This is a genomic window from Acaryochloris marina MBIC11017 (genome assembly GCF_000018105.1).
GTDB lineage: Bacteria > Cyanobacteriota > Cyanobacteriia > Thermosynechococcales > Thermosynechococcaceae > Acaryochloris > Acaryochloris marina.
In genome coordinates this window covers 288357-344856 of the sequence record NC_009926.1, presented here as the reverse complement: position 1 = coordinate 344856, position 56500 = coordinate 288357, and the positions used below count along the sequence as shown (strand labels likewise).

The following is a 56500-nucleotide window of genomic DNA, read 5'->3' as shown; positions in this document are numbered from 1 at the left end:
TAGTGCGCTGAATATGAGAGTGTCGAAGAAGTTGCAAGAGTGACCTTCTCACTGGATCTGATTGTCTCAATAATGGTTTCTGTAATTGCTGAGAGGATGGTATCGGTCTGCTTCTTGGTGACTCCAATATTCCCAGCGATGACATCGACTCATTCGCCTTTGTTCATATAAATGGCCTGAATCGTTGCAGATATTACAGTTCAGGGTTTCTTTAAGGATTGTAATTGAGCTAGAAATACACAGCGGGTACGGGCACTCTAACAGCAACAACGAACTTCTCTGAGCGTTACTTGAGAACCTCCTCACTTGAACAGCTCCCCAGAATGACTATTTTGAGGAGCTGTTATTTTCATCACTAAGACATCACCATAAAACTGAAGGTCCAGGATTCGCAAGCTTCACGGCGGGTGCTTTCCAGATCAATTGAAATCGCTCCAATCCTTTTTGGCTGACATCGATTTCACCATCCATCAGTATCAGTTCACCATTCGCAAAGGTTGAACCAGCCGCACTGAGGATACCAATGAAATCATCGCGATCTGCAATAACAGGGACATATCGCTTCAAGCTACCGTAAGAATATATCTGCGCAATTTGTTCTATGGTGCGAGGATAGTGATCACATAACACTCGAATGTAGAGAGAGAGCAGAGGCATCGGATCATCGATGCCAAACACGGCATTGCAGATACAAGCAGATGTGGTCAACATCCAGGTGGCAATCTTTTGGGGATCGGCTGTCCGTTCTCGTGCCATCTCTAAAAGGAGAGCCATCATATTATTCCTAAAGGGAACATCCAGACGAGTCTCTAAGTTTTTCCAGGCGATTAAAGTATTCGGATCCATTTGAGCTTAAGGCTTTCACTTGCTTTATCCTTGGATACCCAAATTAGCCGAATAGTTTTCTTAAACCATCACTCAATATGGCAGTCTAGACAGCAGATCCTCCATCGCTCCCTGCCATTCCTCCAAGCCACCTGAGTTCTCCCAAAGCCCCTTGAGTTCTGACTCAGCCAGAATTACCTCAATTGCCTGTCGAGCCTGGGCAACCCTCGTTGCTGAGGGGGCTGGATGACCTTCCACCCATACCTCAATTTCTTCTGGGCAGTCTTCATGAGGATGACCTAACTGTGCAGCAACCACCTCTGCCGCTGCAATGGCGATGGAGCAATCCAGTGTTCCTGGAGAGTCGTCAGCTTGATCGATGACGGTATTCAGTGCATCAACAATCGGACTATCATCAGCGTAGCCTTCTAGCTCTGCCACCCAGTCCATTGCATTATCGTTATCGAAACTGCCAACTCCTGATGCGCCCATTGTCATACCCCCCTGTTTGAGTCCAGGGATAATTTACCTTGAGGATAGAGGATAAGCCAAGGGGTGCCGTCTTGGATACAGTGAGAGTAGGTCAAGAAGTTCTCTCGGCAAGGGTCAGTGATGTCATCAGCAATCTTGATGAAGCTGAATGGGTTGATGTTCAGAAACTAAGAGAGACTCAAAATCAAGCTATGTCAAGCATCAGGTTGCCGATATCCAGTAATTGAGGAGGCATGAATATGAAGAAACTCAGCGATTATGCAATTGGGGCTTTCTTGATTGTTATTGCTCCGCTTGTAATAGTGATTGCAGGATTTCTTTACATCGATGTTGTGCATGTTAGATTGCCCACGGTCGAACAGTTGCTGGTTAAATATCCTACGTGTGAACAGCGAGGAGAATTTGTAGCAACACACATCAAAGAAAGTCAGACAACACCAACGGTATTGATCGATAGACCAGCCAGAGACCTGGATGGTTTGTGGCAACGATATCGAGCTAAGGTCGAGAACATTCTTGAGGAACGAGATGAACGTATATTTGCCCATACTCTTTACAAGCTAGGTAGCGGCTGTTGGCATGATTGAACTTCGCGTTTAGTTGAGACTGGGTAGGGTTGAATCTAGAAAGGATACATCCCCGCTGCTTGCAGCGAATTACTTGGCTTACAGTCCAAATCGACGGTTTGGAAGTGAAAGATCTTCGATACCTCTTCCGCTTGCGGAGAGGTGGTTAATTTGATCTTAGAGGTCTATGCTGTTCGCCTCTAGTCACCGCCCTTACTATTGGCTTGGATACTCAGCGTTGCCTGAAGGGTTATTGAACTTTCTAGTGGGTGCTTGCCAAATCGATCTCAATCGCTGTAAACCTTTTGGGTTGATATGAATCTCGTCATCTATCAGTTTCAATTCGCCGTTGGCAAAGGTTGAACCAGCAGCCCAGAGGATACTCGTGAAGTCGCCACGCTTAAGAGATGAGGGAGCATATTTCACTAGACCTTCATCGGAAAATATTTCATAAATCTCCTGCATGGTGTCTGGGTATTGGATATCTAGTGCCCGGACGTATAGAAAGAGCAAAGGCATGGGATCGTTAGTCCCGAAAATAGCAGAGCAGATATAGGTAGAGGTCGTCACCATCCAAGTCGCTATCTTATGTGGATCGGTGGTGCGATCTCGGGCCATTTCCAACACAAGATCCACCATATTTTTTCTGAAAGGAGTCCCCAGACGAGTCTCCAAGTTTTTCCAGACGGCTAGGTTATTTGGATCCATGTATGGTTAATCTTGTCGATTAATATTTCCAAGCCTCAATCTTGTTGTAAATCTTTCAGTAGATCATCAAGGTCTACATCATCTAGCTCGTCAATTTCCGGCAAGATATCAGTTTCATTTATAGGAAGATTGTCTGTCTCTAACTGTGACATAGTTATTAATTACCATATATATTTATCTATTTATTTCCCCATAGTAAATAAGCTCTTATGTTTTCTGTATCCGAAAGTTTACGGAAATCCAGTGATACAAGATGAATTAGCCATTTCTGGTGCCGCAATAGATTTGGCCTTGCGTTATCCAGATCCCTCACAAGGTCGGATCCACATCATTCTTTGGCAACACGGCTTGCTCGACCTTGATGAGTTAGGTCAAACCTTCGAGTGGCGGACGAGTAAAAAGCTGATATGGCTACCAGTAAGAGAAAATAGAAAAAACTGGCAGCATATAGTAAATGTCTGCCAGTTGAGATGTAGCAATAGCGCAAAAATTGTCTTTATATCTACTTTGATGTCTGAAATTAGACTTTGGGGCAACCTGAGAGTAGTAGATCATCAAGGCGAGTTCATTTACAGTCAGTTCAGATGAACTCAAGACCTAGCTTTCCGTAGAGAGATACAAATGATTTAGGGAAAACGTGGCGTCCATTTTTATATCAGAAGAATTAGAAGCACAAGGATGCTTGCATGATCGGTCGTCTTCCCTGGAGATCCAGGGGGAAAGTTTTGTGCCTGGTCCTTCTTTTCATAAATCGTGGCGTCAAACAGCCATAGAGTTTTGTGAAGATGCTTGTTCTAAGGGAGTGAAGTATATATTAGTTGAGTTCCCTTCTTACTTGATGACTTGGCGATGTAATCAGACTGCAGCATCAGTTCGGGCTCAATCTTTACATTCTTCGCAACCAGAAGAAATATCATCAACTTCGCTTGGGCCTCTTAAGGTGGCTTCTGCTACTCAAAAGTCATCTCAGAAGAATGTGCAGACTCCACCACCTGAAATAGCCACTCAACAAGCGTTGGGAATCGATAATGATGATGATGAGTTTATCAGTCAGTGCAAAAAAGAACTGGCTATTCATATTGGTCCAATGGCTGATCTTATGACTAAGCAGACATTGAATCAATCACCTGAAATGAGTCATCAAGAACTGATTGAGGCTCTAGCTGCTCACATTGCTGACCCCAATGCAGCTCTCTCATTTCGGAAAGCATGTTATTCCATTAACGGAATACATTTGCTTTGATCAACATCAAAAAACTGAGACCCTAAGCAGACTGAGCATATCTTTCCAGCTTCTGCATGATTTTCTTGAGAATCAGTCGAATCCCTTCATGGCTTAAACCAATCTGTTGGCCGATTTCTTTCATCGACTTGGGATGATCATCCTCAAGCCCATACCTCTGACTAAGGACAAACCGCTCTCGTTCATCCAAAGATGCCATTACCTGAGAAAGCTCATCATCAAGTTGGAGCGATTCTAAATAATGAGTGGGTTGGTCCTCTCCAGCTAGCATATCGAGGAGAGTATCTTTTTGCTGAGGGCCGACGAGTTGATCAAGGGATGATATCTGTTGGAATAATTGCAGAGTACGGCTAATGGTTTTCGGTTTAATATTGGTGGCTTCTGATAACTCAGACAGTGATGGTTCTCTACCGAGTTGTTGAGTGAGCACTCGAAAATGTTTTTTGATCTTGCCGACGGTATCCCAATGATAATGGGGGAGATAGATAGGACGGGACTTTGCTCTCACCGCCGCCGTAATCCCTTGTCGAATCCACCAATAGGCATAGGTGCTGAAGCGACACCCTTGAGCGAGGTCAAATTTGTCTACAGCGGTACTCAATCCAATGCTGCCTTCTTGGATTAGGTCTAGCAAGGGTAATCCACGATTTTGATACTTTTTAGCAATTGAGACGACGAAGCGCAGGTTACACTCAATCATTCGTTGTTTAGCTCGAAGGCTTCCCGCTTGTGCTTGTCGTGCTAGTTGAATTTCTTCTTCATGGGACAGCAGGGGATATCGAGCGATTTCTTTGAAGAAAAAATGAAGACTGTCATAGCTTGTAGCCATCACTTAACCTTGCAAACATTACTGGTAGAGAATTACCCTGAATTGCCTGGCATGGGAAGGATAATTGATGTTTCTTAAGGTAAAGATGTGCATAAAGAAGCTGGCAGAATCACCAGAGCATCCGCCAGCTAGGTCGTTGGAATGAGGTTAAATCTTTAGCGATATTCTTAGTCTATCAGTCTTTCACCTGCTCCTTGAAAGTCTTGCCTGCACTGAATATGGGTGATTTAGTTGCCGGGATTGTGAGCTTTTTCCCTGTCCTAGGATTGCGCCCGTCTCTGGCTTTACGGTCCCTAGCTTCAAAGCTACCAAAGCCGACCAAAATGACCTTCTCGCCAGAGCTAACGGTCTCCATGATGGTTTCTGTTAGTGCTGTGAGGATAGTGTCGGCCTGCTTCTTCGTGGCTCCAGTATTCTCAGCGATGACATCGACTAATTCACCTTTGTTCATCGTCTTCCCCTCAATGTGCTTGTGGGCATTGTATAGCAAGAATTGCTGTTGGGTTTATTGGGGGAACCTGGGCAATATCAATGGGTCTGAATATCACAGGTTGGAAATAACCCCCTCTGTTTTTGCCGTGTAGTGAGCTTACAAAAACTTTTACGACTCCCTTGTACAAGACAATACAGGGGAGTCTTTTGTATCAACGATTAATCCTCTTCAGCCATGAGTTTTAAATGAATATGCTTACGGCCCAACGCGATTTCAAACTCATCTCCCGGTTGTAGTTCCATTTTCTTGGTGTAGGCACTCCCGACCAATAGATTGCCATTGGATTGTACGCTGGTTCGAAAGGTGAGTTTGCGGCCTCCTAGTTTTCCGTTACTTTTACCTTTAGCACCAAGATCCATCCCTTCAGCGTCCAAGACTGCATTGAGGAAGGCCATTACATTGATGCGTTCAGTGCTATCTTTAGCGAATGTGAAGTAGCCACACGCTTTGGCTTTTTCTTCCCGAGTCAAATCACTTAGGGTACTCACTTTGGCTAATAGAGCTTGACCTGTTAAAGGCTTATTTTTTTTAGTTCTCTTCGGCATCATTAAACCTCAATGTCTTTTATTCCCTTAGTTTGATAAGCAAAATCACTGCTTTTGAGTGTAGGACGAAATCTATTGGTGAGTCATTGTTTAGATCGTTTGTCCATACTTGGATTGGGGCGTTGTGAAAGCGGGGAGCGAAATGGAGAAACCAACAAATTTAAGTGATACGGGTGAGCTAGATGAGATATATCGCCGAAGAAAGCAACTTGCGATCAGCCTAAAATTTCACCATTATCAAGATCTTCAAAAGCTTCCTCAAGAAGTTGCAGTTAGAGCTATGGCTGAGGCTTGGGGTGCTTGCCATCCAGAGGGTTTCCCCAAGTATTGCCCTGGCACGTCAACGGCCATCATCCCGCAGGAGCAAATTTCAAAGTCCATCAGAGAAAGCAAATACTTCTCGGGTTAGAAATGAGTTACAAAATCCTTGAGAGTTCTTTGGTCATGGTTGTAGACCTTGTATTTGGTCTGTGAAGAGCGTCCTGCTTGTAGAAATTTAGATCAAGGGCTGACCCAATGATCTGCCCCTGTTCTGAAAGCTCATACCACTGGCTAGTAAAACAGTGTTGGGCAAACGTTGCCTTGGACATCCCACACCGGGATATTCCCGCTGGCTTATCCTTCAGGGGGATTGCTTTGATCAGTTTCCGAGTGCTAGTCATCTTGGATATCCCCCAGTTCGCTCGTCCAAATTTAAGCTAGAAATTGCTTTGAGTGGTTCATTTCGGGTGTGTTGCTTCACCTTGATAAGCAGAGGTATTCAGATGGTATTAAACCCTAGTGCCCCAACCAATTGATCAACCACAAAACCCCTTGGAGGAGCATTCGTCTCAAGGGGTAGTAGATGTGGTGTGTTTTACCAGAGTTACTTTCCCCCAGAAGATGTAACTCTATATAAAACTACCAGTCAAATTTGAGGATATGTTGAAGACATCTGAAGGCTTCACTCAGTAGGCAACCGAGACTGTCATAAAGTAATTTAGCGCCGATAGGTCACGGGAAACTATTATGTCGTCTCATCAGATGCCTGTCCTTCGTATTACAAAACGTGAGGAACTTGAATGTATCTGTGAACTGGAGCAAGGTGAAATGCGGATGTTTGTCATACCGTACTCTCTGCAAAAGCATCAGGTAGAATTTGCGAAACCAGATGTCATCTACAAGTCAATTTGGTGGAATGAAGAGCTGATCGGCTTTTTTATCTTGGTTTTGGATCCAGACGGCCAGAGCGTTGAATTTCGCAGAATTATAGTCTCCAAGCCTGAGCAGGGCCTCGGGACTATAGTCGTCAGAAGCGTAGATAACATCTGTAGCAGTGAACTTGGGAGGAGTCGGGTGTGGTTAGACGTCTTCGAGTCAAATGAGCGAGCCAGACATGTTTACGAAAAGTGTGGCTATCAACTGTTTGGAGAAACCCAACATGAGGGACGAAATTTGTTTTTGTATGAAAAAACTGTTCAGCAATCGTAAGCCTTTAGTTGTCGATGCCAGCATTTATGAATTCGTAAAGATGATATCTTCCCCCGAACCTCCACCGGAAGATCTGCGGCACTGCTGAAGCGTCGGAGGCGGACCCCAGAGTTTTCTAGGACAAGTCCGAGGGGTGGGGTGGGTGTGGCTATTGTTTGGGGCGTGGTTGAAGCGAAATATGATTATTTCTCAGGCGTCATGAGCTACCAGAGCCTTTTTTACCTTTAGCAGCTTGTTTTTGCTCAAATAAAATTTTGGATTGAGCAGCAGCATTAGCAAGTTCTTCAGGAGAGCAATTTAATAATTTGAGCAGATGGGGATACTCCAAGGCAGAGAGAGTTGGAATACTCCTTCCTTGGTCCCAATTCCTGACTGTAGATTCGGCAATATCGAGAGCACGGGCCAGCTCACTCTGACTTAATCCAGCGTCTTGACGAAGAGTCTTCATGGTTTTCATAAAGCCAAGTTTACACTGCCAGGATAGCACTAATTAAATAGCGGTAATTGCTTGACATACTAATAATTTAGCGCTAATATATTAGTATAAGTGAACGGAAAGGAAAGCGCCCAATGAAAGGCTTCCACCTCAACCAAATAAGTGAGTTCTACGAAGTGCTAGGTCACCCTGCTGAATACCGCAGACACGAAACCGGGGTAACGCTGGATTACGGTCTGATGCCCTCGGTGGATGAATTAAAAGTTCAAAAACAATTACAAGTCAAAGCGGAAGAGAAACGGGTTGCAATCGACTCTCTTCCGCTGGCTTAAGACAAACCAAGGAGATTCTAACAATGAAACAAGGACTTACGCTCGTTGAAATGGCCCAAGCTGTCCAAGATCAGGCTGAGGCCAAGCGCGATTTTGTTGCTGACACACGCACCCTTGAAATGAACCCTGATGGCTCGATCACAGTCGAATCTGAAGCAGTTGAAGAAACATTCACAACTACTGAACATACCCACGGCCAGATTTCCCAACGCCTCAGCATTCCCCTGAAATACTATCGACGGATGCAATCGTCAGCCCCCCAACTTCTGGCAGAAAACGTCAACCACTGGTTCAATACCAATCCAGAGCGGCGCATGATTCGCACTCTTGACGGCTCAGCTCGTGCCTTTTTGTCCGACCGCTATCGCAGAGTGGACAACTTTGAGATTGCTGAAACGGTATTACCCGTCTTGGCTGAATTTGGTCAAGGCTTAAAAATCATGAGTGTGGGCCTGACTGATTCACGACTGTACATCAAGGCAGTAAATGAGCGAGTTCAGCTCGATGTGAGGAAAGGGGATGCTGTCCAAGCTGGGGTGGTCATCTCCAACTCTGAGATTGGGCTTGGCTCCATTCGAATTGAGCCGCTGGTATACAGGCTCGTGTGTCTCAACGGTCTTATTTCTCAAGACCACAGTTTCAAGAAATATCATGTGGGTCGTCAAGTCGGTGAAAGTGATGCAGCCGTAGAATTGTTCAGCGACGAAACCCGTGAAGCTGATGATAGAGCGCTTTTGCTCAAAGTTCGAGACATGGTGTGTGGTGCTGCTGATATCGCCAAGTTCACCCAGATTGTAGAGCAGATGCGCGATGCCACCGAACGCAAGATTGAGGGCAATCCGGTCACGGCTGTAGAGGTGTTGGGTGATAAGCTCAACGTCAATCAGGAAGAACGCTCTGGAATTCTCACCCATCTGATCCAGGGTGGCGACCTGACCGCATACGGCATGATGAATGCGGTCACCCGGACTTCCCAAGATGTCGAGAGCTATGACCGAGCTACGGAGCTAGAAGCAATGGGGTCTCAAGTGTTGAGCCTGCCCCAATCCACTTGGAGAGAGATTGCGATCGCTCGGTAGTTCTGTCCTTCAGCCCTTGCCTGTCGGCTTGGGCTGGGGCTGTCTAAGGTGAGAAAGGATTGAAGTGATGTCCGAAGTGTGATGACCTTTGGTCGGTCTTTGACCATCTCAAGCCAAAGTATGCTTCTACCCCAAGTTAGAGAATGCCGCAAGGTTAGTTGTCTTTATCAGCAATCCTAGAAATAGCTTCCGCAATTTGGGACAGTGATTCATTGATCGAGGCTTGAGCTTCGCTATTTTGTGAGATGAGTTCATACATCGTTGCCCGATCATTCATTAAATTTGAGACAACATCAGAGGTCTCTCTAACAAAAGTACTGACAGTTCTTGTTAATTCAGCGATTTGTCGATCAGTATGGCGTTGCCGTTCTGTTTGCTGAGTGGCAAGTGCCTCAATTGCTTTGGCGTTAGATTCGATGAGTTGCTGAAGCTCTTCAGAGGTCATGATTTAATCTCAAAAGAATAATAAGGATTACAAAGAATAGAGGGATTTTGGTTACGTTTCAGGGTCATCTTTACTTACCTCTTCATATCCAAACAGATCATTGGGTGTGCAGTTAAGAATTTCACAAAGCCGTGCAACCCGTTCAAACCATTCCACGCCAGTACGACCGTGTTCCCAATTTCGGATAGTGGTTTCCGTCATTTGCATTTTTCTTGCGAGTTGAGATTGGGAGAGGCCCCGATCTTCACGTAACGCTTTGATGTTGGACACAAGAAATTTTCCCATAAAGGATTTATACCAACATTATATCTATAAATATCTTTATGTAAAATTCTTGACACCGTAAAGATCTTTACGGTAATATATAGACATACCAAAGGAAAGGAAAGCGCCCCGAAAGGCTTCCACCGAAATAGTCCAGAGACATGATCTTCTAGGCAGAGCACAAGGTCTTCCAGACTGGGTAAAGAAGCTAGAAGAAGCAATCAAAGGATAGAGACAAAACTTTCATTAAAAGAGCCGCTGCTTTTCCTGGCAGAACTCCAGCGGCTCTCCATGCAAACCCTCTACGAGGTTCACGACATGACTGTAGCACTTCTGACTCCAGAGCAACGATATGCTGCTCTCTATCCCAAGACTCGGAAGTTCGATATCACCATTGATTTCTACCCTGGCGTGAGAGGCGGCGGCGAAGAAATCGACCTAACCATCGAGCTTCCCAGTCAGGCCCATGTGACCAGTCGCCAACAATGCGAACGGTGGGTAGTAGAAAACTATCCTTCAGGTCGCCTGATTTTTGTCCAGCCTATATTCACGACTCAGCAGTTACTGGCTGAGGATGAATTCTAGTCCATCCACTACAGGGGCACCTGTTGCCCCTGCCCCGTCTCAGGTAAGTTCAGAGGACACAATCTTATGACCACTACAGAAGCAACCCAAGCCCCCACTATTGCCCAACTCAATGATCGCTTTCGCCAAGGTGACCACACCCTAGGCCAGGTCTTCACCACTCAGCTTGTTCAAGGTCTTTCGTCACAGGAACAACAGGAACTCTTTCGACTGGTCCGCACGTTCGATGACTTCAATGAAGATAATGACCCGTGGAAAGAGCATGATTACGGGCGAATTGAGTTTCAGGATGAGCAGTATCTCTGGAAGATAGACTATTACGACAAAAACTTGAAATATGGCTCGGAAGACTCAAGTGATCCAAAGGTCACTACTAGGGTTTTGACCATCATGCATTCCAGTGAGTACTAATCATGGATAGCTTGATGGACAGAGCGTTACAGATGCTCAACGGCATGATTGACGAGGGTTGGGAATATCCTGAAGCTGAGTTCAGAGTGCTTTCGAGGCTAGACCTGAGTCCTTCCCAGGTCGATCAACTGCAACAGCTATACGACGAGCAATAGGCTCACATTCCCCTACATCCTGGCTTCCGGGCTGGGGTGCTTTTCTTCTCCGATTGATACAATGACAGTAACCAAGGAGCTTGCAATGACAGCATCTGAACCTGATCGCCTTGACCGCATTGAAAATTTACTGACTGGCTTTGGTGAGGATTTGAGTACAGTCAAAAACGACCTGAATTCTCTCAAAGAGCAGACTATCAAAACCAATGAGCAGGTCAAGAAATGGGATGGTCGGCTCTGGGGTTTGACCTTAGCCCTGATCAGCACAGCTTGGGCTGGCATCATTGGCGCAACTGCTGTGGTGATTACCCGTTCCTTGACTGGCAGCTAATTCTTCCTAGAAGCTCCCAACTCTACAAAATTTTTCCCAGACAGCATTCTGGCTCCCCCCTGCCAGGATGCTTTTCTGAGGGTGCCCAAAATTATCTGCAATTAATCAATGAATTGAAAGAATTTTTCTCTTGCTCCAAGCCTTGCAACCCAATTAACAGCACCCCCTCCCCTCCCCTCCCAAAACCTTTCTCTTTCTTCTCTTCTCTTTTCTGCTTCTCCCCACACCAATCAGCCCCTGGTTCACCACTGGGGGGCTTCCTTCTGAATCACTGGAGGTAATCCCATGAAAATCCACATCGCTAAAGTCGAAGTCTGGAATGGCCGCTCCTTCCAGTTGATTGATTTCCAGCAAGCTCAGACCCAGGAAAGCCTTGGGGCAGTCATCAGGGAGTATGCTGCTGCGATAGGGGTGCGGCTGGTCTATTGGAGCAAAGTATAGCAATCTTGGTCTTAGCGGATGCGATCACCTGCTGCTTCGTGAGTACGATCGCATCCACAATACAAGCTACCTCAAACTCTCCCCCTCGTATTACACCTATTAATCTATTTCACACCTATAAATTCCCCTGGCCGATTCGCTGGGGGTTCCACATATCTAGAGAAAATCCTATGACCGTTTCAATCCCACCCCTCACCCTAAAAGTGAGTGCCCCACAGACCAACGTCACCAGCTACAGCACTAACCCCGAAGATTTACCCATTCTTGAGCAGATCTCAAGTCTCCTCCCAAATCTATCCCAGGCTGGTAAAGTTGCCCTGATTCGGGGTGTATCTGAGTTGCTGGCGGTGTCTATGAGCCTGCCAACCCAGCCTAAAGAAATTACCTTGTCCCTTCACCACGAGGCCACCTATGATAAAAACTCAAGATAGATCCCAAGCCCCACTCCAACAGCAAGCCCATGTCCGACCCCTCGGATTTGGTGAAAGTCCCAGTGGCTTAGCGATATTCTGTAATCGGGCCAATACCAATACTTGGTATACCCTTAATCAGGATTCCCAACCCGTAGAACTCCCCTATCCAGCGCTTACGGGCTATCTCCAAAGCATCGAGTTCATCAAAGGTGAATACAAAGGGAAACCCAAGAGCAAGCTCAGATTCAAGATGATGGCTCATCGTCCCTGTACCCTGGAGGCGGGTTCAGAGTCCACGTTCACGAAAGGATTCCTGAGTGCGATCGCAAGTCTAACACCAGACCATCTCCATTATCCCATCACCATTGAGGCGATTCCCGCTGATGAGGAGAAAGTGCTGTTCTGCTCCGTGTGGCTGATGGGCCAGAAGGTTTTCCAGGCATGGGACGAGCAGACCAACTGGCGAGAGGTCGCCAGAAAAGCGATGACCAATGTGGCTCAACTGCAGAGTGGCTGATGAATCCGACCATCGACTGGTAAGCACTGAAGAACCTGACGGAATATTGCCGGGAGGATATCAAGGGCTTCTGTGAGGATGAGGGTTTTCCGGTTTACCCCGGTCGCCTTCATCCCTACCAAGCTCTATTCCTCCGCAATTTGCTGTTGTGCAACTGGTCGGTGCGCGAGGGGTATTTGCTTATTACTGGCAGGCTCAGCAAGCGTTCGAGTTGTTCTGGGCAGAGCTACCGGATGATGTCAGTGATTGCCAGTTGACGAAATCCTGGATGGCCTGGTTTGAGGGGAGTTTGAGACAAAAAAAGACAGCTTCTCGTTACCGAAGCTGTCGAGGTCTATTTACGTGGTGGAGTTGGAGAAGCTCTCTGTTCTCATGACTCCATTAGTGAGGATGCCCCAATCGAGATAAGTGATGACAACAATCTGAAAAAACTCATCACGTCTTGCTGGAGTTGGAAATTTGAACTTATCCAGCGTTCTGCTTTGAAAGAAAAAGTGTGATGTGAGAGGGCATTAAACTCAGTCCCTAATTGGCACACAGCACTTAAAAATATTGAAAAATTAGGAGTCTATATATGAATACCGTAAATCTTATTGGAAGACTCACTGCAGATCCACAGATGCGCTATTTCGAGTTTGGCAAAGTCATTGCCAAATTCCACCTTGCCATCAACCGCACCAAAGACGAGACTGACTTTTTCGAGATAGAGGCTTGGGAAAAGACCGCTGAGGTGATTGGGCAGTACTGCCAGAAAGGGTCGCAAATTGGGGTCAGTGGTTCCCTGTTGCAAGAGCGCTAGGTTGACAGGAACTCAGGCGGCAATCGCTCAAAGGTGGTGGTTCGCTGCCAACGGGTTGAACTGCTGGGTTCCAAGCAAGGGGAGCAGGCATCGAGCAACACTGTTGCACCAGCCCCGACCCATACCCCGCCTCAGCCCCAGAGACAGGTGAAGCCACCAGTAGCGTCAAAAGCTGGTGGTGGTTCATTTGTTGATGACAATATTCCTTTCTAGGGGTGATGAGAAAGAACCCCCAAAAGTGACTCTTCTGAACAATTTTGCTGACGAGAAAGGGCGGCCTGGAGTTGACTAGGGTCGCCCTAAAACAGAATCTTCATGAAATCTAGCACAGTCTTAAAATTTGCGTTTGAAGCCGTGCTAGATCGACCTAATTGAATTAGTAAAGGGCAGTTCTCGTGTTCAAAAACGCCCTGCCTAAAGCCGTAAAGCTTATCTCGTTCAATGGCAAATATATCATGAACATCACCGTCGTTAATCTTCGCCATAATCGCAATGTTGAGGGCTACCGTTGCGACCGTGCCAGCGTCCTTGGCAATCCCTTTCACATGTTCCAAGAATCCGAGCGCATGGCAGTCATCGCTGCATTCCGTGAATACCTCCATGAAGTTGCCAACCTGGGGGCCAATCCCATTGATGTGGTCCCAGATCTGGCTGACAAGTACAACGTCCAGGTCTCAGGTATGTGGAAGCGTCCCAGTCGTCCTCAAGTGATGGTAGAGCTAGCCAAACTAGAGGCCATGCTAGAAGTGAAGTTGCTCTGTTGGTGCGCTCCCCTGGCCTGCCACGGCGATGTTATTAAGTCCTACCTTGTATGGAAACACCCGGAACCCCAGCAGTTGGAGCTATCCTGAGCCAATCAAAACAGATTTTGGTATGAGAAAGGGCGACTAGGAGTTGGTGTGGTGTCGCCCTTAAGAGTGATTTGTATTCACAGTCGCCTCAGAATTTACCACGACCACAAAATAATTTGACTGGTGTTTATAAATCTTGTGTTTCCAAGCAATTAGACGAATAAAGAGGCGATTCTTTCTGAGCATGAACCGCCTCAGCTAATAACCAATAAACATCCTAGGAGCAACGTACCATGTTTACTCGTAACGTGCGGCGGCTCTATCAGCCGTCCGTTAAACAATGCTGCGATTGTCACGAGTATAAAGTGGCAATTGCCTACCAAATCATTCCTCTGCATCGTACTGGTGGAAGCCATACTTGGTGGATTTGCCGGGACTGTGGGCAATCACGAGGAATATACCCCACACCAGAGTTGAGCAGAAGGTTGCGGCGACTGGAAGGAAAGGAACGCTTCGAGCAACGAGTAAAAGTTGTAACTCTTACTCCTCGCACTGCCGCTCTCTCATCAAGGGCGTAAGACGTGGTTGTCTAGGCCGATGTCAGCCCAAGACTCACTTTGGAACAACTATCGAAGCTCTCAAAAAATCGCATCACTCAAACAGGAGATAAATCATGCCATGCCTTGAACCATTGGCACTTTAGATCCAGTTTCGTTTGCTCAGGCCGTCAATCCAGACTGTCCCGCTGAATCGCATCAGGTTCGCCATGAGTACTGGATGGAATATTTTCTAGAACCAGACGGTGATTGCATCTGCTTTAGAAAATGCACTGCAGATATTGAGGGTTCGCTTGCCGTTACCTATCTCGAAATTGAAGGGTAGCCACACCCCAAATTAATTAATTGAATATTGGAGGAAAATTCCATGAGCAAGTTAGTGTACTCGCCTCAGCATCATCTGGTGTACTTCCTCGGAACGCTCAGGAGACAAAACGGCACCCGTCTCAAGGTGTTCTCCACAGTCTCCAGACAGCACGTTCTGATGATTGCCAAGGACAAATCCGGGAAGTGGAGCAAGAACTTCACCACGGTCAAAATCACGGATTTGCGCCCTGCTGTCCGTCTCAAGTTGTGTTGTTAGGAGGTTGACGGACATGAACGATTTGTTTGTCCAAAGCGGGGATGGCCTCTACCTCCCTCAGCAATCCACCTATCATCAACGACAGTCTGGGCTATTGCTCCCCAAACGAGAGTATGACGTTCCAATCGCCATTGACCTGTTTTGTGGCTGTGGCGGTTTCAGTCTGGGGATGATCGAGGGTGGGTTTCAGGTCGTAGCCGCCGTTGAAAAGGATGCCAATGCAGCACTAACCTATCTCGCTAATCTGGGAGCTTATCCCCTGGATATGAATTTTGTCGTAGATGAGGATGAGGCCAGGTTTACGAAACTGCTAGAGAAAATCATGCAGATGGATAAGGACGGTGGCATTGCTCAATGCTTCCTGTCGGGCCAGCATCGCCCCCCAGAGCGTCCCGGTGTGGAGCATTTCTGGCTGGGGGATGTTCGTCAGCTCACGGGCCAGCAGATCCTAGATTCCATCGGCGTGGGAGTTGGTGAAGTCGATTGTGTCTTTGGTGGCCCACCTTGCCAAGGCTTTTCAATCGCAGGTAAGCGACAAGTTCTTGATCCGCGAAATAGTCTGATCTTTGAATTCGCCCGCATGATTTTGGAGATCCGACCCAAAACTTTTGTTATGGAGAACGTACCAGGAATTGTCAGTATGGTGACCCCTGAAAGTGTCCCCGTGATCGATGCCTTTTGCCGGGTAATCGCAGATGGGGGCTTTTCCACGTATGATGCACTTCGCAAAACCTTGCATCAGCAAGCAGAGGCATTTGGGGGCATTCATCAAACGAGTCCAGCGAAAAAGCCCAAAAGGAAAAGTAAGGATTCAGATCCTCAGCCGCAATTGTCATTATTTGAATGAGGTTGATCATGATTGCTGTCCAAACGGCTCTCCCTCTCCAGCTCCCTAAATCTGGTCCAGTCAAGACCACTAAACAACGCCAAGCCTTTGAACGGATGTTAGCGCAGCTCCGCAAGGAAGCAGCGGAGATACTGGCAATCGCCAACCAGATGTTCCAGCAAACCTGGCAGCGTTTACAGGAAGTGCCCACCCCACAAATGGGAGCTGCGGTGAAGGCGTACCACAAGGCAAACGGTATTGTAATTCCCCAAGCCATTCGCTCTGGCCCGATCTCCAGCAAGCCCAGTCGCCCCTATCGACCTTGGCCGATGGCGCGGAAGTATCGAGAACGCATTCGACGGATGCAGGTACGGGCACAGAAAAAGTACTCCATCTTCAGTTTGCAGTTTGATTTCATCCAGTCAGAGCTGGTGCGGTTGCCTCACTATTTCGGTGTTTGTCCGCTGCCGAGTGAGGAAGGTTGTACCTTAAATCTCCAAGATTTACTGCTGAATCCTGCAATCGAACGGGAAAAGCAACTTCGAGCGCAAGAAGGGTAAACCAGTTCTGGTTAGCCCTGAGCCAAGACTATACAGTGCCCATCCTCGTTAACCCGATTGCCTGGACTCTGCCTGCCGGGGAATTTGGGGAGAATGCAGGCCCGACATAAGACTTTTTGAAAATTCATATTTGGAGGTGAAGCAATGAAAAAGCAGGTGTGGAATCTTTTGCAGCAAGGTCGAGGCATCATGCAACTGCAACCCTTGGGATGCCTGAGTAGTCGCAGTAAGTCTCTTTGCCTGGGCTGCGAAGCGGGCCAATATTACGAATGTCAGTCCTGCGGCTATCTTCAACCGTATTGCAAGGGTGCTGATGACGATTACTTTGAAATTTGCGATGACTGCTGGGGGATTGCAGAAAAAATGCATGAAGCTATAGGAATGCCAATGGAGGCGGAACGATGAAAATCATCACCCTCTGGCAACCTTGGGCGACCTTCATTGCCCTGAACTTCAAGGAATTTGAGACTCGATCATGGGGCACTCGCTACCGGGGTAAGTTGGCGATTCATGCAGCCAAGCGACCTATCAATTTAGACGGGCAAGCGATAGTGGGCCAGGTCAATAATCTGACGGATGGCAAGGTGCCTCGCAACCCATGTGATTACCCGCTCGGTTGCATCGTGGCTATTTCGGATCTGGTGGATTGTCCCCGGATGGATTCAAGTCTGATCAGCAGACAGACTGAGCTGGAGTTGGCCGTGGGTTGCTGGCAACTGGGGCGCTTTGCTTGGCAGTTAGGAAGCATCGTTCCACTGCCTGAGCCGATTCCCTATCGCGGGTCTCAGGGACTCCGAGATGTCCGACCTGAAACATTGAAAATTTTGATGGAGTTAACCAATGGAGAATAGCAAAATTGAGTGGACCCACCACACATTCAATTCCTGGATCGGCTGCGCACACAACAGTCCTGGCTGTTTGAATTGCTACGCTGAGGCGATGATGGACAAACGATATCATCGCGTGAAGTGGGGCAAAGATGGAACCAGATCTCGCACATCAGAATCCTACTGGAAGCAACCTCATAAATGGAACCGCAAAGCTGCAGAGCGAGGAGTCACTGAAACGGTCTTCTGTGCGTCCTTGGCCGATGTGTTTGAGGACCGGGATGACCTGATTAATTGGCGGTTAGATCTGTTTGATGAGGTCATCGAGAAAACCCCAAACCTGATCTGGTTGCTACTGACCAAGCGGGTGGATGTCGCGGCTAAGTTTCTCCAGTTCAGACAAGTTCCTTCTCAAGTCTGGCTGGGCCAAAGCATCTGCACCCAGCGAGAAAGCGATGTCGTCATTCCCAAACTGGCAAAGCTACAGAAGAAAGTCGGCGGCATTTTCCTAAGTTGTGAACCCTTGCTCGAACCCTTGGATCTAAGCGCCCTTCCCGCGAATTGGTGTATCACCGGGGGTGAGTCTGGCCCAAGCGCTCGGCCTTGTGATGTTACTTGGATTCGCTCCATTCGAGACCAATGCAAATCAGCAGAAATCCCCGTGTTTATCAAGCAGCTTGGCAGCAAGCCCGTGGGGGTTCCCAAGCTCCGTTCTGCGAAGGGTGGGGATGCCGAGGAATGGCCGCAGGATCTTCGAGTGCGGGAGTTTCCAGTGTTTGGATGATGGAGGTAACAGTGGATGAAGAGCGAAGAAATTGAGGAGTGGCGAGTAGATCTGAAGCCTGAGACTCAAGTCGGCATGGAATCTCTGGGCCGGGTAATCTGAAGATTGAAATCCAGTGCTTCGTTCTATCAGAGGTCACCATTGAAGGGTTTGTGAATTTAGAAGTGGAGCCACCAGACTATTACAAATTGGGTTGCTCTTATTATGAAGTGGCGAACAAGTGCAATGTTTACATCGACTATTATTTCACTAGCGAACCAGAGGCTTATCTGATCGTAGGCTGTGCTTATTGGGTGATACCACGACAATTTGCAGAGCAGTTCATCCATGTTTTCTTGCTAGGAGATGCCAGTCGTAGTGTGTAGCAAGGTTAGTTCATTAGCCCTATCAGAGTCCCTGGTGTGGTTTGTGGCTTTCTACAATAATCATCCTGATTCTGCTGCTTGGCCCCATCAACAAAATCTAGAAATTCGTTCACAATAGAAATATACGCCTTAATTCAGGCTAGCGCATCCCCTCTAGTCGCTGAGGAGATAGCAATGAATGAACGCAATGGCTATGCAAAACTGATTCCCACTCCCCAACTTGATCCCCTGCTTATGGGCGAAGTCATGGGCTCTGATGCTTTTATAGAGGGAGATTGGGTATTGCTGCGCTATTGGGATAATAGACCCACTAAAGTCACGCGAGTGCAACAAAACTTTTTGTATGTGGGCTTAGAGGTGGGAGAGACTTTTGAAGATGCCTTAGTTCACTTTTACCCCGAAGAATTAGGGTATCCCCTTGACCATCGCTTTTGGAGTCAGCGTCAGAAGCAATGCTATCTACGGTGCCATCTGGACCCCGCCTTGCTCCGACGATGGGATAGGAATTCTCACGTCTTTGTAGGAAAAGACACAGATCTGAATGTGTTCTTACTGTGTGCATTGGCGAGTGTGATTATACTGGCCGTATCAGGGTTTTGGTTGCACTATCAGGTCTTTTGGGGTCTCAGTGATGTTGGGGGCAATGCTTTAAATCCATGAATGAATTTCAGCTCAGATTTCTAACTCCCTATCCAGGGCATTTCTGGTATCTCTACTCAGCTAACTAACCATAATCCAGGTCATCGTTCACAATGGGAATATAGACCTGATGCCAGGTCAGCGCATCCTTCCACACCGCTGAGGGGGCACCCCATGCCAGCCTATGATTTTGAGCAGCAGTTTGTGATCGGGACACATCATGAACAGACCCTCGATGCGTATTTTCAGCAGTACTTCTGGATTGAACCTGCCTCTCGTCAAGAGCAGCGACAGGGGATAGACCGCTGGTTTCAAGCACCAGACGGGTCATGGATGTCGGTCGAGTATAAAGCAGATATGACAGCGGGTAGGACGGGCAATGCATTCATCGAAACGATCAGCGTAGATGTCAGAGCGGTTCAAGGCTGGGCCTATGCATCTGAGGCCGATGTGTTGGCCTATTATGTCCCCCCTCGCAACTCCGTTTGGTTGATTTGCTTTATGGAATTTAGGCAATATCTAGCGGAGTGGCATCAGCGTTACCCTCTTCGTCAAATTCCCAATCAGGGCTATTGTACTGAGGGCCTTTTAGTACCCCTAGTCTTGTTTGGAAATATCGCGTTTGAAGTTTGTCGTATTGGGGAATGGTCTCATTGACTTCGGTAACCCTAGAAGCTTTGAATGCTGGTTACTAGATAGATTTTGGTGAGCGTATTTAGAGGCCGAATATTGAGCAGAAAAGGAAAAGTTTGCGTCAAACTCCTTATTCGACCTGATAGCTAAGTATTCGGGGTTATGCATAGATGTTTAAGACACAGGAACTACCAGCATCCTCAAACCAAAACTGGCGTCAAATGCTTGAGGACGAATATCAAGGTCGCCAAACCTATGCCTTCAGTAAAGGGTTCAACGTGCCGCTGCATATCCATGATATTTGGATTGTCTGTCGAGGCGTTGTTCAAATCTGCACTTTAGACTCGGAGGGACAGGAGTCGATCCTGGGACTGGCCTGTCCAGATATGCCCTTTGGACCTCCATTGACCCAAATCAAAGCGTATGAGGCTATCGCACTAACTGATGTCGTGTTGATGCGTATCGAACAATCTGAGCTTGAGCGTTCACCATTGTTGGCTCAGAGAATATTGATACAACTGAATCGGCGTTTTCAGCAGACTGAAGCGTTATTATCCATTGTTCACCACCGACTCATAAGAAAGCGTATAGAGCAATTGTTGTTGCTTTTAGCGAGAGAAGTAGGAGAAATGACTCCCGAAGGGGTAAGGATATGTGTTCGATTTACCCATCAGCAAATCGCCAATCTAACGGGCACTAGTCGTGTGACGGCATCTCGTATTCTAAGCAGTTTACGGAAAGAAGGATGGATGTCTGTTGATCAGACAAGCCATTTTGTCATCCACGATTCTGCTGTCAGTGAATCTTAATTATCGACCACTTCATTTCTTAGCACCTGCACACTAATCATTAGCTTTGCCTAGTCTCCCTCCCTCCACCGATCAGAAACGCTAATCCCCAAATCCTTGTATCCTCAAGGCTTTCACGCTATCTTGATACATAGGCAGTGGGACTCCCCCACCCAAAGTATTTTCTCCAAATCCACCTCACCACAGCTCCCCATCGAGCCTGATTTTTACTGAGGGTATATTCTCACGCGAGGGTCAAGACACCCCCTTGCATTTTCTCAATATCCACATGGCCGACTCAGTTGCACATGCCAGTCGTGCCCTATCCACTATTCGTTATTCAAAGGACAACACTTATGAAATTGATTACAAGCATCACCGTCAAACAAGCCGACCACAACGAAGTCATCGACACCGCCGCTACCCAAGTGGGCCTAGCTGCAAACAAAGCCTTCTTGTTCGTCATTCGCAAGGAAATCCAGGGCTGGAAAAACTTCACTGCCCTCTGCTCCTGGGGATTTTCCAAAGTGAGCCAGAAGCACGGCCCCATCTTTGAGGAGGTCAAGGAACGAACTGTGGCTGTCTACCGCAAAGGCTGTCAGCAAGAGACGGTGTTCGTCCAAGCGCTTATCAAGACTCAGCTCACGGATCGGATTGATGCTCACTGGAAGCTCCATGAAAAGGCTATCGATTGGTTCAAGGTACAGACTCAGGCATTCCTAGCCGACAATCCGGTCGAGGATACTTCTGAGGTCGAGGCTGAAGATCTGGCTCCTGATGTTTCGGACGACCTGGGGCAGGCTGAACCCGTGGCTGAAGAATCCATGACTATCCTTGATGAGGCTCCGGTCCCGGTCCTTGATCCGCCTGTTGATCCTGACCCACTGGATGATGAGTTGGCCGTACCTCAAGACCCGACTCCTGTCGTGGCTAGTGGTAGTGGGAAGCGTCGGACTGGAACCAAGCGGGTGACCCTTGCTGATGTGATGAAGCAAGAAGCTGCTAAATCCTAGGCAGACCGTAGACCTAGCCTCTGAGGAGACTTAGGGGCTGGGTTTGTTAGGATTTCATCAGCGTGAGGATAAGAAATGACTTTTATCCCTTCTCTTTCGCAGATCCAGCTAGAAATTCTTAGAGTTGCCAAGCTAAGTTCTGGTGAAATGCTCAATCTTTCCCTTGAAGCACCAATAGAGCAGGATGAGGGGCCACCGTCAGCACATCCTCAGTTTGTTCAAGAATTGGTTGACTGGGGTCTGATCGAAGTCTATTTCAAGCACGTTCACATTGGTACTTCCCGCTTCCAGCAAGACAGTTGGGCTGAATATTGTGCGGACTTGAGCCTGCCCTCCATCCGAGCCTGGGAGCTATGGCGACAAGAGTTTATTTCAGAGCAGGAGGGTGCAACCCATGTCCTCACACCTGGAGAAAGATTTGGGGAGTTTAGCGAGGTCTGGGTTGAAGAGATGCGATTTCGGGCAGTACAACCGAGTTAAGGCTAGTTGTAAAATGAAGAGCACCAATTTCGGGGGATAGAGAATGCTTCATAAACCAATTCGGGTCTATTTCACGGTTGCGATCGCTGCGATGCTACTCAGCCTGGGTCAAGGGATATCTATTCTCCACCCATCACCGCTAGCAACTGCAGCCCCCAATCCGCAGTCGAACCCACACTATACTGCTGCAATTTCTCGCCTAGAACAAGAAGATCTTCAGGGAGCGATGGCAGAACTTAATCAAGCCATCCAGATTGATCCATCTTTATCTGAAGCCTATGCACTTCGGGGCGTTCTATTCATGGGAGAAAAGAATTTTCAGGAAGCCGCTGAGGATTTTGCCCAAGTCACCCGACTACAGCCAAAGAGTGCTGAGGCCCATCTCAATCTTGCTAAAAGCCAATTGATGCTCAAGGATTATCAAGCAGCTTTGCAATCAGCAACCAAGGCTACTCAGCTTGATCCGCAGAATCAATCTGCTGCTCTTTTGGTGAAAATGATTCCACACTTGGCTAAGCCCGCCCAATAATGCAACATCCCAAAGCAAAGGCAGAGCGCGGAGCAAAAGTATTGTTTTGGGAGGGCGACCTTGCCGATCTGGATTGCGCTATACTCTTGCTGGTTTCGGGGGCAGCCACTCTGGCTATACCTCTAGCTAACTCTCGCCCCAATACCAGTCCCTGGAACGTACCCCGTGGCGAGCGTTTCCACGATCAATATTTATAGAAATTAACCTAAAGTAGACTTTGAACTTCTCATATATTCAAAACTAAATGTAAACTGTCTCTGTGTTGCGACATTTAATTCTGTGACAAAGATCTTCTCTTTTTTTAACCAAGCTGGTGGTACAGGAAAAACAACCCTTGCAATGAACCTGGGATATGCTTTGTCGCAGTTAGGGCATAGTGTCTTACTCGTTGATATGGATCCTCAATCCTCGTTGACAATTTTTATGGGTATCTCTTCCTATGAAGTAGCAACAACTGTGTCCCAAAGTATTTTAGACAAAAAAACGTTACCAATTCTCTGTGGTATTCATGAAATGGACTTAGTTCCAAGTAATTTGTCACTCAGTGCTGCTGACGTACAACTTGCTACTGCAATTGCAAAAGAGACTCGTCTAAAAAGAGCTATTTCATCAATTGAGTCAAACTACGATTACATCCTTATTGATTGTCCTCCAACTCTAGGCGTACTCAGCATACTTTCCTTAGTTGCTTCAACCCACATACTGATTCCAATGCAGACTCAGTATAAAAGTTTTGTTGGATTAGATTTATTATTAGGCACGATCAACGAACTAAAGGTAGAGGGAGTGGCATCAAACCTACAAATTGCGGGTGTAATTCCAAATTTGCATGATCGAACTTCTCAGAGTAAGGAAATTCTTGAAGCAGTGATTGAGCAGTTCAGTGGAATTGCTCCCGTATTCCCTCCAGTACCAAAAGCAGTTGCTTTTGCAGATGCATCTATGAATCATACTCCTTTAGAGATATATGACCGTAAGCATCCTGCTAATTCTATTTTGCATTCTATTGCTGAAAACCTGGAGTCACTATAGTGCCGTCACGAAAAAGAACACCGAAACCTAAATTGACTAATGTAGCAGCAATACTCAATCGCGACTCTGTTGGGCAATCAAGCTCCTCACTGTCTATACCTATCAAGAATATTCATTTACCTACAAACCAACCTCGAAAGTATTTCAACGCCGAAAAACTTGCTCAATTGGTTACTTCAGTTAAAGAGCATGGAGTTTTGGAACCACTCCTTGTAAGACCTCTTAAGAATGGTGAATATGAATTAGTGGCTGGAGAGCGTCGCTTACGAGCTGCTAAAGAGGCAGGTCTTACTGAAGTCCCTATAATCGCTAAACAACTCAATAATCGTGAAGCTGTACATGTAGCTCTAATCGAGAACCTTCAACGAGAAGACCTAAATCCGATAGAAGAGACTGATGCAATCCTTGATTTATTGGGGCTAGTTCTTGAACTTAATAAGGAGCAAGTTATTGCCCTTTTCTATCAAGCTCATCACGCGAAGCATCGAGGTCAGGAGTTGGGACAAAACGTTTTGTCCCAACTCGATACTGTTCAACAAACAATGCAGGAAGTGGGCCGTTTCTCTATTGATAGTTTCAGATCTAGCCGCCTTCCACTATTGAAGCTACCCGAAGATGTTTTAGAGGTACTCCGCCAAGGCTTGCTTGAATATACAAAGTGTCAAGCTATTGCTCGTGTCAGTGATAAAAAAGTAAGGGCCAATCTCTTAAATACTGCAATTACGGAACAATTGTCACTCAAAGATATAAAGCTAGAAATTCAATCTCTGAAAGCTGAAGATAAACAAACCCCTCAAAATCTTTTATCCCAACGCTGTAAAGATATCGGTTCAAGATTGCAAAAAAGCAAGGTACTAGATAACTCAAGAAACCGAAGTAAAATTAAGAAATTATGGCTCTCCGGGAATTAGCGTGGTAGCCGCTAGATATAGTGTTTAGGTCACAGCGAATGTCTGATACCCATTGAGGTCAAGAGAAATCCTTTGGAAGAGTCTTTCAATATCGAAAATACCGTAGCATCGTCTTTTTAAGACTTTGACTCGGTTATTAAATCCTTCCACAAAACCACTGGTCCACCCCTCCAGGAAATAGTTGGTCATCTCGTCCATCCAATTATTGATAGTGGTCAGAAAACAATCGAATTCCTTGATGTCACTCTTGAGTACTTGTTTACACCAAGCACGGATGGCACATTTAGCTCCGTGCTTGGTGTACCTGCCCTCAAATATCTGCGTGAGTTTCTCTCGGAGGTTGTACGCCTGTTTCAGTTGTGGAGAATAAGCAAACAATCGCTCAAGGAGTTGTTGCTCTGACTCTTTCAGATTCTCTGGTCGTTTTCTAAAAGGCCACATCGCGCCTTTGATGCTGTCATACTCTTGCTTAGAGAGCTCTCGTCGTAGACGTTTGACCTCACGTTTACGAACCGTATCAGCACAATTACGATAGGCTTTGGTCACATGAAAGCGGTCAATGACAATTTTGGCTTGCGGCAATTGTTCTCGGACTGCACTGACAAATCCTTGGTACATGTCCGTACAGACGCGCTCAATGGTTTGGCGTAAATCAATGGGAATCGATTGAAGGAAATTTGCCACTGTCTGCTGTTTACGGTCGGCTAGAACTGCCAATATATCCACCCCATCCGTCGTAGGAATCGTGATCAAAACCACAAAATCACGATGGCCTCGTTTGAGAGAAATCTCATCCATCCCCATAACTTTGAGGTCTGCATATTCGCTCCAGTCAACTTGAGCGGCAATCCAACGATCAATGATTCCACTGACGATATCCTCACTAACGCCTAGTTTTCTGGCAACATCTGAGACCGTTGAATTGATCAAGATTCGCAGAAGCCAACGCTCATATGCTTTTGTATTGGGACTGCGAGGTTCGTGCCATTCTAAATGTTGAGTTGTTGTGGGATGGTCATCGCAATACTTGCATCGATAACGCTTGGGCCGAATTTCTAAGTAAACGGGGACTTCAAATAATGGCAGGTGACGAATCCGAAAAGGCTGATCATGACAATGGAGGTCAGTAATCTCACGTCCGCATTGATGACAGGTTGTTCCTTGAAGCGTACTCTCAATCTTGATGAGCCAATCCCCTCTCTCAGTCTTCGATAGCTCTAGAACTCGAATATCAGGAAGGTTGAGCGGGATGCGAATTGAGTTATCCATTACGCCATTGCTCTGAAGTACTACCTCAGATCATTCCATAGGGATGAAAAAGGAAACACACTAAATGTAGGACTGCTACACGCTAATTCCCAGAGAGCCGAAATTATTGGATGAGCTAGAAAAGCTTTTGTCAGAATAAGTAAAGTTTATAGAGAGCTAATTCTCAAGCACTTACCTTTAGAGCATCCTCTCAGAAGTCGTGGAGACAGATCTGATAATCGATTATCTGCATCGGCTGCGGTCTGGTGGGTTAAAACCTGTCGTTTTGATGGCATTTTCTAATGCTCTGGTTTCCCTAGATAGTCGAACTTACCTAATTCAACCCCAGAGTGCCTGAGGATGTTGTAAGCAGTTGTCACATGGAAGTACACATTGGGTTTAACAAAAGTGAGTAGGTAGGGTAAGCCAGGGAATTTGTAGATTTCACCTCTGATGGGGAGGGATATGATTTTATCCTCTGTACCATCAATTTGATCCGGTGTGAAAGTATTTAGGTAATCTACTGTTGTACTTGACCGGGTGATTAGTTCTGGAAATGATGCTTCATTGTCTTCAATAGAAGGTGCTTCTATACCTGCAAGTCTTGCTGCTCCTTTTCTCGCTACATCAGACGCAATCTGAACTTGCTTGGCAAGTGGCAACATGTCAGGAAAGAGCCGGGAATGGATAAGGACACTGGGATCGATTCCTTTATTCTCAGCATGGGCAGCTCCCTTCTCCAGAATCCCAGATAAGTTATTGAGGCAACGAATTAAAGGAGGTACCGAAGCTTTATACATCGAAATCGCCATAGTTTTTCTATGCTCTCTATGACTAGAATCATTCTTGCAATTATATTATCCCCTACTGGCTGCGAGTTCATTTTTTCCTGATCTGAGGTATTACCGCAAGCACCTGATGTCGATCATCGATGAGGTCGATGGACGATTCGGGCGAGGGAAGATTGAGATTGAGGAATCGGTGAGGCAGCAGACTTAGCGGATACAGTCGAAGTGGCAAGTTGTTGAGGAGACAATCCCAATCTAAGACGAATAGGGTTCCCATCCTACTTAATTTGAGCTTCTGCACGCTTCTTTGATTTTGAAATCACGATTACTGACTGTTTTGCTCTCCCGCTAGAGATTTTTCCTGCTGCTCAAGAGTTGATTGCGCCTTGTCAATTTCTAGCTGTACATTTCCAGCTTTATCGATAGCTTTTTGCCCTTGATCAACGGGTTTCTGATAAAGTTCATTGGCCGGATTGCTACAAGCGCTCAGTGCAATAAACACCGGACCTAAAACACATAAAAGAATGAATTGATGCTGCATTTATGATGACTCCTTTATGTTGTCCTGATTGAGTAGAAGTAGAGAACGAAGTTTAATGAGAGGGAAAGATTAGTCAGAGACTTCATTCTCCTGGAACGATATTCCTTCTTATTTAAGAGGCGCCAAAATCATCATCACTCAGCCCAGTAGGTTGTTGTAGGGATTCTGTTCTATTCCACCCATCTGCAATCTCTGCGCTCTTACCTGGAACCTCTCTGATCAAACCTGCTGTGATGAGTTCATCAAGCATTGCAGCTAATTCTTTAGGATTGCGTCGGCCCCGTTGTTGCCAAATGAATTCAAAATCAACCTTGTCTTTCTGCTTGACTAGAAGAAGTAGCAGCTCTACTGCTTCGATACTCACGCCACAGGTTGGCTCATACCTTCTCAGAAGGGCTTGAGAAATCTGACTTGCACTCACCAATAGACTCCTGATAATCGAAAAAGCAATTAGGCTGAATGGACAACTCAATGGTGACCATATTAATTAGTCTGCCCTCATCGATTGTCTTGAATGAAGAAGGGAGTGCATAATCACCGGAACAATCAACTATGCAGGCGTCAAGTTCATCCTATCCTTGGTCAAATCCAAATACTCGATATTATCCCCGCACACCCACTTGAGGAGAATTCCTGGTGGATGAGGGTTGGCCGCGAACTTCAACATCACATGATGATATTGGTCCTCTGTCGTATTGGAATGCTGAATTCGTTCCCAATTTTCTTGCAGGCTGAGCAAGGTGTCATCCCCAATCTCACTCCGAAAAGCAGTAGCACTGCCACTTTCTTCATCAATGGCAAAGAAAAAGTAGTCCCCAGACTTGATCATCTGTTTCAAGACCACTTGGGCAATTGGATTATTGGGATTGATGAGCACGTTAAAAGTCTGGAACCCATAGAATTCAAAGGCAAAGTGGATCACTTCATAGGTGCTGGTTCCGAAAATTGTATGTCCAAAATTGAAACCCAGATCCGTTGCGCCTGGGGGAATCATTGGCTCTGGTCTCAGGGTTACAAACCCACATGGTTGATCCTCAACTTCCACCATCCCCAAGGCACAGCAGGGTTTCTCCGCTTCAATGAACTCTGCCATGAAGGAACGATTGACGATGAGGGAGGGTAGGGCTTGACTCATGGTTATCTTGGAGAGGTGTGAGAGCACAGTGTTGAGATTAGCATTACGCCCACCATCTGCCAGCGATCACAGCAGTAGTTACTGAAAAATTACTATACATGAGATGAACAACTATTCTTCATAACTCTTCTTCTATGAGGAGACAAAATGTATAGATATCAGCAACAGAATTCTACCCAGACTCTGATCGAAGGGCTTGAAGAGTATCACTCCTGTAATTCAGGGTTAGTTGAGAGAAGGAATGTTTCAACGGCTGAGAAGAGATTCTTTCGCTGTCATGATGTTGTCCATGTTGTCTTTGGGTGTGACACGACGCTGTCCGATGAAGCAGTTGTTAAGATCAGCACTATATTTGGAACGTCAATTGGTCTGCAAGTATTACGAGGATATGGGTCTAAGGAATCAAAAGAGATATACCGAAAGTTGGGCCTCTTTGACATTGTCTTAACGACAATAAAATCGATCGTCTTGGTGCCAATAACGATTTGGCATTGTGTCCAAATGCGAAAGCGTTGGCCTTGGAGTAACTATGACCGATACCTTGAAATGCCCCTCAATGAAATTCGGCGCAAATTTGGGATCCGTGTTGTCCATTCTCGATAAACGTTCCCATATTAAAAACGCTTATCTTTATTGTCCATGCCCCCACATAACAGTCTTCAGTTCAATGCCTTTAGACTGATCAACAGTCACCCCATCCTCGCTCTCTGGTGCTTCTCTATTCACCTCATAGAGCTGGTGCTTAGCATTTAGCTCAATCCCCCAATCCAAGGCTCTAACTTCAACATTGGCAAGCCTGAAACCTCTATTCCCTAAGTTTCCTTTAATTCCAAGGAATGATTTCTCTGAAGTGGCATACCTATTAAATAGAACTAAGAATCTACTCGTTCTAAATTTCGAAATACGAAACGAGTTAAATTTCAATCAATTTATTTAAGGGGGAATTGATGATAAATGTGAGTAATTCTGGTGATGCTCCTATTATTCCGGCATCAGTGAGTGACCGACAAGGATTTAATAAGCGCTGGTATGCTAGCAATGATCAACTACAGATCTATCGACCAACAGCGGGAATTGACGTTGTAGATGCTTTTAATACTGTTCTTAGGGACAAAACTATTGAACCAGGGCAGTGTCAGATTACCTGTGGTCGCCATTGTTATGAAGGTTTTGTTTACAATCCAAGTACGAAGGCCGTTATCGATTTAACTGGTCTGAAATCCTATGGTGAAGCCACCGTTGGTAGTATTCCCAGCATCTATTTAGACGTTGGTTTGGGCAACTGGGATATGTATCGGTTACTCAACAATGTCTATCAAAAGACTGTACCAGCAGGGGCTTGCTACTCTGTTGGTCTTGGCGGACATATTACGGGTGGTGGATATGGAGTCTTATCTCGGCTCTATGGACTATCAATCGATTACTTGATAGCTATTGATATAGTCATCGGTGATCGAAAAAATGGGGCCAGAATGATCTCTCAATGCTCAGCAACAAACCAACCTGAGCTATTTTGGGCCATTCGCGGTGGGGGAGGAGGGCAGTTTGGGATTATTACTCGATACTACTTCGATCTCCAAAATCTACCTGATTCTCCCGACTACATTTACATTCAGTCTTTAAACTGGAATTGGATGCTATCGAATAGCAATAATCCCATATCTTTTGAGACATTCAGTTCGATTTTGAACTATTTTCAAGATGTGTATACGAATCAAAGTGAGTCTTCTTGGAATACTTTTGGGATCTTTCATGGAAATCATATGGATGCTGGGAGCCTTGGCTTCTCATCTGTTGATATATACAATGAATCACTACATGGTATACATACTAATTTCGAGACTGAACTTCTCAGCCGCCACGAAAACAGGCTAAAAGAAGCAGAGTTATTATCACCGCTTTCAATGGATGATTTAGTGATAAATGGGCATCCATATATCCCAAGTACTAAAGCTCTAGGTTTAAATCCGGAATCCTCATCTCGGGGCTATACCTTCCTAGAAGGTATGCAGCAGTTGAATGCCTCTGGGCCTAACAGATACGGTAAATATAAGTCTGCGTATCATACTCAAAAGTTTACAGATTCTATGATGAAAGCAGCCTATAGTGGGCTGACACAAAAAGTTATAGATCCGAATGGGAAATCAGTGAATATGAAAAATTCACTGATCCAGTTTGATGCCTATGGAGGAAAGATCAATACAGTCCCTTCAAATGCAACAGCCATAACTCAACGAAGCTCAATTATGAAACTGCAATACCAGAGCTATTGGGTCACTAGTTTGCCCCCAGGGTATGACGATGAGACACTTAAAACGGCGCATGTGAGCTGGCTCAATCAAATATATCAGAATATTTATAGTGATTCAGGAGGTATCCCAAATGGTATTGGAACTGAAGGTTGCTACTATAACTATCCTGATATTTATATAGGAAGTACGAAGGCTGGTACACCACCGATACAGCAGGCATTGAGTCTATATTTTGGTAAGAATCTTGACCGATTAGTGAATGTGTCTGCGACCTACAACCCTGAAAGTTGGTTCCAGAACTCTCAGTCAATCAGCAATATAGCTTAGGTAGTGAGCCTACTTTATAACCACTTTCAGAAGCCATGAACAGAAGTTCTTGGAGACCTTCAGCACCGTACCACACTGTCTGCTTTGCGACTCGGATGGTGATACGCTGCCCGTCATAGTCCCCGACGTTCAACATGTGGATCTCCGATGCTATCAACCTATGATCAATCTGATGCCAGCGATGGTCTCTGATCGGCCTCAGCCATCACAGCTTTCAGCTGGAATATAACCAGAGCTGGGGGGGCATTCATTTCCTCAGTGTACTGCTATATCAACGTTTCCCCCGGTTTTAATCGCTCTCCTTCTATTCTTCAGTTTGCACATCTGCCAATCAGAATCTTATGGGGTAGTTTGTCTTGGTTGAGAACATCTGTTCTGAGTCCTGGCATCAAATTGTTGAATAGCCCCGTACTTAGGTACCTTTCACCACCGCTGGGTTGAATGACAACAATTAACTTCTCTGCATTTTCAATTCGCCGAGCTACTTGCAGAGCGGCCCAAAGCGCAGCGCCAGATGAGATGCCAGATAGCAATCCTTCTTCACAAGCTAAACGACGACTAGTGGCGATTGCATCTTCATCTGCGACCCGAATTACCTCATCCAATAGGTTGACTTGCAGAACGGACGGTACAAATCCGGGTCCAATACCCTGGATTTGATGCAAACCAGGGTTTCCCCCAGATAAAACAGGGCTAGATTGAGGTTCTACAGCGATTGCCTGAAACGAGGGCTTCCTGCGCTTGATGGCTTTAGCAACACCTGTGATTGTGCCACCAGTTCCCGCACCAGCCACTAAGATATCCACCTGTCCTTCAGTATCCGCCCAGATTTCCTCCGCCGTTGTTTGGAAATGTATCTCAGGATTAGCAGGGTTCTCAAACTGTTGCAGAAGAAATGCGTGGGGCACAGTTTCTACTAAGTCCATGGCTTGTTGGATGGCTCCTTTCATCCCTTCTGAACTCGGTGTCAAAACAAGTTCTGCCCCGTAAGCTCTTAGAAGCTTGCGCCGCTCCTGACTCATGGTCTCCGGCATAGTGAGGATGAGACGATAGCCTTTCACCGCTGCTACCATTGCTAGTGCAATACCTGTGTTGCCTGCCGTGGGCTCCACCAAGACCGTCTTGTCTGGGTGAATCTGACCTGCTTCTTCCGCAGCTTGAATCATACTGACCCCAATCCTAGCTTTGACGGAGCCAGAGGGGTTCATGCTTTCTAGCTTGAAAAGAATACGTCCAACACATCCTTCTGCAGCAGGAATCCGATTAAGTTGCACCAATGGAGTGTGACCAACTAGTTGAGTAATATCATGGGCAATACGCATAGTGTTCACCTACCTTGCAGTTGTTGAAACGACTAGACCGCAGTGCTCATTGGCCGGAACTGCTTCCATCATCTTTTGAGGGTCAGGGAGATCGAGCGCGTTCATGAATTCGATGAAGGTATTGCGGTCTCGTCCCATAAATCGAGGATTCCACTGCCGTTCTTCCGCAATCGTGGAGACGGTTAGACCGTGATAATCATGCCCAGGATAGACAAGAGTTGCATCTGGCAACGTAAACAACTTTTGAGTGACGGAGTCATATAAGGTTCCTGCATCACCACTTTGGAAGTCGGTACGACCACACCCCCGAATCAACAGTGCATCACCCGTGAGGACGCGATGGCCATTGACCAGATAGGCATTATGGCTGTCAGTGTGGCCAGGGGTAGCGATCGCCTTCAGTGAAATATCACCCAGGGTTAGAATTTCCCCATCCTGTAGCTGGCGATCGGCACAGACAGCAGGGCCATGTGCAGGGACAGTACTCAAGCAGCCCGTCTGGGACTGGAGCTGATAGGTTCCCGTGATATGGTCGGCATGAATGTGAGTCTCAACACAGGAACTGAGTGTTAGCTTCAGCTCCTGTAGTAGTTTGAGATCGCGCTCCACTTGTTCCAGCACTGGATCCACTAGCAGAGCCATACGACTCTTGGAATCCGCAATCAAGTAGGTATAGGTACTCGACTCCGGGTCATAGAGTTGCCTGAATAACATCGTTTCGCTCCTTTTTTTATCTCACCCTGCTCCAACAGTCTGCAGAGCGTTTCGCCTGCCGTATTGAGGGTTCTGCTGCCGTTTCACCATTGAGGTTAAGAATATTGACTCGGGGTGGGATACTGCTGATTCAACATCCAATTACCGATGTCTTTGAATTTATAATCAATCGGGTCGTGCAGGCTAAAGGTGCGGAGGTCGCGCCAGTAGCGGTCAAAGCCATAGTTAGCAGCAGTGGCTCTAGGTCCCATCCCATCAAAGATGTGGGTGGTGATTTTGATGCCTGCCTGGATGGCAATTGCTCGGGCAGAGGCCATTACGATCGCAATCTCGCCTCGTTCTTCTGTCGTTAGAGCTGTTCCCTTTTCCCAGCCCGCTTGTAGGGCTTCAGACGCTTGATGGGCGAGGGCGATCGCAGCCTGTAACTCAGCCCACATCTGACCATAGCGTTGCAGAATAAACGGATTCTGTGTTGCTGTTTCCGCATCGGATGCCATCCAGGCTAGGGCTGAGGTGGTTGTGTACCCCTTGGCGGCCTCCAGCGCTCCCTCAGCAATGCCGAGATAAACGAAGGTCTGCCCCAATAAAGCAATCAGCGACTTGAGTGTGGTGGATGCACCGCTAGACAGAGGCGGTCCCAAAACCTCGTCTGGTTTCACCAGAACATCATGGAACGTATAGCTGCCACTGGCTGTGCGACGTTGTCCCATCGTGTCCCAGTCGTCGTTATAGGTAATGCCCTCTCGGTCCATCGGGACAACACACAGGACAGGATGGTTACTTTTCTCCTCCATGGAGAGAACGATGCTGATATCAGCAGCGACCATACCCGTACAGAAGCTCTTAACGCCATTGAGACGAAACGCACCATTGACGCTCATCAGTTTTAAACGTTGATCTCGGCTATTGAGGGCATTAGCCCAGAAAAGATTCTGCTGGGAGGTCAGACGGTAATATCGCTCTGCCTGACCCGGCCCACCCACCAGCCTGCCCATAGAGACTAACGTTGCGTGGTTAGCATAGAGTTGACCCACTGACCCCTGAGCTTTGGATAATATCTGTACGACGTTATAAATCTGAGGCCAGGTGGCTCCCGCACCCCCGAATTCCTGAGGGACAGGAAGGAGTATCAGCCCAGATTGCTTTAAAGCGTTCACTTCCTCAACCGGACTGCCAGCTTTAGTATCCTGCTCAACTCCATGGGCAGCTAGTTGGGCGGATACTTGATTTGCGATCGCTCGATAATCTTTGACCGTTGCGCTCAACATGGGAGCAGACGGTATAGACTCTGTATCGGTATTGGGAGAACTACAAGATTGGGTTCTCATAAGATGAATCTCCATCGGTGTGTTGACTAATGGGGAACACACCCGATTTGCGCTATCGATTGGGTTGGGGCGTCATCCGCAGATAGGGCTTAATTTCGTTAACACCCTTGGGGAATTTCTGCTTAGCATCTGCTGTTGAAATGCTGGGTGCAACCACAACATCATCCCCATCTGTCCAGTCCACAGGCGTGGCCACACTGTAGTTATCGGTTAGCTGTAAAGAGTCAAGAACCCGCAAAATTTCATTAAAGTTTCGCCCCGTACTCGGTGGATAGGTAAGGGTCAGACGCAACTTTTTGTCGGGGTCGATCACAAAAACCGTTCGCACTGTCACCTTGGCATTGGCATTGGGATGAATCATGCCGTAGAGATTGGCCACGGTTTGATCCGCATCGGCAATGATGGGATAGTTGACAACGGTATTTTGGGTCTCGTTGATATCGTTAATCCAGCCCTTATGGGAGTTAACATCATCGACACTCAGGGCAATCACCTTGGCATTCCGACTGGCAAACTCAGACTTGAGTTTGGCAACGCTGCCGAGTTCAGTGGTACATACGGGCGTGTAATCTGCAGGGTGAGAAAACAGGACAACCCAGGAATCGCCTGCCCAGTCATAAAAGTTAAGGTCACCCTCGGTTGTTTTTTGAGTAAAATTTGGGACTGTATCACCTAGTTGAAGAGTCATAGTTAGTCTCCTTCGATAAGCTATTGGTTTGCAAATCAACCCCTCCCAATCAGAATTCTGTGCCAACCTCTAAATAGGCGACACTGTCTTACTACATAAGTGTGCAGACGATTAAGAGAAGTCTGGACGTTTACCATCTATTGTCTATACGACTGTCCGATCTGAATGGATGCGAGTGTTTAGAAATATCTCACTCATCCACGTCGCTTACTATATGACAGGTTCTCTGGGCTGTCGTTACAGAAAAGTTCAGGAATAGTTATGGATGTATATTGGGGAACTGCACCTAAACGTCAAGCGATCTCGGGGGCAACTACAAGAAAGACATCTTGGTACTGCTACGAAATCTAGATCAATAGAGGGGCGAGAGCTATATCTACTCAAATACGAATAGGTGCACCTTCACCAGAGAATCTGGGTTCTGACTGATACCATGATCCTTAAAACCTGCCCTCACCGCTACGGCCTTTGAAATTTTGTGTTCAGGAGAGATGGGAGCTATCACTCTGCGATAGCCAAGTTGGCTAATGGCATACTGCGCCAATGTTGCCGCGATTTCAGTTGCATATCCTTGACCTCGTTCGTTTGGCATCACTGCGTACATGATTTCCACAGTACCTTCCTCACGTGGAGTCAATCCGCAGAATCCAACAAATTCCGTTGTTTGTTGATTTTCGACTGCGAAAGCCATCAGCGGTGCATCGGAATCATAGGATTCCATGGTTGCTTTAAGCAGCCCTGTGGCTCCTTCCTGGCTTTTCTGCTCTTCACCGAAAGTCAGGAATTTGGTAGAGTCAGAGTCTGTCATAAAGCTGACAAAGTCTTCGACATCATCTCGCTCAAATCGTCGAATTCGTAGTTTCTCTGAAACAATAGGTTGGTTCATTTCCTGCTCATATACCTTTGCCACTGTTACTCGACAGCTAAGTATTACTTATGCGTCATTTTGTCGTCTAAACTCCCTATACAGGTGATTAGAAGATCCATGCCACCGAAGACCTTCTAGCAGGGAATTACAGGTCAAGTGTCGTACAACACCTCTAATCGATGGAGGATGGCAACATATTCACGCAATCCCCTCAATGCTAATTTGATCCACGATCTCCATCCCTATTCAAAACGAGCCTGTTAAATGGGAAAGACGTTAGTGCCGACAAATTTGGATAAGGAGTCATCAGGATCATCTGGGCGAGATTTCTGGATGGTAGTATGCCGCTCAAGTTATGGAAAGGTAAGTTAGGCTAATGGCAGTCAGGTTCTCCATTAGATGCCATGACGGAATCAGAGCGCATTGTTGCTGCCGCTAATGCAGCCGTCTTTAAACAGGCCAATCGCTATCTCTCAGATGTAGAGACTACGATTCTTTTGGGTGCGATTGCAGATCAAACCTACGAGCAAATTGCTGCCACCTCCCACTATTCCATCAACTATCTTAAGCGAGACATTGGCCCTAAACTCTGGCGGCTGCTCTCCAAGGCTCTGGGCGAAAAGATCACCAAAACAAGCTTTCAGGTTGCTCTGAGCCGCTATCTAGTGGAGGCACAAACTCAGCCTCCTCCCCTCCCGCAGACCGTCCACTGTGATTGGGGCGCCGCTCCAGATGTCTCCTTCTTCCTAGGTCGGTCTACCGAACTGAGCACTCTCCAGCAGTGGATTGTGGGTGACGCTTGCCGCCTAGTCGCCTTGCTGGGCATCGGTGGCATTGGCAAAACGACCTTAGCCGTCAAACTGGCCCAGCAGCTTCAGTCCAAATTTGATCAGATTGTATGGCGTAGTCTCCGGAATGCTCCACCGTTGGAGACGCTGCTGACCGAACTGGTACCCTTGCTCTCGGGACAAACTGATTCTCGTCCTGAACTCAGTGCCCTGCTGCCGACGTTGCGCGCCAGGAAGTGTTTGCTGGTTCTGGATAACCTAGAAGCTATTCTGCAGCCAGAATCTCTAGGACTCTTTCGTTCAGGTTATGAAGAGTATGGTCAACTGCTACAGCTAGTGGGTGATATAGCTCATACGAGTTGTCTGGTAATCACCAGTCGCGAAAAACCCGAAGCCATTGCTGCTCAAGAAGGTCTAGCTTTAGCTGTGCGATCATTAGTCCTCGGGGGGTTGCATGCCGATGCTGACCCCATCCTTACGGCAAAAGGGTTGTCCGGTTCTGCAATCTCACGCTCCCAGCTAATTGAGACCTGCGGTGGAAATCCACTGGCGCTCAAGATTGTGGCTACCTCTGTTCAAGACTTGTTTGAGGGAGACATTGCCACCTTTCTTGCCCAGGGAACAGTATTGTTTAACGGGATTCGCCAACTCCTCGATCAGCAATTCGAGCGCCTCTCGCGATTGGAGCAGACGCTGATGTATTGGTTGGCCATCAATCGAGATTGGACAACCGTAGACGCTTTGCAAGAAGATATCGTTCCCCCAGTGCCACGCTATCGTTTGCTAGAAGCTTTGGAGGCCCTCTGTCGCCGAAATCTGATTGAACGTCAGATCGGCAGCTATACCCAGCAGCCTGTAGTGATGGAGTACGTCACCGAGCACTTTATTGAGCAAATCACCACTGAGTTAATTCACCAAACCTTTGATTTATTTACCCACCACGCCCTGATCAAAACCAACATCAAAGATTTCATTCGCATCAGCCAATGCCGCTTAATTTTAGACCCTGTTATACATGCCCTGAACCAAGAATTCGGTTCCCTAACTGGTATGGCCAAGCACTTGCAAGCGACCCTAGATACACTGCGCAGTGACGAAGTCTATCGTGTCAGCTATGGTGGCGGAAATGTACTCAATCTCTGTCGTCAGCTTCAGTTAGATGCCCAAGGCTATAATTTCTCAAACCTGGCAATCTGGCAGGCCTATCTGCAAGATATGACTCTGCACCAGGTTGACTTCACTCAAGCTAAATTTCATAAAACTGTTTTTATGCAAACGTTTAGTGGCATTCTCGCCACAGAGTTTAGTTCTGATGGAGAGCTGCTTGCAACAGGTGATACTAACTGTGATGTGGGGGTCTGGAGTGTTGCTAATGGCCAACCGCTTCACACATTGCAAGGCCATTCTGACTGGGTGCGTACTGTAGCCTTTAACTCTGAAAGCACTTTGCTGGCAAGTGGATCTGACGAATACACGATCATGTTGTGGGACCTTAAACAGGGCCAACACTTAAGAACCTTGAGTGCTCATCAGGGCCAAGTGTGTACCGTCATGTTTAGTCCTGATGGTCACACTTTAATTAGCAGTAGCCAAGACTTAACCCTACGGCTGTGGGATGTCTACACGGGCGAGTGCTTGCGGATTTTCGAGGGACATACTCAGCCAATTTGGTCCGTTCAATTCTCTATGGATGGTCAGCACCTTATCAGTGGTGGTGAAGATAATGTGTTGAAGCTGTGGGACGTTGCAACTGGAAAGTGCCTCAAAACCCTAATTGGTCATCACAACTGGATCTGGTCTGTGGCTTATAGTCCTGATGGTCAAAGGGTAGCCAGTGGGAGCCATGACAACACTGTTAAGGTGTGGAATGTCAGCAGCGGTAGCTGTATTCACACCTTAAGGGGGCACACCAACTGGATCTGGTCAGTAGCTTTTAACCCCCAGGGTAATATCATTGCTAGCGGTAGCGAAGACCAAACGGTGAGATTGTGGGATGTTTATTCCGGGCACTGCTTGAAGATTTTGGATGGCCATGACCACCGAATCTGGTCGGTAACGTTTTCACCCCAGCCCCTAATGTCCATGCTTTCATCTGAAAAACTGTCTCGCCAACAGGCATTATTGGCCAGCGGTAGTGAAGATCAGACTGTTCGTTTATGGGATGTTTCGTGGCTGGAGTCAGGCACATCTGAAGCCACATCAAAACCTCAATCAGTCCATGTCTTGACCAGTCAGTGTCTGCAAACCTTGCAGGGCCATACTCAGCAGGTTTGGACCGTCGCCTTTAGCCCCGATGGTAAAACCATTGTGAGCAGCGGTGACGAACAGTTCTTACGATTTTGGGATGTAGCAACAGGAACTTGCTACAAAACCCTCAAGGGGCATCCTCGCCGGGTGACGTCTGTCGTCTTTAGTCCGGATGGCAAGCTGCTAGCGAGTTGTGGTGAAGATCAAACCATCCGTCTATGGGATGCGCAAAAGGGACAATGTCTGAAAATTCTGAAAGGCCACACCAAACAGCTCTGGACTACGGTATTCAATGCCGATGGTAGCCTCTTGGCAAGTGGCGGTGGCGATCAAACGATTCGTCTGTGGGATGTGCAAACGGGCCAGTGCCTAAAAGTTTTGGAGGGTCACGATAGTTGTGTTTGGTCGTTAGATTTTAGTCCGACAGACGCTACATTGTTAGCCAGCGCCAGCTATGACCAAACCCTCAAGCTGTGGGACATTGAGGAAGGCAAATGTTTTAACACCTTAGAAGATCACGAAGGGGCTGTTCAGAGTATTGCCTTTAGTGGCGATGGAACACAGCTTGTAAGCGGCAGTATGTTTGACCAGACTGTCCGATTATGGTCTACGGCCACGGGTGAATGCTTGCAGGTTTTACCCCAGCAGATAGCCATGGCAGTGGCTTTTTCTCCGACATCTTCCAATTCCAGTGCTAGAGATGAACTCATGATTGCCATTGGTGGCGGCGACCAACGATTGACGATTTGGCACCCCAACAAGGGAACCCACCAGCCCCAACTATTTGCTCATCAGCGCATGATTATGGATTTAGCATTTAGCCCTGATGGTACAACCTTTGTTACGGGTTCTTGGGATGAAACTGCCAAGCTGTGGAATGCAACAACGGGTGAGCTGATTAAAACCTTCAGGAGCGATCGCCCTTATGAAGGAATGAACATTACAGGGGTAGCGGGGTTGAGCGATTCTCAAAAGTGTTCTTTGCAAGCGTTAGGAGCTTTTGACATAGCCTTATGAGTACATTGTGGCAATTTCGATGTAAGGGCAGTACATCAGCTTGTTGAGTCAAACGCGAAATAGTTTGCACCACAGGGTTTAAATTCACCTCATGCCGGGATAGACCAAATTTTTCTCACAGGATCGCTGTAAACTACATTTATCAGTACTTTTCAGACTTCAAAAATTAGGTTTTTGTGAGCTTATACGCCTGGCCACAGAAGGGGCAGAACCGATGTTTTAGAGATGTAATTAGCTCATTGCAGTTATCACATCGATTCCGTAAACGCTCACCACACTCAAAAAAGAATTTCTATTCTGTGGGGTGCCCACTTCCAAATCATTTCAAGTCAATCTTCGCTTCAACACCAGTCCCCGGAATATGCCTAGTGAGTGGCAAGCGTTTTCTGTTGGTACAACAATCTGAGCGATACCTGAATTTTCCTGAATAAATCAGGATTTTATCTGCTATTCGGTTTTGGGATATTGAGTTCAACAACGAAGCATCACAGTCTAGGCATTTTACCTACGCTGAACTACCAACAACTTTTTTTATTGCACAGTATGCCCAGAAGATCTTCGCTTGATCTTTAATCTTTAAAGGAGCATCCAAATGACTCACCTAGCTAAACAAATGGCGTTATTGCCAGAAACTTAAGTAACTATCTTGCTGCTGATACCCCTGCGGCTTCAGCTTAAAGCTACGAACTCACTGATAGTGATGGGAAAAAATTCCGCCTAATAGCGGCTAAGAACATGGATATTGTTCAAGCCATCTCAATTTAAGAGGGGGCAAATATTGTGCTGGATTGTTATGAAGCTGCTGGCCGGATAAATCATTCTGCATCAGAAGAGGCTGAATGATCGCCAACTCAGCATCCTAGCTCCAGTTGTTTCATGACCTATCAACAAGGGTCACCTTTTCTCACGTAGTTGAACCTAACTAAAACGGAGAGAACATCTCGTGAAAATTTTATTGTTTGCCTCAGCCTACAACAGTATGACTCAGCGCTTCCATGTCGAGTTAGTCGATTTAGGCCACGAAGTTTCCATAGAACTGGCTTTGGATCATGAACGAATGCGCCAAGCAGTTGATTTGTTTCAACCGGATGTCATCGTTGCCCCCTTCTTGAAAACTGCTATCCCAGAAGATATTTGGAAACAACACCTATGCATCATTATTCACCCAGGTATCAAAGGTGATCGCGGCCCTTCGTCCATTGACTGGGCGATTCTCGAAGATGAATCTGAATGGGGCGTGACAGCTTTACAAGCGGATGCAGAAATGGATGCGGGTGACATTTGGGCATCTATTAATTTCCCCTTAGAAGGAGAAACTAAAAGTGATTTGTATCGAGGGAAGGGCGCTCAAGCGGCGATCACATGTATCAAGCAAACCTTAGCCAACTTTATTGATCCTAAATATCAGCCTGAACCTCTTGATTACGGTAATCCAGATGTCAAAGGTACTTGGCGTAATCCCCTCAAACAGTCTCATAGGGCAATCTCCTGGGAGAGTGATACCACTGCTGAGATTGTCCGTAAGATTCGCAGCGCAGATAGCCAACCGGGTTTGCTTGATGTACTCTTTGGGGAGCAATTCTATCTCTATGGTGCGCATCCAGAAAATACCTTAACGGGTAAGCCAGGAGAATTGATTGCCCAAAGGTATGGGGCTATATGTCGAGCGACGATTGATGGCGCTGTTTGGATTACCCATCTAAAGCGCAAGAAAAAAGAGGAGCAAGTGTTCTTTAAGCTACCTGCTGCTCAAGTATTGAGGGAATACATACACGCTCTGCCAGAGGTTCCTGTGTCTTTGGAGTTATCTCCTCATGAACTTACTTTTCGGGATATTTGGTACGAGGAAAAGAACCAGGTCGGCTATTTGCATTTTCCTTTCTATAACGGTGCCATGAGCACAGAGCAATGCCAACGTTTGCGGAATGCCTATCTCTATGCTCGAACCAAAGACACAAAAGTAATTTTGCTCATGGGAGGAGAAGGTTTTTGGTCCAATGGTATTCACCTGAATGTGGTAGAAGCATCGGCTGATCCTGCTGCAGAGTCGTGGCAAAACATCAATGCCATCAATGACTTTGTATATGAGGTATTACGAACTGATACTCATCTCGTTATTTCTGCGATGCAAGGTAATGCCGCTGCGGGTGGGGTGATGATGGCTTTAGCTGTGGACAGAGTGTATGCTCGCGAAGGCATTGTGCTGAACCCTCACTATAAGCGAATGGGGCTCTATGGCTCAGAGTATTGGACCTATTCCTTGCCTCGACGAGTGGGTCCAGAGATGGCCCAGAAGCTGACCAGTGTGTGTATGCCGATGGGTACACGGGCTGCAAAGTCCATTGGCCTTATTGATGACTATTTTGGCAATACAGTATCTGACTTCAAGACACAGGTTATCAAAGAGGCTGAGAGCTTAGCTCAGGGAGAGGATTTTCAGGACATTCTATGGCTCAAGAATAAACAACGATTTTTGGATGAACAATACAAGCCTATAGCAATTTATCGGCAAGAAGAACTAGAACAGATGAAGCTTGACTTCACCAGCAACGCTTACAATACTGCTCGTCACAACTTTATCTACAAAATTAGTCCTTCTGAAACACCTCTCCATTTGGCCGTTCATCGACAACAGGTTAAGGACAATGTTTCTTGTAAGCTTCTTTCTCCTGCTTAGATAAAGGTTCCTAGGCTTTGGTTTCAGTAGTTTAGTACAGATGATGTAACCCATTTTTTCAGTACCTGAACTAAGACCTGAATGAAACTGAACTTTCCTAGATTTTTTCTGCTGAGTATTTCATTGATAGTGAAATCAACGATGAACAGAAGTGCAACCTCAAACTATCACTCACGTCCCCAGTGGAGAATCACCAATCATATCGACAGTTCTATTTACAAACATCATTAGCACTTGGGTCATTTTTTTTATGTTTGGTTTCTACTTCTCCTTGGAAGCAGTGAACTCAGTTTAGCCTCATCATACTAACTCTATTTCATTCCAATTCCAGTCGAGGAAATCTTATGTTTCACATCAACGGTCTCAGGCTCCATTCATCTACAAAACAAAGTCTCAAACAATTTTTTTTGAAACGCGTCCACTCAGTATTTGTTTCCATAAATGTCGAACATCGCTCAACCGCTAATCTCATTTGCCAGCTCGTGCCAACTCAGTGCCCGTTTGAACGAGATATTCGCTTTTTGGGGCATACGCTATTCCACATTCCTCCACTCTGCAAGCTCAACCCAGCTTATGAAGAAGTAGTTGCCTTAAGATTTCGAGCCCTATCCTATCTTGCGGACCAGTGTGGTGAAGATATTAGCCGATACTGTCGCTAGTGGGTTTCACTCTAACGAGATTCAAGCCAGAAAGGCATTCATGGTACAACCTGAACTTTTCCCTGAATAAATCTGAATAAATAGGGATTTTATCTGCTGATTGATTTGGCGATAATTGGAACATCAACGATGTATATAAATCCAGATAATTCCCACTGAAACATCAACATCTTTTCAGAGGAAAAAGTTAAGCAAATATATTTTGCTAGCCCAAAGATATGGAAACAACTGAAAAACTCAGCTTTTCAAACGACTGGCATTTTGCACAGGACACTAAGCCGAGATGAACTAAGCATGGATAGTCCAACTTCACCATTCAGTAGAATGATGTTTTTTGAAGTACTTGTTAAAAGATTGAAATGTAAAAAGCAATAGTTTCTTTTGTGCTTTATGAAAATGTGGAGAACTAAGTTCTAGAGACTAATCATCCCTAATCTATCTAAATTAGGCAAATAAAATTCAGTTTCTAAAAAAACAATACCTCCGTACTCTTCAAGGCTAGGCAAATTGGGCTGTATAGCTTATGCAGTCAGTAGAAAAGCCGCAGCCAAAATCACAAAATATTATTCATCTCACTTACTCATTTGTCATGGAACAACAACTGTCTCATCCATTTAATGGACTAGGAATGAGGAGTAAACTCATCCACTCCCACCCGATTGCAGGGATTATCTTTGCATTTTTTTTAGTGTTTCCCAGTACAGCCTGGGCCAGACGATATCAACCGCCAACGGGAGATCCTCCAAAGGGAGTTTTTGGCTCTAATGGCTCCCGAAGTTGCGATCTGACTTTTGAGCACTCACAACCTGTTCAAGCATCAAGTCACATGGGACCGAAGCCATTACTTCGCCCGCCGGCATCCGACCAGCCCAAGACTTTACCCATCACATTGTTAGCCCCACTTCAGCATGTGGGCAGAACAAGTTCTGTGACCCCAACGTTTGCTTGGTTTATAAGCGCATCACATCCCTATCGCATTCAGATTTCCTTGTTTACCGACCCTTCTGACCAAAGCTCTGAACTTCTGTATCAATTGGAATATGTAGAGACGGCTTCAGGACTAATTCAATACACGTTGCCGGAAGATAAGTCAGTGCTTCAAACGGGTCAACGGTATTTTGTTCAGCTGAGTATGGCCTGCAATCCCAGCAGTGACAGGTTTAATCAGTTTTTTATCGCTGAAATTGATGTCAAGGCACCTTCTCCCGCTTTGAAACAAGCCTTATCCCAGGCCCGCACGCCACAACAAAAGGCTGCGGTATTCGCAAAGGCTGGCTATTGGTTTGATACGGTGAGAGAACTGTTGGTGGATGCCAGCCCTTCAGACTCTTACCATCAACTTCCAGACTTACTGAAAGAACTCGCACGGTTAGAGGTGGAGGCAGAACATCGCCAGGCATTAGTCAAAATTGCAAATCTGCTGAAGGATTCGACCCAGCGTGCTCCCGTAAAGTCCTTAAATTCGAACCCTCCATTTCCTAAACCCTTGAATTGAAAGTTGTGTTCTCTCTTGTTCAGTAAACATTCTGGAGATCTAATCTGATCATGAACAGGTCGAGGTGCGATTTGACGCTCAAAAAATGTTGTTTGAGACCAATCATGACTTCTGGCTTCTGGTTGGGTGCTACATTGACCCCCTTTTTGTTCTCAGACATAGCACTGGCTCAAGTGATTGTCCCAGACGACACCTTGGGAATGGAACAGTCGGCGGTTTCGACTGGGGCAACGGCCAACGATTTCGTGATTGATGGCGGGGCTCAGCGAAATACCGCCCTGTTTCATAGCTTTAAACAATTTAGTATCAATTCAAACCAGACCGTTTTCTTTGAGAATCCAGCTTCTGTGGATAATATCATTACTCGGGTAACGGGCGGACTCCCATCCAACATTGATGGCCTACTAGGCGTTGATGGTCCTGCTAACTTGTTTTTGGCTAATCCAAGCGGGATTATTTTTGGCCCAAACGCACAGTTGGATGTGGCTGGAGCGTTTATGGCCACCACTGCGGATCAATTCTTGTTTGCCAATGGTACTTCCTTTAATGCAGTGAATCCTAATGCCCCACCCTTACTCACAATTTCGGTGCCCCTCGGAGTTAAGTTTGGCGCTAATCCTCAGCCCATCTCGGTCAATGGCGCAACTCTGAGGGCTGGGGTAGGAGAGCCCTTAGTTTTATTGGGAGGCGATGTGGCCCTGAATGATGCCAATATACTGGCTCCTGGAGGGCATGTTGGACTCTCTGGACTTTCACAACCCGGCACCATTTCTTTTAATCTGGATGCAACGTCGCCACAATCCTTTTTAACTGTTCCACCGTTAGGACAAACCAATCTCTCCCTCAATAACTCAAACATTAATACTGTGAGTGAGGGTAGTGGAGATATTGTCCTTCAGGCTCAGAATATCTCATTTATCGAAACGACGCTCTTGGCAGGTTTAAACGAGGATGTCGATTCGTTTGATACTCAAGGTGGGAGCATCCTGGTCAAGGGGACGGGGGATATTCAATTGAGTGGCAGTATCATCCAGACTTTTGTTGAGGAAAACGGTCAAGGGGGTGACATCCATATGAATGCCACCAATCGCCTATTTTTGAGTGGAGAATCCGAAATATCCAGTCTAGCTGAAGGGTTTGAGAGTGACGCTGGAGCCATATTTATCAACACCCCTGACATTCGTCTGAATTCGGGTTCCCGAATAGCTTCTGTCACCCAAGCGTCTGGTGGGGACATCAATCTCACTACTCATTCATTATTGGTTCGCCAAAATAGTGATATCGCTACTACTAAATTTGGTCCCAATACCTCAGACGGCAATATTCGGATTCGTGCCAACAATATTCTGATAGATGATCGAGGGGGAGATCGCAACCGACCTCCCATTGGGATTACTGCAGATGTAAGTTTCATCCCTCAAGATCTGGGTCTACCGCCAGAGATGATAGGCGGGACGGGTGGGAATATCGAGATTGATACTCAGAATCTAACATTGATTGGTGGGCTGATTGGTTCAACGGTGTTTGGTAACGCTCAGGGGGGAAACCTGACGATTCGGGCTCGTGATACCGTTCGGTTAGTTGGAGATCCCGCAGCGGCTCGTGACAATTTCGCTGGGATTGCAGATGTGTCTACGGCCATTCGAGATGCAACCCTTGAAGGAGTGAGTGGCGATCTCCGCATTGATGCCCGCCATTTGATCCTTGCCAATGGCTCCACTATTGATGCCGGAGCGTTTGGGTTTGGAAATAGTGGCGATATTTTGATCAACACAACTGAATCTGTAACGCTCCAAGGGACGTTGAATGGGCAGCCTAGTCGGATTATTACCCAATTACAGAACTCTGGGCCATTTGATGGTGGGAATATTGACTTGGTAACTGGACGGCTAACCCTACAGGATGGGGGACAAATTTCGGCTTCCACCATTGCAGAGTCAGAAGGGAATGGCAGGGATGTTTCGATTATTGCTAATCAAGGGATTTTTATCACTGGATCTTCACCTCGGATTGAGCTGCCTCCAGGCAATGCTGACTCTCCCTTTGTCCTAGATCCCACGGGTACGCGATTCCCAAGTGGCATCTTTGCCAGTTCACCGGGAGAGGGCAATGCAGGTAATGTGGATATTTTTTCACCAAATATCACAGTGAGTAATGGGGCTCAAATTTCTGTGAGCAGTACGAATGCAGGGGCTGCGGGGAGCTTATTTATTCGGGGCAATAACGTTGTGCTGGATAATGCAGCCTTGTTGGCTGAGGCTGTGGAAGGCAATCTAGCCAATATTGAGCTGTCAGTTCGAGATTCATTGCAACTCCTCAACGGGAGTCGCATCTCAACCGTGGCTAGGGGGGATGCTGATGGCAGCAATATCATTATTAGTGGGACGGATACACAGTTACTGCGGTTTTTGATCTTCAAGGGTGGATCGACGATCTCTACGGAAAATTCAGGACGCTTTGGTAATGGGGGCGATATTGATATCGCGGCTCAGTTTATCTTGGCGTTCCCTGGTGAACTCAATCAAATTATTGCCAATGCCGTTGAGGGGGATGGGGGTGAAATTAATATATTCACGAATGCGATTTTTGGCCGACAGTTTCTCAATATTTCTGCTTCTTCGAAATTGGGAGTAAATGGCGATACTATTATTGAAACCATTGAGACGGATCCGACCAATTCCCTGACCCAGCTACCCGAGAATGTGTTGGATAACAGTACACAAGTAGCAGATGCCTGTGCTGTTCCTCGGTCTGGGCAGTCTCAATTCATCGTAACGGGCCGGGGGGGATTACCTCTGATGCCATCAAGTCGCCCTGTGGGACGTTATCTCTTATCGGATTTAAGAACTCAAGCTCCTCAAGATGGAAAACAGGTTTTGCAAGAAGCGAAGCAACTAGTGGTTACTGCTAGGGGTGACTACTATTTGCAGGGAGAGTCGTCTCGTTCACTCCCCCAATTACTGGAAGCGGCTCGTCAAGAATACCAACAGGCAAAATATCCTGAAGCCATCACCTACTGGACGCAAGCCGTTAACCAACTATCAAAGTCTAAGCATCCTGGTGCTTATGCTTCCGTTCAGAGTCATTTAGCGCTGGCCTACCATCATCTTGGAGATTGGGATAAAGCGAGAGAGGCTATGGCTGCCAGCCAAGCGGTCCTGACCCCCGAACTGATTGCCCAGCAGCCCGCTCTTCATGCCCAAGTGCTGAATACAAGGGCGAGTTTGTTTCTTACTCGCGGCAATATACAAGCAGCCCTTGAGGATTGGCAACAAGCGGCTGCAGTCTATCAACGGGCTGGAGACGATTTGGGAAACCTGCAGGCCCAGTTGAATCAAATCCAAGTTCTTCAGGATCTGGGTTATCTGCGCCAAACTCAACAACGGCTAGTGCAACTCATGCAGCCCCTTGAACAACAGCCCCCGTCTCCCGTCAAGGCCATAGGTCAGTTGAATCTGGGGAAGGTGTCGCGGGCTGAAGGTAATTTGTTACGGTCACAGCGCCAACTCGAAGCAGCCCTAACAACAGCCCAATCCCTGAACCAGCTAGCCCTAACCAGTACGATTCTTCTGAATTTAGGACATACCTTTCGGGGCCAGGGAAACACTCAAAAGGCATTGGGCTACTATCAGCAGGCCCGTGAGATTGCCCCCACATCCCTGATTCAATTTCAGGTGCAAGTGAGTCGATATGATCTACTCGTTGTGCAAAAAGATCCTGCGGCATCGACGATATTTCAAGAATTGCAGGTTCAAGCCCAGCAGCTTCCCAGTAGCCGAGAGGGGATTTATGCTCAACTCCATCTGATCGAAACAGTGTTGGACTCGAAGCTGGATGAATCCCAGGCGCTATTGAACCTTCTGTCTCGAATTCAGGCCCAAGCTCAAGAGTTGGACGATCCCAATGCTCAATCCTACATCCTGGGATATCAGGGACGAATTTATGGTCAAGCCCAACAATGGTCTCAAGCTTTGTCGTTGACGGAACAAGCCCTGCAGCGAGTGCAAAGACAGCAGGCCCCGGAAGTGTTGTATCAACTGGCTTGGCAACTAGGCCGCTATCGTCGCCAACTCGGCAATCGTCAAGGGGCGATTTCAGCCTATCTCGATGCCGTTGCTGCCCTACGTTCTCTGCGGGGAGATCTGAGCACGGCCAGTGATGATGTTCGCTTTACCTTCAGGGATGGGGTGGAACCCGTTTATCGGGAGTTGGTTGCACTGCTGCTAGAAGGAGATATGAACCAGACAGAGGCATCGAGCAATCTGACGCAGGCCCGTAAGCTTATCGAAGACTTGCAGCTCAATGAAATTCAGGATTACTTCCAGGATGCCTGTGTTCAAGCACAGCCCTTAGCAGCGGATCAGGTGGATCCGAAAGCTGCGGTGATTTACCCAATTGTCTTAAAGGATCGGGTCGATGTAATAGTCAGTATCGGCAATCAGCCGTTGCGTCACTACAGCACCCCAATCGAGCCTGGTCAGGTAGATACCACGGTGAATCAACTGCTGAGATCGCTCACCACTCCCTTGGGGTCTGTCCAAAAGAACAACCTGACCAAACTCAAACTAATTTATGACTGGGTCATCGACCCGGCTTCGGCAGATTTAGCCCAACAGGATATCGAGACGTTGGTGTTTGTCGCGGATGGAGCCTTGCGCACCTTACCCTTGACCACCCTCTATGATGGCGAACAGTACTTAATCGAAAAGTATAACGTTGCCCTTTCCCCTGGTTTAGAACTATTAGCACCTCGCTCACAAGATAGGGAGCGAGTGAAATTGCTAGTAGGGGGTGTGAGTGAGGCTCGGTCTGGGTTCCCTGCCTTACCCTTTGTGGCCAAAGAAGTTGAGCAGATTACTGCTCAGATTCAAGACAATGATGTGTTGTTAAATCAGGATTTGACGCGAGATAATCTGAATGATTACCTGACAGAGGTGTCTTCGGAAGTGGTTCATCTAGCCACTCATGCCGAGTTCGGGGCCAGTCCTGAAGATACATTTATCCTGACTTGGGAAGGAAAACTGTCGATTCAGGCGATGGCTTCTTTACTTCGAAGTCGGAGTCTGATGTCTGAAGTGCCCATTGATTTACTGGTCTTAAGTGCCTGTGAAACAGCGACTGGCAATAGTCGGGCTGTCCTGGGCATTGCAGGTATGGCGATCCGCTCGGGCGTACGCAGCACTTTGGCTGGATTATGGTCGTTGGACGACCAAGCAGCAGCGGCCTTTATGGGCCATTTTTATCAGGCGTTGGCCCAACCGAATACAACCAAAGCATCGGCGTTCCGTCAGGCCCAGTTGGCGTTAATGAAGAACCCGAAGTTTAGAGCCCCCTATTTTTGGAGTCCATTTGTCTTGGTGGGTAATTGGCTATGACCTTGGGTTGGACAGGACTGAACAAAGACCTGAATATATATGAATAAATTGGGATTTTATCTGCGGCTCGGATCTTCGATTATGAAGCTAAGTGCTGCCCCCCAGCACCAACCCCTAGTTGGTCTTCTTGGACTAGGGGTTTTCTTATTTGCGATCGCCCTGAGCCACCAGCTTAAGTTGGATTTGTTTTCGCTCAATCTTAATTTCACACCTAAAAGAATTTCATTGCATAACCTGATGTAAATTCCTGAATAAAAGGGGATTTTATCTACTGATTGATTTAGAGATAGTAGGGACAACGAAGCAAAGGCCGATAAGCATAGCTTCAAAGAACTAAACTCTTCAACCCAATCAATACAGATAACAATCATGACTACAATTACCCCCGAAAAAACTGAACTCGCTTTAGAGCAAATCCAAGAAGCGCCTGAAGCAACACTGGTAATTCCTGTTGAGGACGCAGTAGTCTCAGCACCTACCGAAACAATACCTGAGCCCCCAGATAATATTGCATCTTCTGCAGAGTCAACAGAGGATTAAAACTCTACCTTAGAGCAAAGGGAAGATACTCCAGAGGCCACTCAAGCCTCACCAGAAACAATGCGTCAGCGGCTGCAGCTTTTAGGCGGTATCACCTGGCTGATGCTCCAATCTCCCCAGCACTGGCACTGCACCATCGAAGAAGTAGAAGCCAGAATTTTACCCAGCCTTACCCTTAACCAATTTCGCTACTACGAAGCAAACGGTCAACCCATTGGATTTGTGAGCTGGGCCTACCTATCCGAAGAAGCAGAAGAGAAATACCAAACAGGCAGCTACAAACTGTTGCCGCAAGAGTGGCAAAGTGGTGAGCAACTCTGGTGTACCGATTTTATTTCGCCCTTTGGTCATGACCAAAGTATGTTTGATGATTTACGTCAAAATATCTTTCCCCAGGGCACAACCGCCAAAATGATCCGAACTCAAGAAGATGGTTCTCGCTCAATCGTTGAATATCAGCTGGGAGCAGAAGAATAATGGTCAATGCAAAGAATTAATTCTCAGTAACGGGTGGTAATCTAAGCCTCCTACCCCAGAAAGACTTCGCTATTTGTGACATCTGTAATCACCTCACTCCCGTGGCATGGCTTGACTTGCACTCAAAGACCATTCTGCGGGATTTCCTTGGGTTTGTGAGTTGGAAAAACACCTGAACTTATCTGAATAAATCGGGATTTAATCTACTCAGAGATTTGGTGATAGTAGAAGCATCGACGTACAGGCCACTCAAAAATTTCAGTCTCCCGTCTATCCTTTTTCGCTTACCCCCATAACTAGAAGTAATGATCATGATGACTCAAGATATTCCAAAAGCTGTAAAGACAACTCTAAACCAGATTGAAGTTTCGGCAGCGAATGATTCTCCTATAGCCCAAGCACCGACTATTCTATCTCAAGTCACCACAGAAGAAGTACAGCAACGACTACAGCTGCTTGGATCGATCACCTGGTTGATGATGCAGTCTCCCCTCCATCGGTCCTACACTCTCGAAGACTTGGAGACCCGCATATTGCCTAGCTTGATGCACGATCAATTTCGCTACTACCAAAGTGGTGGGCAACCTGTGGGATTTCTGAATTGGGCGTGGCTTTCTGAAGAGATTGAAGCCCAGTATCAAACGGGGGAGTATCAGCTGTTATTTCCTGAATGGAAATGCGGTGACCGGCTTTGGTACCCCGAATTCATTGCTCCCTTTGGCCATGCCCGCTATATAGTCAAGGATATCCGGCAGAACATCTTTCGTAAGGGTACCCCCGCTAAAGCCCTACGGGTTGATGCTGAAGGCAATTTGCGCTCGATCGCTAAGTATACCCTCTGAACAGTCGCTCTATTTTTCAGGCAGTCTGACATGAGACCTCCCAGCTGCGGAGGTCTCTTTTTCATGTGAATTTTTTGTTGGGGGCAAATTATCGTCCAACAAACACCTGAATTTTTACCTGAATAACCCTGAATTCTTCTGGATTTTTTCTGCTAATGGGTTCCGCGATAGTGGGTTCAACACAGCGAGGGCAAAAGCCACCGCACAACCAACAATCACTAAGGAGCAAGAATCATGGGTAAGCCCAAGAATCCCATTAAGGCAATTGTAAAAGTCGTTAAGAAAATTGCACCTTCACCCACCAAGCACGGTGGTTGGGGCAATGACACCCTGATCGGATATATGCCCGTCAACTATCTTTATGGTCATGGCGGCAACGACACCCTCCGAGCTGTGGGTTGGAAAAATACCTTAGATGGTGGTAGTGGGAATGATTACCTCCATGCCATCGGTGGCCAGAACACCATGCGTGGCGGCACAGGCAACGATGAGATTCATGCCATTGGCGGTCGAAACAACGTCCGTGGAGATAGCGGCCATGACTACATCCGTGCCTGGGGTGGTTCCAATTGGGTCCACGGTGGCGACCACAACGATAACATTGAGGTCGGTGGCATCAGCAATACTGTCTACGGTGGTGGTCACGATGACTACATCGTTGCCTGGGGCGGTCGCAACTCCCTTCACGGTGAGTGGGGCAATGACACTATCCGCGCAGGGGGTGGCTCCAACTGGGTTCATGGTGGCGATGGCTTCGACAACATCAAAGTCTGGGGAGCTCACAACACTGTCTATGGTGGCGGCCACAACGACTACATCGAGTCCTGGGGTGGCCGCAACACCATCCGAGGTGAATGGGGTGATGACACGATCCGTGCCTGGGGTGGTTCCAATTGGGTCCACGGTGGTGACGGCCACGACAACATCGTAGTTGGTGGCATTAGCAATACCGTTTATGGCGGTGGGCACAACGACCATATCGAAGCCTGGGGCGGTCGCAACACCATCCGGGGCGAGTGGGGCAATGACACTATCCGTGCAGGGGGTGGTTCCAACTATGTACACGGAGGAGATGGCTATGACAACATCAAAGTCTGGGGAGCTCACAATACCGTATACGGCGGTGGTCACAATGACTACATTGAGGCCGTTGCTGCTGGAAACCGGCTTTATGGTGAGTGGGGCCATGATCATATCAAAGCCTTTGGTGGCTCTAACTTTGTTGATGGAGGTTCTGGGAACGACCGCATCGAAATTTTCGGTATTGGTAATACTGTTTACGGCGGTTCAGGAGATGACCACATCACAACTGCTGCCGCTTCCAACACCATCCATGCGGGCTCTGGCAATGACAAAGTCGTAGCAGTCGGTGGGAAGAACACCATTCATGGCAATGAAGGTCATAACACCCTTATAGCAGCGGGTGGATACAACCGTTTGACAGCCGGTTGGGGTAACGACACCCTGATTGCTGTAGGTGGCTACAACAATATGGATGCTGGCCACGGTCACAACACCTTAGTAGGGGTGGGTGGCTACAACAACATGAACGCTGGCTATGGCAACGACTTTATCTTCGGATTTGGTGGGGCTAACAAAATCAATGCTGGTCATGGTCGCAACACCGTCATCGGCCTAGGCGGAGCGAACGTCATCAATTCTGGTACTGGCAATGACACCATCATCGGTGTCGGAGGTGCCAACGTTGTTAATGCTGGTGATGGCAACAACGTCGTCATCGGTTTCGGCGGACTCAACAAACTCCATAGCGGCAATGGTCGTGACATTATGGTCGGTGTTGCAGCTGGGAACTGGCTCACATCCGCTGGTGGTAACGACATCATGATCGGTCTCGGTGCGGCCAACTACTTAAACGGTGGAGCAGGAAATGACATCCTCGTTAGCGCTGCTGCCCTCAATGTGCAAGTCGGTGGCGAAGGCCAAGATGTAATGGTTGCATTGGGTAAGGCAAACGCCATGGCGGGCGATACCGTCGGCAAAGACACCCTCAAGAAAATGGCTGAAGATCTAGACCTGGGTTCGCTTAAGCTCTCTGATGCCAGCCTACCAAAATTAAATTTTTCAGACTTCAGTCTCCCAAATTTCAAAGAATTTGCCGCTGACTTTAGTGAGCTAGGTGATGTCATTCCAAACTTTAAGGCCCCTAACTTCAATATTGGTCAACTGCCCAACTTGAGCAATTTGAAAATCTCCTTGAATGCTCCTGACATCAAGTTACCTGGTTTACCTGATTTATCTATCGATGCTCCTGAAGGGGGGTTGAACTTCCCTGGGTTTGACTTTAAGGTTACTGGCTTCAAGAATGTGCAACTACCTTCCATTCAGATGCCGTCCATAAACCTACCTGGTCACTTAATTCCCAGCTTGAGACTGCCCACATCCAACATTGGTTTACCTCAGTTGACCATTCCCAGCTTGAGCCTCCCGACTATCAACATCCCCACGGTAAGCCTTCCTTCCATTCCTGTGCCTCAGGTAACGCTACCAACGCTCAATATTCCAGCCCTGAGTTTGCCGTCGTTACCGTCACTACCCTCTATCCCTTCTGTTACTCTTCCAGATCCCTTACGAACCCTGAAGGATAAAGCCAATAGTGTCGCTCAATCCGTTAAACTCCCCAATCTAACCCTTCCAAACTTCAATCTCTATAGCCACGGTGCCAACAGTGACACCATGGTTGCACTGGGAGAAGCAAACTTCCTTCTTGGCGGCAAAGGCAACGATATTCAATTTTCTCATGGTTTAGCCAACGCGCTCTTTGGCGGCAATGGTGCTGATGTACAAGTCACACTGGGGGCCGTGAACTTCCTATCGGGTGGCCAAGGCGATGACATCCAGGTCGCTGGCGGGAAGGTCAACGTGGTGGATGGTGGACTGGGAAATGACATCCAAGCTTCCATCGGTAAGTTCAATTTCTTAAAAGGTGGCCAAGGCGACGACCTGATGCTGGCTGGCGGTAAGTTCAACATGATGATGGGCCAAGATGGCAACGACATCATGATTGGTGGCGGTATGCTCAACACCATGATGGGCGGAGCTGGCAATGACATCATGGTGGGCGGCGGTAAGCTTAATAAAATGCTTGCCGGGATTGGTGATGACCTTGTGATTGGCGGCGGTAAAGTGAACTCTTTATCCGGTGGCAAAGGCAACGACATCATGGTCGGTGCTGGTAAATTCAACACTATGCTAGGTGGTGAAGGCAACGACATCCTCTTAGGTGGAGGAAAGACCAACACAATGAAAGGGGGTGCAGGTGCTGACATCATCGTCGGTGGCGGTAAAATGAATCTCCTCTTCGGAGGAGATGGCAATGACCTTATCCTTGGTGCTGGGAAAACCAACATCTTCAAGGGCGGTCAGGGAGACGATATCATCCTTGGTGCTGGTAAGAAGAATGTGCTTAAGGGGGGCGAAGGTAATGACATCATCCTTGGTGGTGGTAAGACCAATAGCTTCAAAGGCGACGCTGGTAAGGATATCCTGATTGGCGGTGGCACAAAGAATGTGCTCAAGGGTGGTGCAGGCGATGACATCCTCATCGGTGGCGGTAAGGAAAACAAGCTTATCGGTGGCAAGGGCAATGACTTTATCCTGGCCATTGGTAAGAAGAACACCTTTGACGGCGGCAAAGGTGATGATATTATCCTTGGCCTCGGTCAGGAAAATAAAATCAAGTCCGGTTCCGGTAATGACATTGTCCTAGTCAAAGGAGCCAAGAATAGTTTTGTGAGCTTGGGTGGGTTGAACCGCATCTACGGTGCGGGTAAGAACAACACCATCCAGGGTGGACAAGACAAGGACACCATCCATGCAGGCGGTGAGTCCAACACTTATGATGCGGGTGCTGGTGATGACACGCTGATTTCTTACGGCAACAACATCACTCTGACAGGTGGTGCAGGTAATGACACTTACCAAATTGGTGGTAAGGATGCATTTGGAGCTTCTTTAGGAGCCAATCCTGGGGGCACCCGCACTACTACCATCGACAACAGAGGTGATGCCAGCACTACGGACAAGCTACTATTAGGAGCTAACGTTGATTACCACAACATTGACTTCTCCAGAAGCGGCAATGATGTCAAACTCAATGTTTCAGACACTAATGAGGTGGTTATCCTCAAGGACTGGTATACAACGCCTCTATCCCAACAGGTTGACACCATCCAAATTAGTAATGGAGCTTCTTTGCAGAGTTCTCAAGTCAATGACATGGTTAAGGCTTGGGACATTTTTGAGGCTGCCGGGTCTACTTTAGCGGCTAAGACTCAGTTAGATTCAACGCTTAAGCAATCCTGGGCGGTCTAGATAATGCTTAGTTAGTCAAACTGAAAGAGAGGAAGGCCACTTTCCTCTCTTTTTTGCATCAAAGATTTGAAAGATTCAACCTGTAATTTATTCCTGATATCTTTATCCTGCCTTGAAAGCAATGCAGGGTAAAGATATCAGGA

At 47.0% G+C, this 56500-nt stretch carries 64 protein-coding genes and 3 pseudogenes (1 of these 67 running past the window's edge); 46 read left to right on the top strand and 21 right to left on the bottom strand.

Annotated elements, in window-relative coordinates; all coding sequences use genetic code 11:
- Nucleotides 1-3 carry the 3' portion of a DUF4347 domain-containing protein gene (locus tag AM1_RS30315; RefSeq protein ID WP_012166855.1) on the top strand. The gene continues 435 nt to the left of window position 1, outside the view, so only the last 3 of its 438 coding nucleotides appear in the window; the start codon falls outside the window, past its left edge; the stop codon is at nt 1-3.
- A gap of 32 nt (nt 4-35) precedes the next feature.
- On the opposite strand, the pseudogene AM1_RS44535 reads toward AM1_RS30315, so the two are convergent.
- From AM1_RS44535 to AM1_RS30305, 3 genes and pseudogenes are all read right to left on the bottom strand, one after another.
- Nucleotides 36-140 (bottom strand): annotated as a pseudogene (locus AM1_RS44535) (HU family DNA-binding protein); the annotation flags it as partial.
- Nucleotides 141-363: 223 nt separating this feature from the next.
- Nucleotides 364-846 (bottom strand): hypothetical protein, encoded by a 483-nt coding sequence (locus AM1_RS30310; RefSeq protein ID WP_012166854.1) that lies wholly within the window; start codon nt 844-846, stop codon nt 364-366.
- A 72-nt stretch (nt 847-918) separates the two neighbouring features.
- Nucleotides 919-1317: a DUF4259 domain-containing protein gene (locus AM1_RS30305; protein WP_012166853.1), complete on the bottom strand. Its 399-nt coding sequence runs from the start codon at nt 1315-1317 to the stop codon at nt 919-921.
- A gap of 239 nt (nt 1318-1556) precedes the next feature.
- Here AM1_RS30305 and AM1_RS30300 point away from each other — a divergent pair, with 239 nt between their 5' ends.
- Entirely contained in the window at nt 1557-1904 is a 348-nt protein-coding gene (locus AM1_RS30300) for a hypothetical protein (protein ID WP_012166851.1), read from the top strand.
- Nucleotides 1905-2099: 195 nt separating this feature from the next.
- Here AM1_RS30300 and AM1_RS30295 read toward each other — a convergent pair whose 3' ends face one another.
- Nucleotides 2100-2591, bottom strand: coding sequence for a hypothetical protein (locus tag AM1_RS30295; RefSeq protein WP_012166850.1), 492 nt, complete (start codon nt 2589-2591; stop codon nt 2100-2102).
- 243 nt (nt 2592-2834) lie between these two features.
- Between AM1_RS30295 and AM1_RS38270 the strand changes: the two genes are divergently transcribed.
- Together AM1_RS38270 and AM1_RS30285 are read left to right on the top strand one after the other, a co-directional pair.
- A complete protein-coding gene (locus AM1_RS38270; RefSeq protein ID WP_012166848.1) occupies nt 2835-3179 on the top strand; it encodes a DUF2949 domain-containing protein in 345 nt (114 codons plus the stop codon).
- A gap of 49 nt (nt 3180-3228) precedes the next feature.
- Nucleotides 3229-3834 (top strand): hypothetical protein, encoded by a 606-nt coding sequence (locus tag AM1_RS30285; RefSeq protein WP_049783867.1) that lies wholly within the window; start codon nt 3229-3231, stop codon nt 3832-3834.
- A gap of 22 nt (nt 3835-3856) precedes the next feature.
- Here AM1_RS30285 and AM1_RS30280 read toward each other — a convergent pair whose 3' ends face one another.
- From AM1_RS30280 to AM1_RS30270, 3 genes are all read right to left on the bottom strand, one after another.
- Nucleotides 3857-4663 carry a sigma-70 family RNA polymerase sigma factor gene (locus AM1_RS30280; RefSeq protein WP_012166846.1) on the bottom strand — a complete coding sequence of 269 codons (807 nt, stop codon included), beginning with the start codon at nt 4661-4663 and terminating at the stop codon, nt 3857-3859.
- 175 nt (nt 4664-4838) lie between these two features.
- Nucleotides 4839-5114 carry an HU family DNA-binding protein gene (locus AM1_RS30275; RefSeq protein ID WP_012166845.1) on the bottom strand — a complete coding sequence of 92 codons (276 nt, stop codon included), beginning with the start codon at nt 5112-5114 and terminating at the stop codon, nt 4839-4841.
- A 200-nt stretch (nt 5115-5314) separates the two neighbouring features.
- Entirely contained in the window at nt 5315-5701 is a 387-nt protein-coding gene (locus AM1_RS30270; RefSeq protein WP_041661158.1) for an AbrB family transcriptional regulator, read from the bottom strand.
- A gap of 142 nt (nt 5702-5843) precedes the next feature.
- Here AM1_RS30270 and AM1_RS30265 point away from each other — a divergent pair, with 142 nt between their 5' ends.
- Together AM1_RS30265 and AM1_RS30255 are read left to right on the top strand one after the other, a co-directional pair.
- Nucleotides 5844-6110, top strand: coding sequence for a hypothetical protein (locus AM1_RS30265; protein ID WP_012166843.1), 267 nt, complete (start codon nt 5844-5846; stop codon nt 6108-6110).
- A gap of 599 nt (nt 6111-6709) precedes the next feature.
- Nucleotides 6710-7171, top strand: coding sequence for a GNAT family N-acetyltransferase (locus tag AM1_RS30255; RefSeq protein ID WP_012166841.1), 462 nt, complete (start codon nt 6710-6712; stop codon nt 7169-7171).
- Between the two features lie 196 nt (nt 7172-7367).
- Here the strand turns inward: AM1_RS30255 and AM1_RS30250 are convergent, their stop codons facing one another.
- The gene (locus AM1_RS30250) at nt 7368-7619 is read right to left on the bottom strand and encodes a helix-turn-helix domain-containing protein (protein WP_012166840.1); all 252 of its coding nucleotides are present in this window, start codon (nt 7617-7619) and stop codon (nt 7368-7370) included.
- Nucleotides 7620-7741: 122 nt separating this feature from the next.
- Between AM1_RS30250 and AM1_RS30245 the strand changes: the two genes are divergently transcribed.
- Both AM1_RS30245 and AM1_RS30240 read left to right on the top strand, forming a co-directional pair.
- Nucleotides 7742-7939, top strand: a complete 198-nt coding sequence (locus AM1_RS30245) for a hypothetical protein (protein ID WP_012166839.1) — start codon at nt 7742-7744, stop codon at nt 7937-7939.
- Between the two features lie 23 nt (nt 7940-7962).
- Nucleotides 7963-9018: a DUF932 domain-containing protein gene (locus tag AM1_RS30240; RefSeq protein WP_012166838.1), complete on the top strand. Its 1056-nt coding sequence runs from the start codon at nt 7963-7965 to the stop codon at nt 9016-9018.
- Nucleotides 9019-9172: 154 nt separating this feature from the next.
- Here the strand turns inward: AM1_RS30240 and AM1_RS30235 are convergent, their stop codons facing one another.
- Together AM1_RS30235 and AM1_RS30230 are read right to left on the bottom strand one after the other, a co-directional pair.
- Nucleotides 9173-9463 carry a hypothetical protein gene (locus tag AM1_RS30235; RefSeq protein WP_012166837.1) on the bottom strand — a complete coding sequence of 97 codons (291 nt, stop codon included), beginning with the start codon at nt 9461-9463 and terminating at the stop codon, nt 9173-9175.
- A 51-nt stretch (nt 9464-9514) separates the two neighbouring features.
- Nucleotides 9515-9748, bottom strand: coding sequence for a helix-turn-helix transcriptional regulator (locus AM1_RS30230; RefSeq protein ID WP_041661156.1), 234 nt, complete (start codon nt 9746-9748; stop codon nt 9515-9517).
- A gap of 297 nt (nt 9749-10045) precedes the next feature.
- Between AM1_RS30230 and AM1_RS30225 the strand changes: the two genes are divergently transcribed.
- The 27 genes and pseudogenes from AM1_RS30225 (at nt 10046) to AM1_RS44090 (ending at nt 24697) form a co-directional block, all read left to right on the top strand.
- Nucleotides 10046-10312, top strand: coding sequence for a hypothetical protein (locus tag AM1_RS30225; protein WP_012166835.1), 267 nt, complete (start codon nt 10046-10048; stop codon nt 10310-10312).
- Between the two features lie 66 nt (nt 10313-10378).
- Nucleotides 10379-10723 (top strand): DUF3768 domain-containing protein, encoded by a 345-nt coding sequence (locus AM1_RS30220; protein WP_012166834.1) that lies wholly within the window; start codon nt 10379-10381, stop codon nt 10721-10723.
- 2 nt (nt 10724-10725) lie between these two features.
- Entirely contained in the window at nt 10726-10878 is a 153-nt protein-coding gene (locus AM1_RS42515; protein WP_012166833.1) for a hypothetical protein, read from the top strand.
- Between the two features lie 85 nt (nt 10879-10963).
- Nucleotides 10964-11209: a hypothetical protein gene (locus tag AM1_RS30215; protein WP_012166832.1), complete on the top strand. Its 246-nt coding sequence runs from the start codon at nt 10964-10966 to the stop codon at nt 11207-11209.
- A gap of 285 nt (nt 11210-11494) precedes the next feature.
- Nucleotides 11495-11650, top strand: coding sequence for a hypothetical protein (locus tag AM1_RS42510; RefSeq protein WP_187152970.1), 156 nt, complete (start codon nt 11495-11497; stop codon nt 11648-11650).
- 170 nt (nt 11651-11820) lie between these two features.
- Entirely contained in the window at nt 11821-12081 is a 261-nt protein-coding gene (locus AM1_RS41465; RefSeq protein WP_041661154.1) for a hypothetical protein, read from the top strand.
- Nucleotides 12062-12580, top strand: a complete 519-nt coding sequence (locus AM1_RS30205; RefSeq protein ID WP_012166829.1) for a hypothetical protein — start codon at nt 12062-12064, stop codon at nt 12578-12580. The genes AM1_RS41465 and AM1_RS30205 overlap by 20 nt, the downstream gene beginning before the upstream one ends.
- 148 nt (nt 12581-12728) lie before the next feature.
- Entirely contained in the window at nt 12729-12956 is a 228-nt protein-coding gene (locus tag AM1_RS43465; RefSeq protein ID WP_012166828.1) for a hypothetical protein, read from the top strand.
- Between the two features lie 198 nt (nt 12957-13154).
- Nucleotides 13155-13379, top strand: a complete 225-nt coding sequence (locus AM1_RS43460) for a single-stranded DNA-binding protein (protein ID WP_012166827.1) — start codon at nt 13155-13157, stop codon at nt 13377-13379.
- Between the two features lie 36 nt (nt 13380-13415).
- On the top strand, nt 13416-13592 hold the full coding sequence (locus AM1_RS43455; RefSeq protein WP_238549322.1) for a hypothetical protein: 177 nt from the start codon (nt 13416-13418) through the stop codon (nt 13590-13592).
- Between the two features lie 182 nt (nt 13593-13774).
- The gene (locus AM1_RS30195; protein ID WP_238549321.1) at nt 13775-14230 is read left to right on the top strand and encodes a DUF4326 domain-containing protein; all 456 of its coding nucleotides are present in this window, start codon (nt 13775-13777) and stop codon (nt 14228-14230) included.
- Nucleotides 14231-14463: 233 nt separating this feature from the next.
- Nucleotides 14464-14748: a hypothetical protein gene (locus AM1_RS41460; protein ID WP_148216003.1), complete on the top strand. Its 285-nt coding sequence runs from the start codon at nt 14464-14466 to the stop codon at nt 14746-14748.
- Between the two features lie 346 nt (nt 14749-15094).
- Nucleotides 15095-15310, top strand: coding sequence for a hypothetical protein (locus tag AM1_RS42505; RefSeq protein WP_187152969.1), 216 nt, complete (start codon nt 15095-15097; stop codon nt 15308-15310).
- A 13-nt stretch (nt 15311-15323) separates the two neighbouring features.
- Nucleotides 15324-15954: pseudogene (locus tag AM1_RS44530) on the top strand (DNA cytosine methyltransferase); the annotation flags it as partial.
- A gap of 211 nt (nt 15955-16165) precedes the next feature.
- The gene (locus tag AM1_RS30180) at nt 16166-16696 is read left to right on the top strand and encodes a hypothetical protein (protein ID WP_012166820.1); all 531 of its coding nucleotides are present in this window, start codon (nt 16166-16168) and stop codon (nt 16694-16696) included.
- A 144-nt stretch (nt 16697-16840) separates the two neighbouring features.
- The gene (locus AM1_RS30175) at nt 16841-17101 is read left to right on the top strand and encodes a hypothetical protein (RefSeq protein WP_012166819.1); all 261 of its coding nucleotides are present in this window, start codon (nt 16841-16843) and stop codon (nt 17099-17101) included.
- Complete coding sequence (locus AM1_RS30170; RefSeq protein WP_012166818.1) at nt 17098-17547, top strand: ASCH domain-containing protein; 450 nt, start codon at nt 17098-17100, stop codon at nt 17545-17547. Before AM1_RS30175 ends, AM1_RS30170 begins: the two co-directional genes overlap by 4 nt.
- Entirely contained in the window at nt 17537-18307 is a 771-nt protein-coding gene (locus tag AM1_RS30165) for a DUF5131 family protein (protein ID WP_012166817.1), read from the top strand. The genes AM1_RS30170 and AM1_RS30165 overlap by 11 nt, the downstream gene beginning before the upstream one ends.
- A 539-nt stretch (nt 18308-18846) precedes the next feature.
- Entirely contained in the window at nt 18847-19332 is a 486-nt protein-coding gene (locus AM1_RS30155) for a hypothetical protein (protein ID WP_012166814.1), read from the top strand.
- A 153-nt stretch (nt 19333-19485) separates the two neighbouring features.
- A complete protein-coding gene (locus AM1_RS37925; RefSeq protein ID WP_012166813.1) occupies nt 19486-19968 on the top strand; it encodes a hypothetical protein in 483 nt (160 codons plus the stop codon).
- Nucleotides 19969-20114: 146 nt separating this feature from the next.
- The gene (locus AM1_RS30145) at nt 20115-20753 is read left to right on the top strand and encodes a Crp/Fnr family transcriptional regulator (RefSeq protein ID WP_012166812.1); all 639 of its coding nucleotides are present in this window, start codon (nt 20115-20117) and stop codon (nt 20751-20753) included.
- 335 nt (nt 20754-21088) lie between these two features.
- On the top strand, nt 21089-21745 hold the full coding sequence (locus AM1_RS30140) for a hypothetical protein (protein ID WP_012166810.1): 657 nt from the start codon (nt 21089-21091) through the stop codon (nt 21743-21745).
- Nucleotides 21746-21820: 75 nt separating this feature from the next.
- Nucleotides 21821-22225: a hypothetical protein gene (locus tag AM1_RS30135; RefSeq protein WP_012166809.1), complete on the top strand. Its 405-nt coding sequence runs from the start codon at nt 21821-21823 to the stop codon at nt 22223-22225.
- Between the two features lie 43 nt (nt 22226-22268).
- A complete protein-coding gene (locus AM1_RS30130; protein ID WP_012166808.1) occupies nt 22269-22754 on the top strand; it encodes a tetratricopeptide repeat protein in 486 nt (161 codons plus the stop codon).
- Nucleotides 22754-22951 (top strand): hypothetical protein, encoded by a 198-nt coding sequence (locus AM1_RS30125; protein ID WP_012166807.1) that lies wholly within the window; start codon nt 22754-22756, stop codon nt 22949-22951. The genes AM1_RS30130 and AM1_RS30125 overlap by 1 nt, the downstream gene beginning before the upstream one ends.
- Before the next feature lie 82 nt (nt 22952-23033).
- Complete coding sequence (locus tag AM1_RS30120; RefSeq protein ID WP_012166806.1) at nt 23034-23786, top strand: ParA family protein; 753 nt, start codon at nt 23034-23036, stop codon at nt 23784-23786.
- The gene (locus AM1_RS44090) at nt 23786-24697 is read left to right on the top strand and encodes a ParB/RepB/Spo0J family partition protein (protein ID WP_041661151.1); all 912 of its coding nucleotides are present in this window, start codon (nt 23786-23788) and stop codon (nt 24695-24697) included. Before AM1_RS30120 ends, AM1_RS44090 begins: the two co-directional genes overlap by 1 nt.
- A gap of 24 nt (nt 24698-24721) precedes the next feature.
- On the opposite strand, the gene AM1_RS30110 is transcribed toward AM1_RS44090, so the two are convergent.
- The 5 genes from AM1_RS30110 to AM1_RS30090 all read right to left on the bottom strand — a co-directional run bounded on the left by AM1_RS30110 (nt 24722) and on the right by AM1_RS30090 (nt 28409).
- Nucleotides 24722-25966 (bottom strand): ISL3-like element ISAcma10 family transposase, encoded by a 1245-nt coding sequence (locus AM1_RS30110; RefSeq protein WP_012160803.1) that lies wholly within the window; start codon nt 25964-25966, stop codon nt 24722-24724.
- 278 nt (nt 25967-26244) lie between these two features.
- The gene (locus AM1_RS30105; protein ID WP_012166804.1) at nt 26245-26757 is read right to left on the bottom strand and encodes a DUF1993 domain-containing protein; all 513 of its coding nucleotides are present in this window, start codon (nt 26755-26757) and stop codon (nt 26245-26247) included.
- A 301-nt stretch (nt 26758-27058) separates the two neighbouring features.
- Nucleotides 27059-27274, bottom strand: a complete 216-nt coding sequence (locus AM1_RS30100; protein WP_012166802.1) for a hypothetical protein — start codon at nt 27272-27274, stop codon at nt 27059-27061.
- 112 nt (nt 27275-27386) lie between these two features.
- Nucleotides 27387-27695: a hypothetical protein gene (locus AM1_RS30095; RefSeq protein ID WP_012166801.1), complete on the bottom strand. Its 309-nt coding sequence runs from the start codon at nt 27693-27695 to the stop codon at nt 27387-27389.
- A 129-nt stretch (nt 27696-27824) separates the two neighbouring features.
- Nucleotides 27825-28409 (bottom strand): hypothetical protein, encoded by a 585-nt coding sequence (locus AM1_RS30090; RefSeq protein WP_012166800.1) that lies wholly within the window; start codon nt 28407-28409, stop codon nt 27825-27827.
- 147 nt (nt 28410-28556) lie between these two features.
- Between AM1_RS30090 and AM1_RS37920 the strand changes: the two genes are divergently transcribed.
- Nucleotides 28557-29012 (top strand): Coq4 family protein, encoded by a 456-nt coding sequence (locus AM1_RS37920; protein WP_012166799.1) that lies wholly within the window; start codon nt 28557-28559, stop codon nt 29010-29012.
- Between the two features lie 353 nt (nt 29013-29365).
- A complete protein-coding gene (locus tag AM1_RS30075; RefSeq protein WP_012166797.1) occupies nt 29366-30988 on the top strand; it encodes a BBE domain-containing protein in 1623 nt (540 codons plus the stop codon).
- 311 nt (nt 30989-31299) lie between these two features.
- Here AM1_RS30075 and cysK read toward each other — a convergent pair whose 3' ends face one another.
- The 5 genes from cysK to AM1_RS30050 form a co-directional block, all read right to left on the bottom strand.
- The gene (gene cysK, locus AM1_RS30070; protein WP_012166796.1) at nt 31300-32310 is read right to left on the bottom strand and encodes a cysteine synthase A; all 1011 of its coding nucleotides are present in this window, start codon (nt 32308-32310) and stop codon (nt 31300-31302) included.
- Nucleotides 32311-32319: 9 nt separating this feature from the next.
- The gene (locus AM1_RS30065) at nt 32320-33024 is read right to left on the bottom strand and encodes an MBL fold metallo-hydrolase (protein ID WP_012166795.1); all 705 of its coding nucleotides are present in this window, start codon (nt 33022-33024) and stop codon (nt 32320-32322) included.
- Nucleotides 33025-33119: 95 nt separating this feature from the next.
- Complete coding sequence (locus AM1_RS30060) at nt 33120-34352, bottom strand: acyl-CoA dehydrogenase family protein (protein WP_012166794.1); 1233 nt, start codon at nt 34350-34352, stop codon at nt 33120-33122.
- Between the two features lie 52 nt (nt 34353-34404).
- Complete coding sequence (locus AM1_RS30055; RefSeq protein WP_012166793.1) at nt 34405-35040, bottom strand: peroxiredoxin; 636 nt, start codon at nt 35038-35040, stop codon at nt 34405-34407.
- Between the two features lie 376 nt (nt 35041-35416).
- A complete protein-coding gene (locus AM1_RS30050) occupies nt 35417-35926 on the bottom strand; it encodes a GNAT family N-acetyltransferase (protein ID WP_012166792.1) in 510 nt (169 codons plus the stop codon).
- Nucleotides 35927-36312: 386 nt separating this feature from the next.
- On the opposite strand from AM1_RS30050, the gene AM1_RS30045 reads away from it, so the two are divergent.
- Nucleotides 36313-39960, top strand: a complete 3648-nt coding sequence (locus AM1_RS30045; protein ID WP_012166791.1) for an NB-ARC domain-containing protein — start codon at nt 36313-36315, stop codon at nt 39958-39960.
- A gap of 166 nt (nt 39961-40126) precedes the next feature.
- On the opposite strand, the pseudogene AM1_RS39055 reads toward AM1_RS30045, so the two are convergent.
- Nucleotides 40127-40252: pseudogene (locus AM1_RS39055) on the bottom strand (double zinc ribbon domain-containing protein); the annotation flags it as partial.
- Between the two features lie 651 nt (nt 40253-40903).
- On the opposite strand from AM1_RS39055, the gene AM1_RS30040 reads away from it, so the two are divergent.
- From AM1_RS30040 to AM1_RS30010, 8 genes are all read left to right on the top strand, one after another.
- Nucleotides 40904-42637 (top strand): hydrogenase maturation protein, encoded by a 1734-nt coding sequence (locus AM1_RS30040; protein ID WP_012166789.1) that lies wholly within the window; start codon nt 40904-40906, stop codon nt 42635-42637.
- Between the two features lie 344 nt (nt 42638-42981).
- On the top strand, nt 42982-43296 hold the full coding sequence (locus tag AM1_RS40150) for a Mo-dependent nitrogenase C-terminal domain-containing protein (protein WP_012166788.1): 315 nt from the start codon (nt 42982-42984) through the stop codon (nt 43294-43296).
- Nucleotides 43297-43885: 589 nt separating this feature from the next.
- A complete protein-coding gene (locus AM1_RS30035; protein ID WP_238549319.1) occupies nt 43886-44791 on the top strand; it encodes a DUF928 domain-containing protein in 906 nt (301 codons plus the stop codon).
- A gap of 104 nt (nt 44792-44895) precedes the next feature.
- Nucleotides 44896-50166 (top strand): CHAT domain-containing protein, encoded by a 5271-nt coding sequence (locus AM1_RS30030; protein WP_012166786.1) that lies wholly within the window; start codon nt 44896-44898, stop codon nt 50164-50166.
- Nucleotides 50167-50535: 369 nt separating this feature from the next.
- Entirely contained in the window at nt 50536-50706 is a 171-nt protein-coding gene (locus AM1_RS43440) for a hypothetical protein (protein ID WP_012166784.1), read from the top strand.
- Between the two features lie 60 nt (nt 50707-50766).
- A complete protein-coding gene (locus AM1_RS43435) occupies nt 50767-51183 on the top strand; it encodes a toxin-activating lysine-acyltransferase (RefSeq protein WP_012166783.1) in 417 nt (138 codons plus the stop codon).
- A 311-nt stretch (nt 51184-51494) separates the two neighbouring features.
- On the top strand, nt 51495-52025 hold the full coding sequence (locus AM1_RS30015; RefSeq protein WP_012166782.1) for a toxin-activating lysine-acyltransferase: 531 nt from the start codon (nt 51495-51497) through the stop codon (nt 52023-52025).
- 234 nt (nt 52026-52259) lie between these two features.
- Nucleotides 52260-56357: a calcium-binding protein gene (locus tag AM1_RS30010; protein ID WP_012166780.1), complete on the top strand. Its 4098-nt coding sequence runs from the start codon at nt 52260-52262 to the stop codon at nt 56355-56357.
- Nucleotides 56358-56500 lie beyond the last annotated feature (143 nt).

Excerpts from the sequence above, each read along its gene's own strand:
- AM1_RS30215 (WP_012166832.1), top strand. The coding sequence starts at position 10,964 with ATGACAGCATCTGAACCTGATCGCCTTGACCGCATTGAAAATTTACTG.
- AM1_RS41465 (WP_041661154.1), top strand. The coding sequence starts at position 11,821 with ATGACCGTTTCAATCCCACCCCTCACCCTAAAAGTGAGTGCCCCACAG.
- AM1_RS30275 (WP_012166845.1), bottom strand. The coding sequence starts at position 5,114 with ATGAACAAAGGTGAATTAGTCGATGTCATCGCTGAGAATACTGGAGCC.
- AM1_RS30180 (WP_012166820.1), top strand. The coding sequence starts at position 16,166 with ATGATTGCTGTCCAAACGGCTCTCCCTCTCCAGCTCCCTAAATCTGGT.
- AM1_RS30100 (WP_012166802.1), bottom strand. The coding sequence starts at position 27,274 with ATGCAGCATCAATTCATTCTTTTATGTGTTTTAGGTCCGGTGTTTATT.
- AM1_RS30010 (WP_012166780.1), top strand. The coding sequence starts at position 52,260 with ATGGGTAAGCCCAAGAATCCCATTAAGGCAATTGTAAAAGTCGTTAAG.
- AM1_RS30265 (WP_012166843.1), top strand. The coding sequence starts at position 5,844 with ATGGAGAAACCAACAAATTTAAGTGATACGGGTGAGCTAGATGAGATA.
- AM1_RS30310 (WP_012166854.1), bottom strand. The coding sequence starts at position 846 with ATGGATCCGAATACTTTAATCGCCTGGAAAAACTTAGAGACTCGTCTG.
- AM1_RS30030 (WP_012166786.1), top strand. The coding sequence starts at position 44,896 with ATGACTTCTGGCTTCTGGTTGGGTGCTACATTGACCCCCTTTTTGTTC.
- AM1_RS30270 (WP_041661158.1), bottom strand. The coding sequence starts at position 5,701 with ATGCCGAAGAGAACTAAAAAAAATAAGCCTTTAACAGGTCAAGCTCTA.
- cysK (WP_012166796.1), bottom strand. The coding sequence starts at position 32,310 with ATGCGTATTGCCCATGATATTACTCAACTAGTTGGTCACACTCCATTG.
- AM1_RS30105 (WP_012166804.1), bottom strand. The coding sequence starts at position 26,757 with ATGGCGATTTCGATGTATAAAGCTTCGGTACCTCCTTTAATTCGTTGC.
- AM1_RS30135 (WP_012166809.1), top strand. The coding sequence starts at position 21,821 with ATGACTTTTATCCCTTCTCTTTCGCAGATCCAGCTAGAAATTCTTAGA.
- AM1_RS30250 (WP_012166840.1), bottom strand. The coding sequence starts at position 7,619 with ATGAAGACTCTTCGTCAAGACGCTGGATTAAGTCAGAGTGAGCTGGCC.
- AM1_RS30065 (WP_012166795.1), bottom strand. The coding sequence starts at position 33,024 with ATGTTATTCAGGCAACTCTATGACCCGGAGTCGAGTACCTATACCTAC.
- AM1_RS30225 (WP_012166835.1), top strand. The coding sequence starts at position 10,046 with ATGACTGTAGCACTTCTGACTCCAGAGCAACGATATGCTGCTCTCTAT.
- AM1_RS30175 (WP_012166819.1), top strand. The coding sequence starts at position 16,841 with ATGAAAAAGCAGGTGTGGAATCTTTTGCAGCAAGGTCGAGGCATCATG.
- AM1_RS43435 (WP_012166783.1), top strand. The coding sequence starts at position 50,767 with ATGCGTCAGCGGCTGCAGCTTTTAGGCGGTATCACCTGGCTGATGCTC.
- AM1_RS42515 (WP_012166833.1), top strand. The coding sequence starts at position 10,726 with ATGGATAGCTTGATGGACAGAGCGTTACAGATGCTCAACGGCATGATT.
- AM1_RS30015 (WP_012166782.1), top strand. The coding sequence starts at position 51,495 with ATGATGACTCAAGATATTCCAAAAGCTGTAAAGACAACTCTAAACCAG.
- AM1_RS37920 (WP_012166799.1), top strand. The coding sequence starts at position 28,557 with ATGTATAGATATCAGCAACAGAATTCTACCCAGACTCTGATCGAAGGG.
- AM1_RS40150 (WP_012166788.1), top strand. The coding sequence starts at position 42,982 with ATGTTTCACATCAACGGTCTCAGGCTCCATTCATCTACAAAACAAAGT.
- AM1_RS30235 (WP_012166837.1), bottom strand. The coding sequence starts at position 9,463 with ATGACCTCTGAAGAGCTTCAGCAACTCATCGAATCTAACGCCAAAGCA.
- AM1_RS30140 (WP_012166810.1), top strand. The coding sequence starts at position 21,089 with ATGAAATTGATTACAAGCATCACCGTCAAACAAGCCGACCACAACGAA.
- AM1_RS30110 (WP_012160803.1), bottom strand. The coding sequence starts at position 25,966 with ATGGATAACTCAATTCGCATCCCGCTCAACCTTCCTGATATTCGAGTT.
- AM1_RS42505 (WP_187152969.1), top strand. The coding sequence starts at position 15,095 with ATGAGCAAGTTAGTGTACTCGCCTCAGCATCATCTGGTGTACTTCCTC.
- AM1_RS43440 (WP_012166784.1), top strand. The coding sequence starts at position 50,536 with ATGACTACAATTACCCCCGAAAAAACTGAACTCGCTTTAGAGCAAATC.
- AM1_RS30245 (WP_012166839.1), top strand. The coding sequence starts at position 7,742 with ATGAAAGGCTTCCACCTCAACCAAATAAGTGAGTTCTACGAAGTGCTA.
- AM1_RS30220 (WP_012166834.1), top strand. The coding sequence starts at position 10,379 with ATGACCACTACAGAAGCAACCCAAGCCCCCACTATTGCCCAACTCAAT.
- AM1_RS30050 (WP_012166792.1), bottom strand. The coding sequence starts at position 35,926 with ATGAACCAACCTATTGTTTCAGAGAAACTACGAATTCGACGATTTGAG.
- AM1_RS30240 (WP_012166838.1), top strand. The coding sequence starts at position 7,963 with ATGAAACAAGGACTTACGCTCGTTGAAATGGCCCAAGCTGTCCAAGAT.
- AM1_RS30130 (WP_012166808.1), top strand. The coding sequence starts at position 22,269 with ATGCTTCATAAACCAATTCGGGTCTATTTCACGGTTGCGATCGCTGCG.
- AM1_RS30090 (WP_012166800.1), bottom strand. The coding sequence starts at position 28,409 with ATGAGTCAAGCCCTACCCTCCCTCATCGTCAATCGTTCCTTCATGGCA.
- AM1_RS30170 (WP_012166818.1), top strand. The coding sequence starts at position 17,098 with ATGAAAATCATCACCCTCTGGCAACCTTGGGCGACCTTCATTGCCCTG.
- AM1_RS30145 (WP_012166812.1), top strand. The coding sequence starts at position 20,115 with ATGTTTAAGACACAGGAACTACCAGCATCCTCAAACCAAAACTGGCGT.
- AM1_RS30155 (WP_012166814.1), top strand. The coding sequence starts at position 18,847 with ATGAATGAACGCAATGGCTATGCAAAACTGATTCCCACTCCCCAACTT.
- AM1_RS30300 (WP_012166851.1), top strand. The coding sequence starts at position 1,557 with ATGAAGAAACTCAGCGATTATGCAATTGGGGCTTTCTTGATTGTTATT.
- AM1_RS30125 (WP_012166807.1), top strand. The coding sequence starts at position 22,754 with ATGCAACATCCCAAAGCAAAGGCAGAGCGCGGAGCAAAAGTATTGTTT.
- AM1_RS30295 (WP_012166850.1), bottom strand. The coding sequence starts at position 2,591 with ATGGATCCAAATAACCTAGCCGTCTGGAAAAACTTGGAGACTCGTCTG.
- AM1_RS30205 (WP_012166829.1), top strand. The coding sequence starts at position 12,062 with ATGATAAAAACTCAAGATAGATCCCAAGCCCCACTCCAACAGCAAGCC.
- AM1_RS30035 (WP_238549319.1), top strand. The coding sequence starts at position 43,886 with ATGGAACAACAACTGTCTCATCCATTTAATGGACTAGGAATGAGGAGT.
- AM1_RS42510 (WP_187152970.1), top strand. The coding sequence starts at position 11,495 with ATGAAAATCCACATCGCTAAAGTCGAAGTCTGGAATGGCCGCTCCTTC.
- AM1_RS37925 (WP_012166813.1), top strand. The coding sequence starts at position 19,486 with ATGCCAGCCTATGATTTTGAGCAGCAGTTTGTGATCGGGACACATCAT.
- AM1_RS30045 (WP_012166791.1), top strand. The coding sequence starts at position 36,313 with ATGACGGAATCAGAGCGCATTGTTGCTGCCGCTAATGCAGCCGTCTTT.
- AM1_RS43460 (WP_012166827.1), top strand. The coding sequence starts at position 13,155 with ATGAATACCGTAAATCTTATTGGAAGACTCACTGCAGATCCACAGATG.
- AM1_RS30305 (WP_012166853.1), bottom strand. The coding sequence starts at position 1,317 with ATGGGCGCATCAGGAGTTGGCAGTTTCGATAACGATAATGCAATGGAC.
- AM1_RS30280 (WP_012166846.1), bottom strand. The coding sequence starts at position 4,663 with ATGGCTACAAGCTATGACAGTCTTCATTTTTTCTTCAAAGAAATCGCT.
- AM1_RS30255 (WP_012166841.1), top strand. The coding sequence starts at position 6,710 with ATGTCGTCTCATCAGATGCCTGTCCTTCGTATTACAAAACGTGAGGAA.
- AM1_RS30230 (WP_041661156.1), bottom strand. The coding sequence starts at position 9,748 with ATGGGAAAATTTCTTGTGTCCAACATCAAAGCGTTACGTGAAGATCGG.
- AM1_RS30165 (WP_012166817.1), top strand. The coding sequence starts at position 17,537 with ATGGAGAATAGCAAAATTGAGTGGACCCACCACACATTCAATTCCTGG.
- AM1_RS30060 (WP_012166794.1), bottom strand. The coding sequence starts at position 34,352 with ATGAGAACCCAATCTTGTAGTTCTCCCAATACCGATACAGAGTCTATA.
- AM1_RS41460 (WP_148216003.1), top strand. The coding sequence starts at position 14,464 with ATGTTTACTCGTAACGTGCGGCGGCTCTATCAGCCGTCCGTTAAACAA.
- AM1_RS30055 (WP_012166793.1), bottom strand. The coding sequence starts at position 35,040 with ATGACTCTTCAACTAGGTGATACAGTCCCAAATTTTACTCAAAAAACA.